A 57,671-nucleotide genomic window follows, 5' to 3' on the forward strand; every position below is an offset into this window, starting at 1 on the left:
GATCGATTAGGTGGGCTCGACGCATCAACGAATGTTTATTTTCGCTGACAGCGGGCCTTCTCGCAAGGGGGAACCGTGAATTCAGGCTCAATTCCGCAGTTGGAAACGGAATTTGATTCGCTCGACCAGACCTCAAAAGCGCATAAAAAGAAGGCGGCCCCGATGGTTTGATCCATCGAGGCCGCCCGTATCACAACTCTTCAGAACTTTAAGACAGACGTCTTTCGACTAGCGAATCAGACCGAACAAGTTGCTCAAACCGCGGTGCGATTTTTGCGTTTGTTGGTTGCGAATCCGCGAGGGGAAGTACGCTTCCGGTTCGGCCGGAGGAGCCGGAGCCGGAGCTGCTTCGTCGCCACCTTCGGCCGGAGCCGGGGCGGGGGCGGCACCAGCGGCACCACAGGCAGCCGGGGCACAGGTGTTGCAGCAAGTTTGGCCACAGCTGTTGCAGTTGCAGCAATCGTCAACTTCGTAGCCACATTCTTTCAAGGCTTTCTCCGCAGCACGGCGAACACCCCGATCGCAGTCGGCCAAGGCACAGGCCAAAGCACAAACCACGTTTTTGCAGCAGCAGCAAGGGAACTTCTTCACTTGGTGACGGATTCCATCGGCAGAAGCCTTCCGGACCCGCTCGTCGCAGTCATTCAATCCCACAACCAAGGCACACATGATTTCCGGGTTGCAGACGCACTTGAACTTCTTCAGCTTCTTGATCGCACGGGCACGATCTTTGGCGTAGCAAGCTGTTTGCGATTTGTAGATGTAGTGTGCGATTTCGCACGGATCATCGTCGCAGCAGATTTGCTCGCAGTCGCAGCATCCACCACCGCAACCAGTGTCGCAGCAGGAGGACGGAGCACAGCAGTTGTTGCCGGCCGGAGCACAGCAAGCATCACCAGCCGGGGCACAGCAGGCGTTGCCAGCGGGGGCACAGCAGGCGTTGCCAGCGGGGGCACATCCAGCGTTGTCACAGCATTTGTTGTCGCACAGTTGCTCGCAGCATTTGCAAGGATTCCAGCACGGCTTGGGGCAGCACTTGGGAACGCAAACAACGCGAGGTTGGCAACAAGGAGCCGGGGCACAGCAGGACGCCGGGCCACAGCAGCTGTTCGCAGCCGGAGCACAGCAGCTGTTGCCAGCCGGGGCACAGCAAGCGTCACCAGCGGGAGCGCAACATGCGTTTCCAGCGGGGGCACAGCTGTTTGCGGCGGGGGCACAGCACGGGTCGGCAGGAGCACAGCACGCCTTGGGGGCGCAACAATCAGTCGGAGCACAAGTGTCGCAGCAGGTCGGCTTGCAGCACGACCGTTGGTAGTTAAAGACCTTGTGACAGGTCGGACGACAGATGACTGGTTTACAACAGATGCGCGGACAGGCCAACGCACAATCACAGCTTTTCGCGGCTCCACAACAGTCACTACTTCCGTGGTGTCCGCCGAACAAACCGGCTTGAGCCGTGTTCGCCAAACCCATCAGTGCAACCATCGCGGTGCATACCTTGATCCATTTCATGGAACAACATCTCCTTCCCTTGGGATTGAAGTTCTTTATCACTCGTGTGGGGATTGCGCCGTCCAGAGTTTCGTATCAGCAGCTTGATTCCGGGTGGTCATTGGAATTTCGCGGCCTGCGACGCGCGTCGCACTCTTGTGGCTGATTAAAATCGCAATCTCGAACAGAGTGACAACATTTCGCACTCGGTTTTTCTCAATGAGATTTGTGACTTCCCCGGCCGGAGTTGGGTGATTCTGTAAATCGGAGCCAACAATCGGCCATCGGTTCTGACGTCCAAACCAATTGGCCGTCACAACAAGACTGGTCCAAAATATCGGTCCATCGCTCACACATGCTTGAGACTCTCGAAGTTATAAACTGGTAAAAACTTAGGGCAATTTCATGCGTGAGTTGCGCAACGGTGACGCTTAGTCAAACTGGACCGGACTTTGCGGGCAGGCCTTTCGGTACAATGCCTATATCTTGCCAAATCTGTGGCTGTCAGGAGAGATAGGTAAGCCATGGGCGACTTGTTCCCCTGCAACGGTTCTGCCTAGTAGCAGCCTGCTGCGCCTCCGCTGAGCCGGGCTGAAGGCCTGAGATTGCCGATTAGCGGAAGCGTAACACCGTTTCCCAATTCCCACTTTTCGACGATCGACGCGGTTTACCAGCGAGCGCCACCGGATTACCATGGGCTCAAGCAACCGAAAAATCGTTTTCAAGCCGATTCCATCGCAAACACTGCTAAGGCGACGGGGATCAGCCCCGATTATTGACCTCGACTCACCAGGAGCACTATCCGTGAAGCACTATCTTTTGATCGCCGCGTTGGCCTTGTTGCCGACTTATGCCTCTGCTGCCGAGGGCGTGGTGAAACTGGACAAAAAATCCGACACCGTTGATGTTTCGATCAATGGAGCCCCTTTCGCCGTCTACAATTTCGGACACGACCTGCCCAAACCGTTTTTCTCTCCGATCCGTGCCGCTGATGGCGCAATCATTACCCGCGGACTGAAAGATCCCGAAGATCATCCCCACCATAAAGGGGTCTGGGTCTCGGTCGATGAGGTGAACGGTCTGAGATTCTGGGCCGAACGCGCGAAAATCCAAAACGCTTCCGTGAAAATCCTCAAAGCGAAAGGCGCGCCTGCAGTCATGGAAGCTGTGAACCATTGGCTCAATGCGGATTCGCAGCCCTTGCTGGAAGAGAAGACCACAATTTCCATCTTTCCCAACGGGCTGATGGTCTATGACATCAATTTCACTGCCCTGTCAGAAAACGTGACGTTCGAAGACACCAAGGAAGGGCTGTTCGGTATCCGCCTGGCGAATACGATTCGTGAAAAAGAAGGGGGACACGTAGAAAATGCGGAAGGCCTTAAAGGAAGCGGCGAATGTTGGGGAAAGGTTTCCGATTGGGTCGACTACTACGGCCCGGTCAACGGCAAAACGTACGGCGCCGCCATCTTTGACCATCCCCTGAACTTTCGCCCCTCGCGATATCACGTCCGCAACTACGGCCTGTTTTCCATCAGTCCGTTCGGCCCCCACGCTTATACCAATAAGAAACGACCGGACGACCCGGTGACGATTCTCAAAGGCAAAACACTACGGCTGCGTTACGGACTGTACGTCCATCCGGGCACAACCGCATCGGCAAATGTCGCCGCGACCTACCAACAGTTCCTCAAAGCCGCCGGCGATTCGAAGTAATAAACGTCTGAGAGATGTCTGCTTATCGGTGGGGCTTCCCCCTTTGTGGGAGCCCCCAATGCAGCCGCAGTCTTTCAGATGATATCACGATAAAAACGGAATGACGCTCAATTTGAGCCACTTAACGACTAAAGGATGAAATGATGCCAAAGTTAACAGTAGAAGGTGTGGGAGAGTTTGAAGTTCCCGAAGGCAAGCGGCTCGTGTTGGCACTGACCGACGAGGCGGGTGTGGATCAACTGCATGCCTGCGGCGGAAATTCCCGCTGCACGACCTGCCGGGTCGAGTTTATTTCCGGCGAACCGGACCGCATGACGGCCGCTGAGAAACAAACGTTGCAAGCACGAGATTTGACCGACGCACGGCTCAGTTGCCAAATTTTGTGCGATCACGACATGAGCGTGCGGGCCATCAGCCGCCTGGAAGGCAGCGGCCGCGCCGATGCCGGGCATGTCCCAACCGAAGAAATGCAGCCACAACCAGTGGAGTGGGTCGAGAAATAGTCGTTCGGGTGCCACTGCAGGACCAGTCAGCAGCGGCACCCGGCATTCTATTAGCTTTTCGCCGTGAACAGAGTTGCGCATCTTCTTACCGGCGGACAATTATGACGATCGACACAACGAATTTGACGTGTCCGAGTTGGGTACGTCGAATTGTGGTGGGCATCTTGATCGCAAGCTGCGGTGGCTGTTTGCGACAAATGGGTGCAACCATTATTCCACCGAATGAAATGACCGCGACGACTCTCACAGGCCTAGAGCAGAGGATCCGAAGTTATCACAGTAGCCATGGAACTCTGCCGCCGGACCTCAACAGCTTGCCACTTCGACCCGAAAAATCGAACGACCTGAGCGATGGGTGGGGACATCCGATCGAATACATACGCGAGAGCGATTCGTTATACCACATCCGCTCTCTGGGGGCCGACGGTGAAATTGACGGAACTGGAGACAATTCCGACGTCGTAAGAACCGTCAACGTGGAACCTCCCCAGGAATAGTGCATCCTAGTCGCCCGTCTGCCGAGCAACTGCCACTCGAACCGGTGGAGTCGGGCAAAGCATCGTGGTGGTCACTGAACGCGCGGACTGGTGATGAACCATTTACGTATCTGCGAAAATTGGAGCGTCGAATGTCAATATCCAACGCATACGAGAAGTTTTGTACAACCCGGTTTCCAAACATCACAGAGAAAGACGTGACATATCTTGAGGACGAGATCGGTGTTGCATTGCCAAAAGATTATCGCAAATACTTGTTAGAGTTTAATGGTGGGTACTTCGATGAACCACTCATTACTCCCCCGGAAAAGACATGGCCAAATAGTTGGCTGGAATCTATGTACGGTATCCGTGCGCCCCACAATTTCGCAGAAATAGGATTGCTAGGAGACATCCTGACGTTTGACGACAATGTCCCAGGCTCTCCACCTGTTATTGTGCCAATTGGAAACACAACAAAGAACTATCTAATTTTGCTGGATACTAGTCCTGAGGACAATGGGTCGATCTATCTGCGCACCTTCACGGAGACCTTCCAGCTTTCTTTTGGCATTGAGGAGTTTTTTGACTTACTCGTTGCCGCTGACTCTTAGGTTTAGCGGGGCAGACAGCCGCTTGATGCCACCGGCGATCGCGTGCCCGATTCTCAGATAATCTCGGTGATGTGATAGTGACGGTCTTCTGAAATCTCAACTTCTGCCAGATTGCCTGCTTTTTCAATCATGCGTTTGCAATCAGCATTCAGATTCCGCAGCAGCAGACATTTGTTTTCCTGGCGATAGCGTTCAGCCAGCTTGTGGATGGCTTCCATCGCAGACTGATCGTAAACGCGTGAGAAGTAGAAATCGATGGCGACCACATCGGGGTCGCTCGCTGGATCGACGATTTCGCGGAGGCTGGTGACCGAGGCGAAGAAGAGCGGACCGTGCAGTTGGTAGACTTTTTTGTCATCTTCAAAGTGAATATCAGCCATCAAGTGCGTCGCATGATGCCAGGCAAAAATGAGTGCTTGCACGACAATCCCCAGTAACACGGCAATCGCCAAGTTGTGAAACAGGACCGTGTAGCCCGCCACGAGCACCATGACCAGCACATCGCTTTTGGGAATCCGATTCCAGGTGTGCAGCGTACTCCATTCAAACGTGCCAATCACGACCATAAACATCACGCCCACGAGGGCTGCCATGGGCACCAGGGAGATCACCGGTTTCAAAACCACGACCATCGTCATCAAGCCGATTGCAGCCACAACACCGGACAACCGACCGCGGCCCCCGGAATTGACGTTGATCAAAGATTGACCAATCATCGCACAGCCTCCCATGCCGCCAAACAGTCCACAGACGATATTAGCGGCGCCCTGCCCGATGCATTCGCGATTTCCATAGCCGCGCGTGTCAGTGATTTCATCGATCAAGGTGAGCGTCATCAACGATTCGATCAACCCCACCCCGGCCAGAATCAGCGAAAATGGCAGGATGATAATGAGTGTTTCCCATGTCATGGGAGCAAGCACATAGCGAGAATCGAGAAAAAACAACATCGGCAACGGCTCTGCTGTGGGCTTGACCGATGCAATCGTCGCCTCAACCTGCTCAGGGCTCAAAACCGACAGGGGAGCAACCGCGTGCGCGTCCACGTCAGCAACAGTCGCGTTTTGGCTGTGGACTTCCACCGCAGCCTCATGAACGGCTTTCGCCTTCAAATTGTTCATCATCAGGTCGTCAACCGTCTGAACCGCATGGGTCTGTCCGGTGGGCAACCAGTCTTGCGGCGCGTATTGATTGATGCCGACGGAAATCATAGAGACGACCACAATGGCAGCCAATGAACTGGGGACTGCCTTGGTCAATTTGGGGAGCAAGACGATCATTGCCATCGTCAAGACCACGAGCCCGATCATGATCATCAAGGGTGCGCCTTGCAGATACGTCATCGCCCCGTCGGTGCCCAGTGTCTTGAAACTACCGAGTTGAGCGAGACCAATCACAATCGCTAAACCATTGACGAAGCCCAACATGACTGAATGCGGGACGAGCCGAATCAGTTTTCCTAGGCGGAGCACTCCAACAGTAACCTGCAACAATCCGCAGAGAATGACAGCGGGAAACAGGTATTCGATGCCATGCAGGGCGACAAGCGAGACAACCACGACTGCCATCGCTCCCGTGGCTCCGGAAATCATTCCCGGCCGCCCGCCGGCCAATGAAGTAACCAAGCCGATGAAGAAAGCGGAATACAATCCCACGGTTGGGGGAATTCCAGCAACAAAGGCGAACGCGACAGCTTCGGGGACTAATGCCAACGCAACCGTCAAACCCGATAAAATATCATCCTTGACCGAAGCAGTGTGCTTCGAAAAAAACTGTAACATCAATACTCCAAAATTGTTCTCTAAATCATTCTGCCTGCAGCACGCGAGCGTTATTCAGACTTTCCTCGCCAATACTGCAAAATGGGCGCATTTGGAGCCATTTAGTCTGGCGCCAAAGCGGTTTGGTATTTCAGGTTCGCACTAGAGCAAACCTGCCCATACCGGGTCACACAACACTATGTTTTAGCCGTTCCATGCGAACGGAACCTTGCAACGTTAACGCTACATTGGATGCCGACAAACGTCGAAAGGAAGTGTTGTTGGGGGACTAAGCGGGAGCGTTGATGGTGCATTCGCACCCCAAATTTTGGACTCAACGACTCCACCGCCGCATCCTACAGCATCACGGAACTCTTCAGAAGAGAAACTGCGCAGGAACTTTGAAAATTGCTCCCTCTTCAAGTTCGCATCGCCCCTGATTATGCACGAATGCAGCGATAAGAACGCTTCTTCTTTTTTCTGGGAAAGTTCGCTCTTATTGCTGAAGTCCCGCTCAACGGGGTGCGGATGCGGCAAGTTGATCCTCATACAGCGGCGACAACCGGCATTCAGAGCGAGCGACCGATGATATATCCGTGCGGATCCACCTGTTTCCGCAAAGCGTCGAGTTGATCGCTCGTAGGCAGAGCAGTCGTTGCCAGTTGATCAGCAACATCGATATCAAACGACGTTCTGCTGCGGACCGCCTCTAAAGTCACCCCTGGGTGCAGCGATTCGACTTGCATCCGCTTTGTGTCCGGGTGAAAACCGAGGATGGCCAAGTCGGTGATGACTTTGTGCGGCCCGGTCCCCGGTGGCAGTCCGGCCGCTTCGCGGGCTCCCGGGCCGTCGAGGTAACCGGCAGTCGTCACATAATCGACTCGCTCCACGAATCGTCGAGGATCGTGCGGCGTAATCACCAACGTTTTGCGGCACAGCGAACCAAGATCATTGGCGCCGCCGCTGCCCGGCAACCGTACCGCCGGCGTATCGTAATCGCCGATGACGGTGGAATTGAGATTGCCGTAACGGTCGATCTGCGCGCCGCCCAAAAACGTATAGTCGACCATCCCCCGTTGGCAGGTCTCCATAATGTCCGCCATGCTGGTTGCCATCAGACCTTGATAAAACGTGCGAGAATCCCCCACGCTGATCGGCATCCGCGGCAATCGCGGCCCAACGCCCCCCGCTTCGAACATCAACGCCAATTTGGGAGCGGTCGTCAATTGCGCCAGCATCGCCGCCGCACACGGCGCTCCAGTCCCCACAACCACTAAGGCACCATCTTCGAGCAATCCAGCCGCTGTGCAGATCATTTGTTCGATGGGTGTGTAGGTTTTTGTGGTCATGGTTGGTGCTTTGGAAAAATATCTCGCGCAGAGACGCAAAGGCGCAGAGAGAAGTAAAAAGAGAAAATAGAAAAAAGGGAAATCACAAAATGTTTTGCACGCGTTTTGGGTTAATCCTTGAGATCGTTTGCGAGGCGGACAATGCCGTCTTTCATTAGTGGGGCACCGAAGTTTAAGAGGAGGCCAAGGCGTTTGTCCGTGAGTTTAAGGTAGGTCAGTAATTGTTTTTTGTGGACCGGACTGAGCGTTTCTATGGATTTCAATTCCACAATGACTTTGTCGTTGACAATGAGGTCGGCCACAAAGGCATTTTCCAGACGCATTGAATCATAAACAACGCTAATCGGCACCTGTCGCTGTACGGTTAACCCGCGTTTTTTCAGCTCATGCTCTAGACACGCTTCGTAAACGACCTCAAAAAGTCCCGGGCCCAGAGTCGAATGTACGCAAACCGCCGCATCAACAACCAACGCAGTAATCTTGTTCTCCATCATCTCAGGCATAATAAAACCCCAGAAATTGATCCACTACGTTTCGCTCGAAATTTTACTCGTTTGCTCTTTGCTTCTCTGCGCCTCCGCGTCTCTGCGTCTCTGCGTCTCTGCGCGCCATTCTTTTATTACGAAGGCACCAACGCCACGGCGCGGCACCAGCCGGCGCTGGCGGCTTTGATTTTTATGGGGAGGCAGGAGACGTAGAACCCGTGCGGCTGGGGGAGTTGATCGAGATTGGCCAGTTTTTCGATTTGGCAATATTCCGCGGTAATGCCGGCGAAATGCGCTGGCCAGATGTGTCGGCCGTCGCCCGTTTTTTTGTAGTCTGCGACCATGTCGGCAAAAGGACGGTCGAGTGTGTAGGCGTCGATACCGATCACCCGTACCCCCTGCTCCACCAACCAGAGCACTCCCTTGCGTCCCAAACCGGGTTGCTGGAAATAGGCAGCTGAGTCGATCCGTTTGTCCGCATCGGTGCGAAGCATCACGATATCCAGCGGCTTGATTGTGTAATCAATTCGCTCCAGCTCTGCTTTTAAATATTCGACGGTAATCTCTTCACCTGCGGGCACATTGCGCACGTCAAGAACGACTCCGGGGCCGAAACACCACTCAAGCGGGACATCGTCGATCGTCCGCGCCGGTTGGCCTGCCGATTTTGCGCCGTAGTGATAGGGGGCATCGACGTGCGTTCCGGTATGAGTGATGGCCTGCACCTGTTCCACGGCCCAGCCCTGCCCCTCGGAATAGACGAGGTCCTCTGGTTGGATGCCGAAGAACTGCTGCATCTGCGCCAAGCCCTCGCCCGCATGATCGACATAGTGAATCTGCGCCGGCAACGGTTCGCTCGAGGCGTTGTGTTCCAAAGGGACACTGAGGTCGATCATTTTGCAATTGTCAAACATAGTGATTCACATCGATTTCAGACTGGATACGGGAATGGTGACTCGTCGTGCTGTGATCCGAGTAGGATCGAAGCATAATGGCCATGCCTGTCCGCGAAAACAACAACGATCCGCGATTTCAGGCGTATCAACTCGAACCAAATCGCGAGTCGCCCAAACGGTACTGCCTACTGCCTACTGCCTACTGCCTACTGCCTACCGCCTACCGCCTACCGCCTCCCGCCTACCGCCTACCGCCTACCGCCTACCGCCCAAGTGAGGATCGGGGTTCCAGCGGTGGAATTCTCTGAGTTCGGTGATAAGAAAGGGTCTCTAAGTGGCTCGAAATCAACAAATTCCGGGCAAACGGCGAACTTGTTGACCGCTGTGCGTGTCTGACAAGTCGGCGTAAGTTACTTGGTTGGAAAACTTTGCGCATATTTCATCATTGGGTCGTATCGTGCCAATTGCTTGTATTCGGGGGCAGGACGTGGTTCCACACTTTCCCCCTGGGTATTCGCAAAGTAAAATGTTCATAGGTTCGCGCACCGTCGCGATGGATTAGAAAGCCTCTTGGTAGGGAAGCATGACCGAAACGACCATATCGTTTCTCGATCCGAGCCAAATACTGGTTTTGTTCGGAGCGCGCGATCAACACCTCCGCCGTGTGCGGGAATCGACCGGCGTCGAGGTGACCGTTCAAGGGGATGAAATCCATCTCAAGGGAACCGAAGAGCAGATCCGTCGAGGTCTCGCGACTTTTGGGGAACTGCGGGAAATCATCGCGACTAAGGGCCACTTGGACGCCTCGGATGTTTCCGAAGTTCTTGGCGAAACCAACGGGGACTCGGAAAAACACGAAGAGATCGACCTGCTTGAGCAGGCACGCAGCGTCGTCCCCCGAACCAAAGGGCAGGCGGACTACATCACTGCGATTCGTGACCACGACGTCGTGTTTTGTACCGGCCCGGCTGGTTGCGGCAAGACCTATCTTGCAGTGGCCATGGCTGTGAACGCGCTTCGCCAGGAGTTGGTGCGAAAAATCGTCTTGGTCCGGCCGGCTGTCGAAGCGGGTGAACGGCTCGGTTTTCTGCCGGGCGATATGTTGGCCAAGGTCAATCCTTATCTGCGTCCATTGCTGGATGCACTCAATGATATTTTGAGTTTTGATCAGGTCACGCGGTATTTGGAACGAGATGTGATTGAGATTGTGCCCTTAGCATTTATGCGAGGCCGGACGCTCAACGATACGTTTATTATCTTGGACGAAGGACAGAATACGACCGCGACGCAGATGAAAATGTTTTTGACGCGAATGGGAATGGAGTCAAAAATCGTGGTCACAGGGGACACGACCCAAACGGATCTCCCCGATCACGTGCAAAGTGGCATGGCGGATGCCACCAAACGGTTATCGACGATTGAGGGTGTTAAGACGGTGCGTCTGACAGGACGCGATATTGTCCGGCATCCATTGGTACGAGAGATAGTGAAGGCCTACGATGCGGAAGCAAAAAACAACCGATCTCGCCGCGGGCGATGAAACGGATGAACCTCCGAGTCCCGGGCGGCCGGAATTCTCACCCAAACGATCGCAAAGGCTGCGAGATTGACGATGTTTTTATTCGGCAATAAGCGCGCGCGGACGCAAAAGTCAGCGGAATTGCGATCGGTGTCTTGGCTGCATAGCTTTTCCAACCGCTATGTCGTGGCCAAACTCGTCGCCTGTTTCGTGGCGCTGCTGGTATTGATGGTTGCTGTCAAAGCTTGGGAGACGCCGTTTCCCTATCGCTTGGGCCAGCGGCCTGCTGTCGGTGTGATTGCGCAGACGGACTTTAGAAAGGTCAATCCCTCAGCAACGCGTCGCGCCAAAGAAGAGGCAGCCGACGCGGTTCCCTACGTGTTCGTCAGCGATTCCGCTCCCCTGCGCGAACTGCCTAGCCAACTGCGTGCCCAACTGCGGCAACTCGCCGAAGCCCCCTCGGTCGAGGCGACGACGCCGGAATTGCGTTCGGCATTTCAATTGGTCATCCCGGAAGGGACTGCCGAAGCCGATATTCCCGCACAGCAAGAGCTACTGGTCGAGCGTTTTGGGCGTTTGAAAAATGCAGTCGCCACGGCCGAAAGCCTCAACATTCTGATCAGTGAATTCGCGGAATTTCTGTTGCCGCTGGAAGACTCCGGCCTACTTGTCGGCAGCTTGCCCGACGATGTTCCCGCGCCTAGTGACCGGATTACGATTATCTTTCCCAACCACACCCGCCGCGACGTTGAAGTGGCGGCGATTGAGTTGCGCGCCGTATTGGCAACCGACGGTAGCCTGGGCAGTCGCTGGTCGCATTTTCCCGCGCTCGTTCCATTACGTGAAATGCTGTCCAATTGGATCCGCAGCCGTCCTCCTGCGGCCCTGCAATTCATCAGATACGACCCGGACTTGACGCGCGAAGCAAAAAGAAAACGACAAGAGGAAACGCTGGATGTTTTCGACCCCTATATCAAAGGTCGCGAATTGGTCTTGCCCGGTGACGTGATCGATGAAGAAAAACTAAGCCTATTGCAAACGGAAAACGCTGCACTAGAAGCACAGGCGACTGTGAGCGACCGTGGAATTCGTATTGCGACCGTGATTGCCTTGTTGTTGGTTGTGGGGGGGCTCAACGGCTACTACTTGGCCAAAAACGAACCGGTTTTGGTCGGGAGTCTGGGCCGGTTGAGCGTCTACTTGGCACTGATTGTCGGGACAATTGCCGCTTCGCGTTTGTTGTCGTTCGATCCGTGGCGCATGCAAGTCGTACCGTTGCTGGCTGCCGTGATGATCTTGGCAATCGCATATAACCAAGTGCTCGCGATTATTACAGCGTTTTCGCTGGGACTGATCCTCACACTGTCCACCGGAGCGGGTGTGGATCAATTTGTGATCTTCACCAGCGTCTGTGCGGTGTCGGTCATCTTGTTGCCGAGCGTTAACTCACGCTCCACGTTGATTATCGTTGGCTTGTGGGCCGGGATCACCTATCTGTTGGTATCGACCGGCATGGGGGTTTTGAGCAACCATCTCGCGACCAATCCGTGGATGGAATCGGAATTCTGGTGGGATGGCCTGCGTGGGTTCGCTTGGTGCTTGGTCGCCGGTTTTCTCGTCGCAGGAAGCCTGCCGTTTATTGAATCGATGTTTGGCATTGTCACCAACATTAGTTTGCTGGAATTAAGCGACGTATCGCACCCACTGTTGCAAGAATTAGTCCGCCGTGCCCCGGGGACCTACAACCATTCGATTTCCGTGGCGACGATCGGTGAAACGGCCGCTGAAAGTATTGGAGCCAACGGACGCTTGGTGCGGGTGGGTGCCTATTTCCACGATGTGGGGAAAATGCTCAAACCGCAATATTTCATCGAGAACATGATGCTGGGTGCGGAATCACGGCACGATCATCTGGCCCCGGCGATGAGCACGTTGATCATCATCGGCCATGTGAAGGACGGGGTTGATTTGGCTCGGCAACACAATTTGCCCAAATCGTTGATTGATTTCATCGAGCAACATCACGGCACGACGTTGGTGGAATATTTTTATCGCGCAGCGACCAAACAAGCGGGGGAACATCCCGAAAATAAAACAGAAGTGGAAGAGTCCTCGTTTCGTTATCCCGGCCCCAAACCTCAGTCGCGTGAATTGGGAGTGATGATGCTCTCCGATGCTGTGGAAAGCGCCAGCCGGACACTCAGCGAACCGACACCGGCCCGCATCGAAAGCTTGGTTCACGACATCACGATGAAGCGTCTCTTGGACGGGCAATTCGAGGAATGTGGGCTGACGTTGAGCGAAATCAATCGTATTGAAGAATCATTGGTAAAATCACTCACGGCCATCTATCATGGCCGCATCAAATACCCCGAACAGAAGACTGCATAATTGTCTGCTTACGAAAATCCCGCCTACGAAATTGATGTCGCCAACTCCCAAAGTTGTTGGACGGTCGACGAGGAGTTCCTTCGAGAAGCCGTGCAAAGAACGTTGGCATTGGAAGAAGTCCGCGCCGCCGAGATTAGCGTTGCTGTCATCGACAATGACAAAATCCAAGAACTGAACCGGCAATTCCTAGAACACGACTATGCCACCGACGTGTTGAGTTTTCTACTGGAGTGCGACGGTGAGTTGGCCGACGATGGCACGACTGCCCCTCCGCTGGGACGGGGTAAAACCCTCAGCGGCGAGGTGATCATTAGTGCCGAGATGGCCGCCGACCGCGCTGCGGAGTTTGGCTGGGAAGCGGACAAAGAGTTGTTGCTGTATCTCGTCCATGGATTGCTACACCTTTGTGGCTATGATGATCACACCGACGAGCAACGGACGCTCATGCGGTCACGGGAGCGTGCGGTGCTTAGCCAATGGAACATCGTACCCCGCGACGAGGTCGATTTATCGAGGAGCGATTCTTGATCCAGTTGTGTTTGCGAAATCACCTTCCGGAAACATGCGAGGCGCATAAAGTATGATTCCGCTGCTGTTCACGGGAATTTCGATCGCGCTCTTATTTTTCAGCGCATTGGCAGCTTATAGCTTTTCCGATTTTTCCCGCCGCCGGTTAGAAGAAATCTGCCGTCGCCGCGGTCTAAACGACCGGTTCGGCATGATCCTCCGCCATTACGAGCAAGCCGTATTGGGCTGGCAGTTGGTCTCGCTGCTCAGTTTTGTCGCTGCGCTGATCAGCGGCGCCCGAAGTTGCGGGTTTTCGCTTTCCGACACAGGTGACTGGACTCTCGCCGATGTCGGGAGTGCTGTACTGCTGGGCGGTACGTTGTTCTTCTCAGCCGTAATCTTCCCCTGGGCGATATCGCGCGTGGCGGGTGAGTCGTTCATCTGTTTCACGTGGTCTATGACGCGTGGACTGCTGTTGCTTTTCAAACCCGTTATTTGGCTGACCGGCTGGGTCGATACGATCGTGCACCGGTTGGCGGGGCGGCAGGAACCGGAAAACGGCGATGCGACGAACATCACCGAAGAGATTCTAACGGTCGTCGACGAAGGGCAGCGCGAAGGAGTCTTGGAGTTAGAAGCCGGGACGATGATCCATCGCGTGATGGAGTTGCAAGAAGCGGATGTCGCCGACATCATGGTTCCGCGCACCGACATGACCTGCATTCACGTGGAGTCTCCACTGCAAGCTGCGCGGGAAAAACTGCTCGAAGCGGGACATTCCCGCGTGCCGATTATCGGAGAAAGTCCCGACGATATTATTGGTGTGCTGTATGCCAAGGATCTACTCAACTTTCTGAATTCTGACGGCAACTCAACGGCCGAATTACGAGACATCGTGCGGCAGCCGTTTTATGTTCCCGAAAGCACCGGCATCGACACACTATTGCAAATGATGAAAACCCAACGGGTGCATTTGGCGATCGTGCTGGATGAATATGGCGGCGTCGCTGGTTTGGCCACCATGGAGGATATTCTGGAAGAGATCGTCGGCGAAATCGTCGATGAGTTCGACAGCGCGGAAACCGAGCCGTTTCGCCAGATTTCTGAGGCGGTCACCGAAGTCGACGCTCGCGTACATGTTGATGATGTCAATGAGCGGTTGAAGCTCGCCCTGCCCGATGATCGCGATTACGACACGATCGGCGGCTTCGCATTCTCCGTGCTGGGGCACATTCCCACCGCCGGCGAATCATTCGCGTGGGAACAGGCGCAGTTCACGATTCTGGAAGCGGACAAACGCAAAATTGTCCGACTACAGATTGAAATCGAACCATCCGTCGCCGCTGAGGCAGACGCCGGCTGATCGCTCCATCCCCTGCCCTTGCTGCCGTCCCGCTACCAATTCGCAATGGGCCCGCTAGGGACGGGAATGTGGTACGCGGGAAGTTCGCCGGTTTTTGTCCCAACCGCCGGCCCCGCTTCAGAAATACGATCCAAAGCCGCCTGCAGTGCTTCCCCGGTACGGGCTTGTTGGAAATCGTTGCGCAGCACCGCTCGTACGTTCATTGATTTTAAATACCAATGCCCCATTTTCCGAAACGATGAAATCGCTCGTTCCAAACCACGCTGCTCGACAAGATAACCGAACTGCCGTTTGAGCAATTGCATACGGTCTTCGAAGTTGCCGGCAGGCGCGTATTGCCCGGTCTGTTCCCATTGGACCAATTGTCGAAAGATCCAAGGATTGGCCAACGCGCCGCGCCCGACCGAAATGGCATCGCAGCCGGTCTCGTCGAACATTGTCGCCGCATCGGCCACATTTCGAATGTCTCCGTTCCCAACCACCGGAATCGATTGCACGGCTTCGACTACCTGCCGAATCCCCTCGCGGCTGACTTGGCCGCTGAAACCTTGTTCCCGCGTGCGTCCATGGATTGCAATGGCGACCACGCCCACCTGTTCGAAAGCGCGGGCAAACTCCGGAGCGGTGATGCTTTGGTCATCCCAGCCCAGCCGCATCTTGACCGATACGGGAATCGCGACCGATTTGACGACGGCTTCGACCAGTTGCACGGTTTCATCGGCCTGTCGCATCATGGCCGAACCGGCGCCCCCTTTGGTGATCCGATGCACCGGGCAGCCCATGTTGATGTCAATCGAATCGACACCGCGGGCTTCGAGAAACTGCGCTGCTTCTGTCATGGCAGGAATCTCGCTGCCGAAGATTTGCACGGCAAACGGCGAATCCTCTTCGCAGGTCGCGATCAGGTCGCGCGTTTTGGCATTCCCGGCCAACAAGCCCCGCGCATTGACCAAATCGGTCGTCCCCAAACCAAGGCCGCCGATTTCTCGCACAATGCGACGAAACGGCAGATTGGTATAACCGGCCAAGGGAGACAGCAAAAACCGCGACGGCAATTCCAAATCACCGTACTTCAGCGGGGGACGCGTCGGTGGCTGGGGATGAGTGAATGTCTGTGGCATGATCCAGGAAAACACCTCGAAACCGAGCAGTCCGACACGAACGCCCGCAAGGCAATCGACATCCTGAACGGATGCCGACCGCACTACGACAACAGCATTGTCAGATCTTCGACTGTCAATGTCTTGATGATGTTATTATCCGCTTGCAAAATGGCGTCGGCCAAATCTCGTTTCTTGCTCTGCAGTTCGGCAATCTTTTCTTCGACCGTATCACGGCAAATCAACCGGTAAGCAAACACCTGTTTGGTTTGGCCGATTCGATGCGTCCGGTCAATGGCCTGTGACTCCACGGCGGGATTCCACCAGGGGTCCAACAGAAAGACATAGTCAGCCGCTGTGAGGTTCAAACCAAAACCACCCGCTTTGAGGCTGATTAAAAACAGCGGGCAATCGGGGTCGTTCTGGAATCGATCGACGCATTTCTGCCGATTGCGTGTTTGCCCATCCAGATATTCGTAGACGACACCACGGCGATCGAGATGGTCGCGCACAATCGAGAGCATGCTCGTGAATTGCGAAAACACCAGTGCCTTGTGCCCTTCATCCAGCAATTCGTCCAAGTGCAGGAACAACGCATCCAACTTGGCACTGGAATCCTCAACGCGGCCGCGATCAAGCAGCGCCGGATGGCAGGCGGCCTGCCGCAGTCGCAGCAATGCTTCCAACACGTGCATTTTCGATTTGCCCAGCCCATCCCGCGAGATTGCGCCGAGCAACGAGGCACGATAATGCTCACGCAATTCGTCGTACAGTTTGCGTTGCTCGGTGCCCATGTCGCAGTGAATGGTCTGCTCGAATTTGTCCGGCAGTTCCTTGGCAACTTCTTTCTTCGTGCGCCGCAGGATAAACGGTTTGAGCGCCTGTGACAGTGTTTTGCGTGAGTGGGCGTCTTGGGAATCCGCAGCGTGTAATTTGAACACAGAGGCCCGGCCTAACATGCCGGGATTGAGGAATTCAAAAATCGACCACAAATCACCAACATGGTTTTCAATCGGAGTACCACTCAGAGCCAACCGTTGATGTGCCCGCAACAGTCGCGATGCTTTGGCAATTTGCGACCCGGCATTCTTAATGGCTTGGGCTTCATCCAGGACAACATAGTCGAACTGAACGTCTTTCAATTCCAAAATATCGCGACGGAGCGTGCCATAAGTCGTCAGGATCAAATCAGTTTCCGCGAATTTTTCTCGCTGTTCGGCCCGTTCCAGTCCAACATATTCGATGATGGACAAATCGGGAGTAAACCGCTTGGCCTCTTCTTTCCAGTTGAAAATCAGCGATTTGGGGACGACCACCAACGAAGGCAGCGGCCCGTGTGGACTCAGCCGCTTGCGGTCCTGCAGTAGCGCGAGAAACTGAATCGTTTTTCCCAAACCCATGTCGTCCGCAAGACAGCCGCCGAATGAAAACTCTTGCAGAAAGCGGAGCCAACCCAATCCTTCGCGTTGATAGGACCGCAATTCGCCTTTAAAGCCATCCGGTTCATTGATGTCATCAATGCCGGAAAAATCTCGCAACTGCGTGCGCATGTCGTCGAATTTTTGGTCGAATTTGAAATCGTCCTGAGCTGACAACAACGCATCGAGCAAGCCGACTTGGTTTTGCGAAAAGCGAACGTGATCCTCTTCCGCTGTTCCCAAACCGGCCAGCAAACCGTATTGAGCGATCCATTCCTCCGGCAAGATCCCTAGCGAACCGTCATCTAAACGCACGGTGCTGTCGCCGCGGGATAAGGCCGATAAGAGATCCGGAAAATCGATGCTGCGTCCATCAAAGTCGACATCCGCGTGCAATTCAAACCAGTCGATGCCCGACTTGATCTGAAAGCCCATATGCAGTGGTTGGTGAATGCGACTGCCGTCCGCTTCGACAATCCAACCTTCACCGACCAACGAACGGACGCCAGGGCCAAGGTTGCGGGCGTTGATTTCCACATCGGCGTTGCGCCGCCGATGGTCCAGTAGCCGCTGAAAACCGTTTTCGCTCAGCAACTTCCAGTCGCGTTCCTCAACCGCTCGATCGCGGGGAATACACCGCCGCTCGCTGCGTTGCACAACCGCCCCTTGCGGACTGGTCGCGCGGATATTTGTTCCGTCGTAATTGAAAAACACTTCCCCTTGCAACTTACGCGATTGCCACTTCAAGCCCCGCGGGGAGCGGAGAATTAATCGCGGTTTGGGGGTACAGCGGACCTCTTCCAACTGCAATGCCTCGGGAAGAATCATCTTGGGTAGCAGCGGCATATCGAACAGTCGATCGACCAGTTCGTTCTCTTCACCGTTGGGAACTGAAATGGGATCGCCACCCCGCAGCTGTCGAGCCCATTCAAAAACGCCGTAGTCCCGGAATTGACTGATGTGCGTCTCCGTGAAGATATATCCCCCCGGCACGATCAATTGCGGTTCACGGACTTGCATTTCGTCCCCTTCCCGCTGAAACGACCCGTCGACCCGCCATTGGTCGAACTCGTCGTAAAACTTTACGTTGAGGCACAGTTCCCAAGCCGGTTCCTCATCCCACGCCAACGGTACAGGATGTTTTTCTGAACCGTGCAAATAGCGCCCATGCCCCGATGCGCAGATCATCGGCAGCACCAACCCGCACAATTCATAAGGGACCAAATAGCGAAATGATGTCGATTGTGTTTCCGCTTGCCGCGCATGCCAATTTCCGCGGTCCGCCGTGCTGCCTGCCAGATAGGCCAGAATCTTGCGATCCTCCTCATCCTCGACGTCGTCGAGTTGGCCGGGACGCAACTTTAAGGGTTTTAGTTTGCCCCATTGGCCGTTGGCACGCCGCTCGCGCTGGGATGTTTGGATGACCAATTGGTTGGCTTCATCGCTCGCAGCGATGTCGATTTCGAAAAAGATTTCCCGGTCCTTGGCGGAAGTCCCCTGCACCGAGCCGCCCACCTGCATGGCGTCACTGACGGCTTGCAGTTTCTGCGCCCAGGCCGGCAATTCCTTTTCGACTTTGACCACCGTCTTGGTGCTACGACTCGAACCGGTCCCGTAGACTTCACTATCGTCCCAGTCCTCGTCCCAATCCGCATCGAAACTCAACGAGGGAGAAGGATCGGCAGCAAACGGAGGAATGTGCCCCGGCTTGACCGTTCCGCCAATTAGCCCCTCGGACTCGACCGCTAGAATGGTCGCCCACAAATGCTTGCAGTGCATCAACGGTTTTTCACCGCTGAAACAAGTGCAATACATCTGCAGTTCTTCGCCGTTACTGCGATCGATATGCGTTTCAAATCCGACCCCGTCACTCACAACCGCCGAGATGCGGTCCACGGTGACGTGCGTAATTGTGACTCGTTCCGCCTTGATATAAGCAGCGCCGCGATAACGAATATCGCCACGAAACTTCGGTTCCATCAACGTCGTAATACCCATTCCGGCGTGTCAGCCTCCCTGATAAAGCGCAGACAAATTCGCGAGATTACGGAAAAATCGCGCATCGAGCAATTTTAGGGAACTTGACGCGTTCTGTGAACCGCAGTGCGTGAAGTTTGTAAAAAGATGCGCGAACTTCCGTGGTTTCACGTCGCCGATTCGTCCACTATTTTTTGCGGTTTCCCTGCTTAGAAAGGGGATTGGCGATGCTCTGGCTTCACTCCGCCCCCCCCTTGTCGCCCCCCAGGACAATGCTGAAAAGCGTGTTGCGATGCCCCGAGAGCGGTTGGATCACCGTTACTGCTAATGCACCCGTTGCCCTGGCTTCGCACCTTCGTCGGGGCTGAGGACGAAGATGTCCTTGCCTCCGGGGCCGGCGGCGAGGACCATGCCTTCGCTGACGCCGAATCGCATTTTGCGGGGGGCCAGATTCGCGCAACAGATCACCAGTCGCCCGACCAGTTTCTCCGGCTCGTAGACTCCTTTGATCCCCGCGAACACATTCCGGGTCACGTCGCCGCCCAAACTAAGTGTGAGTTGCAGCAACTTATCCGCCTTTTCGACCTCTTGAGCGGCAATCACGCGGGCGACGCGCATGTCGACTTTGACAAACTCGTCGTAGGTGCATTCTTCGGCCAGCGGCTCATTGGCCAGAGCTTCGGGACCGTCGTTGTATTGGTTCTCTGCTTCTTCGGGAGCGGCTTCTTCTTGACTTTCTTCGATCATCGCGTGTACCTGACTTTCTTCGACTCGGGTTAGCATATGCTGAAATTTATTGACCGACGTGCCGACGAGCGGCCGTTGTGATTCATTCCACTGTTGGATCGGCGTGCTTAATAGTTCGCCGGTTTGTTCTGCCAAGCGCGGCAGCACCGGTGCCAAATAGATGGCCAATTGCCGAAACAGGTTCAAGGCGATTGTACAGACGTCCTGCAATTGCTGCTGCTTGTCCGGTTCTTTGCGGAGTTTCCACGGCTCGGCATCTTCGACAAACTTGTTCGCCTTGTCGGCCAGCGCCATGATGTGCCGCATGGCGGCGTTGTAGTCGCAGTTCTCGTAATTCGCCGCGATCTGTTCTCCAGCTTCGGCAGCGGCAGCAAAGAGTCCACCATCTTCGGGGTATTCAGCCGAGAGGCCTAGTTCCTTGACGAACTTAGCAGACCGGCTGGCCAGATTGACGACTTTGCCGACTAAATCGGAGTTCACCTTGGCGACGAATTCTTCGAGGTTCAAATCCAAATCATCCAACCGCGGCCCCAACTTTGTCGCGAAATAATACCGCAGGTAAGCCGGGTCGAGGTGATTCAGATAGGTCGATGCTCGTATGAATGTCCCTTTGCTCTTGGACATTTTCTCCCCACCCACGGTCAAAAAACCGTGGATGTGCACTTTGGAGGGGAGGTTATAGCCGGCCGTTTTGAGCATTGCCGGCCAAAACAGCGTATGGAAATAGGTAATGTCCTTGCCGATGAAATGGTGAATTTCGGTCTTTTCGTTCCGCCACCAATCGTTGAAATCCTCGCCGTTCCGGTCGCACCATTGCTGCGTCGAGGCCATGTAGCCGATCGGCGCATCGAACCAGACGTACCAATAATTGCCGGGGCTGTCCGGGATTTCGAAACCAAAATAGGGAGCGGGGCGGGAGATGTCCCAATCGCGGAGCGGCTCGTGCAGGAAATGCCCCTTGAGGTAATTGGCCACTTCATCCTGCAGATGCTCACCCGACTGCGTCCACTCTTCCAGAAACTCGTGCAGTTCCTCGATATTCACAAATAGATGTAGCGAACTGCGAACTTCCGGCGTCGCTCCGCTCACGGTACTAATCGGATCGATCAAATCCGCAGGGCTGTAGGTCACGCCACAACTATCGCAGTTGTCGCCGTATTGCCCATCGGATTTGCAGCGGGGACAGGTGCCGCGGACGAATCGGTCGGCCAGAAACGTGCCCGCCTCCGGATCGTACAATTGCGTCACATCCCGCTCGGAAACGAGACCGGCCTTGCGAAATGCCGCCCAGAACTCATTGCAAAACTTTTGGTTTTCAGGACTGTTGGTGCTGCCGTAGTTATCAAACTCGATGCCGAAGCCCGCAAAATCGTCTTCGTGGGCCTGTTTCATTTCAGCGATCAACGCTTCTTCGCTCCGCCCTTCTTGCCGCGCACGCAGCATGATTGCCGTGCCGTGCGTGTCGTCGGAGCACATATACAAGCAGCGATTTCCGTACAGTTTTTGAAACCGCACCCAAATATCGGTCTGCAGATATTCCACCAAATGCCCAATGTGAATGTGCCCATTGGCATACGGCAGAGCAGCGGTGACAAGAATTTGTCGTGTGGTCATCGAGGGAGTTCGTTCGTTGTTTTGCGGTTTATGGGGCCACGGATTGAACACGAATCAATAAGGTCCTGGTTCCCAAGCTCTGCTTGGGAACCCACCTTCCCGAAGCTCTGCTTCGGTCGGAAATCAATGGCGGGCACTTAATTTATCATAACGTCTGCGAAGCGGAGCTTCGCTGGAACGCGTCCCCAGGCAGAGCTTGGGAACCAGAAAATAAACACTGCTGGACAAGCCAGCAGTGGCACCCGTCGGTCATTTTTTGATCTGTGTTTTATCCGTGTTTCATCTGTGGCTAATTGGTTAAGTCACGCCTGTGGTTCGGTCATGCTCATCGGGTCGAGCGCTTTGTTCAATTCCTCTTCGGGAAGGACATTTTGTTCCGTGCAAAGTTCGCGGATTGTTTTACCGGTTTTGAAAGCTTCTTTGGCCAGCGCGGATGCTTTTTCGTAGCCGATATAGGGATTCAAGCTGGTGACCATCGAAAGGCTCTTCTCCACGGCGGCTTCGCAATGATCCGGATGCGCCTGCATGTCATCGGAACAAAACTCGACAAATGCATCGGTCACATTGGCCAACAGTGTGATGCTTTCCAGCGTCGTTTGCCCCATCATGGGCATCATAATGTTTAATTGGAATTGCCCCCCTGTCGCTCCGCTGATAGCGATGGCTTGGTCGTTCCCCATCACGCGGGCAGCGACTTGCATCATGCTTTCGCACATCACAGGATTGACTTTGCCCGGCATAATCGAGCTGCCCGGTTGTCGGTCAGGCAGTACGACTTCGCCGAAACCGCATCGCGGCCCGGAACTGAGCCAGCGAAGATTATTAGAGACATTGAACAATGTCGAGGCAATTGCCCGCAGCTGCCCGTGGCACTCCACCAGACCGTCGCGTTGGGCGTTGGCTTCGAAGTGATTGACCGCTTCGATAAAGCCGATGCCCGTTTCATCGGCCAAGACCTTAGCGACGCGGCTGCCGAATTCGGGATGCGTGTTGATCCCCGAACCGACGGCCGTCCCACCGACTGGCAATTCCAACACGGCATCCCGTGCCCGTTCGGCCCGGCCAATCGACAATTCAATCTGCCGCGCCAGTCCGCCGATTTCCTGTCCCAATCGTAACGGTGTCGCATCGGCAAGGTGTGTGCGGCCGATTTTGATGATCTTGTCCCACTCGGCCGCCTTTTTGGCGAGCGAACCGGCGAATTTTTCCAGTGCGGGGAATAGGTTTTCCTGAATACTGACCGCGACGGCGACGTGAATCGATGTCGGAAATGTGTCGTTGGTGCTTTGCCCCATATTCACATGGTCGTTGGGATGCACCGATTTTTCTGGGCTGAAGCGATCATCGCCCAGGATCTCGACTGCGCGGTTGCTGATCACCTCGTTGACGTTCATGTTGCTAGAGGTACCCGAACCGGTTTGGAAGACGTCGACTGGGAATTCGCTATCGAATTTTCCCTCAGACACTTCACGGCACGCAGCGAGTAGTGCCTCGACTTGTTTGTCATTCAGCGGCTTTTTGCCGGTCCCGGTCAGCTTGCCCACATCGCGATTGGCAATGGCAGCCGCGTATTTGACCAGCCCCATCGCATGAATCAGATCCGTAGGTAAGGCCCATCCGGAAATAGGAAAATTATCAACGGCCCGTTGGGTTTGTGCCCCGTAATATGCTTTTGCAGGGACCTGGACATCGCCCATGGAATCGTGTTCGGTACGAAATTCGCTCATCGCTCGTATTTCCTGCCTCGTGGGTGCCTAATTTAAAGACCGACAGCCAAAAACAGTGTGCTGCTGCGAACATCGTAGCGAGTTGCCCGGCGGATCAAAAGTGAGACCTTATTCCCCCGGAAATCCACCGGAATCGGACAATCATGGCTCGATTGGTGGGCCACATGAAATCGAGGTGTTATGATAAGCCCACCGCCGCAGGCCAAGACGCAGCCGACGGCCTCATGAGAATCATTCCCTAGAAACGGCATAGGATTCGAGACGAGATATGAGCGAAGAATGGATTGCCGACCGCATGCATCGCATCGACGCTTCGGGCATTCGTAAGGTCTTTGATCTGGCGGCCAAACTGGCCGATCCGGTGAACCTGAGCATCGGGCAACCCCATTTCGATACCCCGCAGCCGATCAAGGACGCATTAGCGCAAGCAACGGCCGACGGGCACAACGGCTATAGTCAGACACAGGGCATCGCCCCCTTGCTGAAAACCATTCAGGACCATGTTGACAAGACATTGGGGCAGACCGATCGTCAGGTGTTCATCACCAGTGGAACGAGCGGTGGGTTGATGTTGGCACTGTGCGGACTGGTCAATCCGGGCGACGAAGTCATCGTCTTCGCCCCTTGGTTTGTGATGTACAAACACCTGGTCACCTTGGCCGGGGGCACAGTGGTGGAGATCGATACGTATCCCGATTTCCAAATCGACGTCAACAAGGTCCGCGATGCGATCACCGACCGAACCAAGGTGATCCTCTGCAACAGCCCGGCCAATCCAACTGGTTGTGTCGCCAGCAGCGAGCAACTCAAAGATTTGGCCGAATTGGCGGCGGAAAAAGACATCGCCTTTTTGAGCGACGAAATCTACAAGTCGTATTGCTACGATCAGGAATTTCAATCGCCGGCGCAATGGAATGACCAAACGATCGTCATCGATGGTTTCAGCAAATCGCACTCGATGACCGGTTGGCGGTTGGGTTATATGCACGGACCGTCGGCATTGATGCAGCAAATGTTGAAGCTGCAACAATTCACCTTCGTCTGCGCTCCGCACCCGGTGCAATGGGCCGGTTTAGCCGCCTGGGACTACGATGTTTCCGAGTACGTCGAACAATACCGCCGCAAACGGGATTTCATGATTTCGGAATTGCGGAACGACTTTGAAATCCACGGCGCCGACGGAGCCTTCTACTTATTTCCCCAAGCCCCCTGGGGCACGGGAACGGAATTCGTGACCGAAGCGATCAAGAACAACTTGTTGATCATCCCCGGCAACGTCTTTAGCCCCTCCGACACACACTTTCGGATATCCTACGCGGCCGAAGATGCCGTTTTAGAGCGCGGTGTTGAGTTACTCAAAAAACTGGCCCGACAAGGCAAACCCAGCGTTTGAGTGGTGGAAAAGGCCGTAACCTGATGCCCAGTTGGTCGCATGCACTCAAACTGAACAACAACCGCGAGGTGGTTGCCGGCAGCGCCGACGCGTTGTGCGACGCTATTCGTCGCGGCGCGGATCTACGCATCGGGACTGCTTTTCGTCACAACGAACACATCGACGTCACGTCGGCCAACAACGAATTGATCCGTGAAGTCATGGACTTTCGCGTGACCTATTTGCTTGAGGATCGTTGGGCGGCGGGGATCCAAAACTTGCGGATGCCGATTGAATTGCCTGACGGATTTGGTCCGCGAGCCTCGATGTCGTTCTTTCTCTACAACCAAGACGGGCATCAAGGGATTGGCCGCCCGTTTCTCGATGGCAAACCCACGAACGGCACCCTCGGCCCCGCTCCGCTCAACGACCACGCGGACATGCCCAAGTATCACGAGCTGGCGAATTGGGACGCAGAGACGAATGCTCCCAGCAGCAATTTCATCTACGATTTTGAATACTTCGAATACCACGTCCGCGATTGTTGGCGCGAGGTCTTCGCCCACGATGCCGACGGGCGGGTGATCTCCGGCGATTTGGATAGTCTCACCGAAGCGGTTCGCCAAGGCAGCGAGGTCAAAATCGCTGTGCGTGGATTGTGCGACGACCTAACGCCTGCCGGCGACACAGCGATGGAGCACGAAGTCTTCCTGCACTTGGGAGCCTGTTACTATTACACCGAAACGCGGCAAATGATGGCCTCCGCCAACCCGGTCGTCCGGACCCGCGCCGCTATTCCACTCGGCTATGCCAGTGGCGCATGGGACTTCGGTTGGCTGATGCCCCGCACAGACGGTCACGTGGCACGTTGGTTGTGCGACCCGCAAACGCTCCAATTCCAAAAATCAACCACCCACCACGCCATCCGCTGGTTCATCAACAGCTGATCACAATGTAGGGTGCGTCACGACGCACCTTTCGCGCGTAGGATAGCGGATTCTCCCGACGAACCAATGAGCTGCGTACGCTTGGGCGTAAAGAATTTAGCCACAGAGTTCACCGAGGTCACAGAGAAAAGGAGGCGGTGTTTTCACCGTGCGTGGATTTTGTCCAGAAACTTCCATGGTCTTTGCGGATTCACTGGCGCGGGTAAATCGCCCTCCAGCTCAAACTTTAAATGTTGCTTAAATCACAAATTGCGCCGGCGCGTCTCGGTCACTGTTCGCACAATGCGACCGCAAGCGGTCGGTTTGGGATTTTGAGAGTCACGCTCGGGACATCCGTGTTCATCTGTGTTCAATCTGTGGCTAAGAAAGTAGCGGTCATAAATGTTTTCGGATCCGCCGCGCTCAGGTTATTTCTTGCGTCGCAGTTTTTGAATTGTCTGGTCCAAGGTCTGCAAGAATTGCGAGCGGTCTTGTTTGCTAAATGGGGGTGGGCCGCCGGTGATAGTGCCGAGGTCGCGGAGTTGCGTCATCAACTCTCGGCTGGCGAGTGCGCTGCCGATCGACTCGGCGGAAAATTTGCCGCCACGGGAATCGAGCACGTGGGCCTGTTTTTCTAAACAGCGCGAGGCGAGCGGAATGTCAGCGGTGATGACGATATCGTCGCCGGCGACCTGCTCGGCAATCCAATCATCGGCCGCTTCGTAGTGTCCTTTGACAACAACCAACGTCAACCAGTCCGCCGTCGGCACCCGCATTGGCGCATTGGCAACCAAGGTCACCGACAGTTTGTACCGCTTCGCGACGCGATAGACCTCCTCTTTGACCGGACAGGCATCGCCGTCAACAAAAATCTTCGTCACGCCGGGACCTTTCGGCTTTGGAGCAGTTTATAGTTAGATCTCCAAACATGGTAACCAGGACACGAAATTTGACAACCACTTGCAGCTTGAGACAATGTCGCATGTTGGACAACATCGCCAAGCCCAAGTTTTGGAGGGAAATCTCATAGCGAATCGCTTAGAGCACGCAAATCTCACAGTGCGAGACATCGACGCAACGGTCCGGTTTCTGAGAACCGCATTTCCGGAATTCATCGTACGGGGCGAGGGAATCCAAAACGGGGATCGTTGGTTGCATGTCGGCAGCGACGACTCTTACATTGCGCTCAATGAATCGTCCGACGGGTTTTCGGAAACTGGACCGCTGAATCATCTCGGTTTTGCGGTCGACGACGTGAATGCCGTTGTCAGCCGCTTGCTGGAAGCGGGTTATCGTGAAGGATTTATTGCACCTGAGCATCCGCATCGTCGCCGGAAATACTTTTTCGATGCTGACGGAATCGAGTGGGAGTTCGTTGAGTATGCCTCAGGCGATCCGGCTCAGCGAAACGACTATTCGCTGTGATAACTTGTGGGTGACGGTCGCAAGTAGCGCATGGAAACGGCCCCGCGATTCATTGGAATCGGGGGCCGTTCGTAAGCGCGATGGCCAAGGTGCCCGTCTGAACGGACAACGCAGCTCTTAAAATTGATTCTGCTCAGTCACAACACCGGCGGCTTGATACAGTTTTTGGATGCGGGTGACCGGATACATCTGGATCAGCCGTTTTTTGTAGGTCAACCGCCCTTCAGCATCACGGCCGAGTTGTTCGGCCACTTCGTCGATGGCTAAACCGGCGTATAACGCGGCGAATGTGCCGGGATCGACACCGACACCCGCTTCCAAATCGGCTTGGGCGTTCACGCCACCGGCTAAAATATCAATGGGATTCAACCCCTTGGTCGCCGGTTTATAAAGTCCCTCTGAGACCAACGCATCGTGCGCGTCCTGCAATGCATTTCGCGCCGCGGCGATTTTGTCTAATGTGTCTTGCGAAACGGCGTTGGTTGCATTGCCATCATCTTGAGCCCACAGCGATGCCGGGGAGAGTGAATTTGTCGAACCGAGAAGATACCCCACCGCAAGCAGCGAGAATGCAAACAATAGAGAGGCACTTTTCCGCATTTTGAACTCCTGAATTTCCGGTTGCACGTATTTCGCATTACGCCGGTAAGCCATCATCCGGCAGGGAGACATCACAATCAGCTAGTGGGCAATATGGTAACGGTGTGCGATGAGAATTCGCAAGGGGAGCGTTACCGGCTAAAAACAAAGCTGACCGACACGGCGAGCCCCACATCCATCCTGAACGGAATTGCAGGAGGTTTCAAGGCTAAAACCAGGGAATTGAAAGCAATCTGTGGGCGTTGGACGCGCGCAGTCGCGCCAATGCGACATTCCGCAGCGACCAAGCCTGCTGCTGGGCCTCCCCCGGCGATCCATCGGCGTTCGCCGACGATTATGCCTGAATCCGCCCCATATATTCCAGCACCGTATCGAGAGACTGGCCGACACGATCGATGTCGTTCTCCTTGCAGGCCTGTTCTAATTCGGCAGCTACGGAACTGAGCCCATCAAAACCGTACCCGCCGCCTGCCCCTTTCAGTTGGTGGGCAGTGACGCGCATATCATCGACATTGCCTGCGCGAAACTGTTGTTGCAACAGCACGCGCCGTTCGCCAACAGTCTCGGCAAACATCTCCAACAGATCCTCAAAATCGGGATCGTCGGCAAAATCGGAAAAGATCGGTCCGCTGGTTTGTGTGCTGTTCATGAGAGTCCTCTTCTACCCCAGTCAATCATCACAGGAATATCAGGTTGTTCTCATCTATAGCATGTGAACGGGGCCGAAATCGCCCACACGCCCTGAACAGGAAGTTTTCCCGAAGCGTCGAGGCCCGCGCACCGCAGGGTTTTCCGTTCGCGCGGATTTTAGCAATGAATCCTGCTACGACGAATGCCCTGTCTCGCGCAGCCACGACACGGGGAGGTTCATGCGGCCTTCTCACGAATGGGGGCTTCGTTCTCAGAAATCGTTTGCAGCTTCAAGCGTTGCGTCCGCTCGTCGCTACCGAGCCGTTTTCCACGCGTCATGTTTCCGACGTGCGCGCTGAGGTGCATCATCGAACCGGTTACCACCACGGCGGCAAAGCAAATTGAAAGCACGATCTGATCATAAGTTGCGTTCTGCAGCAAATCAGTCACGGTCAGCATCTCCATATAGCCAAGCAAAAACTGAATCGTCCGAGAAAACAGGGGGGGAAGCCACGAACCTTGCCGCGTCTCAAAACCATCCTGTTCGCTCCAATGAAACCAAACCTAAGAACGGTTTCTAGGCCGGTTACATCTTAATTTCGGAACAATCAGCAGCCCGGCTTCAGCGGGACGCACCGGATGCCAGATACGAGATAGTCACCGGCGTTACAATCGGCGCGGTCGGTATAACGACACTCGGCAACCCCGTCCGCCGAGTGAAGAGTACCGGCTAAGCTAAAGTTTTCACTGACTTCAAACGTTTAGTGCTCGTCGTTTCCCATCCAGGCATCGGCAACCTTCGTATAGGCCGCGTCGTCATTGTCGTTAATGGCGGCGAGACGTGCTTGGTTGCGGCGGTCGGCAATTTTCAGATACAGCAACCCGGTCTGCAGATCGCGTTCGGTCGTCGGATCGTTCTGCGAAACCAATTGCACCAACCGCGAATAGACACAGCTCGCCATAAACAACTCCGTGCCGATATCGCCAATCCGACCGTGATGGTACTGTCGATCGAGAATCGCTTCACGATGCGTCATCAATAAGCCTTGGCAGGCGCGACCGAATTGTACGATCTGGCGTCCGAGTGCCTTAGCCGCCGGTTGCAAACGGGCATGTGGAACCGGTAGTTGCGCCGTGGACCAGACGCGGCTGGTCGTCGATGCAGCGAAGCCCCACAATTTTCCCGCTCCGGTGAACGGGTTCTTGGCGGCTTGTTGCACTTCTTGCAGATTCATCCCCACGCCGCGCAGACCGACCATGGCGATGAACGACCGCAACACATCGTTGGCCCCTTCGCCAATTTGATTGATCCGTGCGTCACGCATCATTCGCTCCAACGGCTCGGTGGTGAAATATCCCGCCCCACCGTAAAGCTGCAGCGTGTCGTTGACGATCGTCCATAGTCGCTCACTGGCAAAAACCTTGAGCATGGCCGTTTCCAACATGTAATCTTCAGCATCGCTATCGATCAGCGCAGCGGTGTGATAAACAGCGCTCTCCATAGCAAACGTATCTGCGGCAGCGATGGCGATTTTTTCCTTCACCAACTCAAATTGCCCGATGTTCTTTCCAAACTGTCGCCGCCGGTTGGCATAGTCGGTCGCCTTTTCCAAACAGACCTTGGCTCCACCCGTGCAACAGGCACCGAACGTCACGCGGCCGAAATCCAAAACGGTCAGCGCCAACCGCAAGCCCTTGCCTTCTTTGCCGAGCATGTTTTCGGCCGGGACAAACATATCCTTAAAGGCCAGCCGCGCCGTCGCCGTGCCGCGAATCCCGCACTTATCCATCCGCGCTTCGACCACTTCAAATCCCGGCATGTCGGGCGTGACGAGAAAAGCGGTGACCTTGCCGTCCGGTTCGTCGGGATCGGGGGTACGAGCCATGACCGTTAAAACACCGGCGATCGCGCCGTTGGTGATATAGCGTTTCTCGCCGTTGATGACATATCCGCCACGATCCGGATCGGGCGTCGCCCGTGTTTGCACGTTCGAAGCATCCGACCCAGCTTCGGGTTCAGTAAGCGCAAAGGCGGCTAAGACCTCCCCACTGGCCATCGGTTTCATCCACCGCGCCTTTTGTTCTTCGGTGCCAAACAAATCCAAACCGCGTACACCGATCGAGTGGTGCGCATTGACGAACACCCCCGTCGCAGCGCAATGCCCGCCGATGACTTCCATCACACGACAATAGTTCTGCTGTGACAACCCGCGACCACCCAACTCCGGTGCGATGGTCATTCCCAAAACACCGACATCGGCCAGTCCGCGAATCACCTCCGGCGGGATGTCAGAATTGCGATCGACTTCGGCCGCGTCGAGATGCTCTTCGAGATACTCCCGCACTTCGATGACAGCCTTGTCTCCGATGGCTTTTTGTTCGGCGGAGAGTTGGGGATAAGGCATGATGGCGTCGGTGAAGAAACGCCCGAAAAACAACTCTTTGCAAAAGCCGACCTTCTGCGGTCCGGAGAACAACAATTCCTCCGCTTGCCGAATTTGCTTTTGCTGCAGTTCATCCATTGCCTGTGCCATCGCGTCATCCTTACATTTTCTTTAAAAGTCAATGCTAGTGATTCGATCCCGTGGAGTGCCCTGGGAATTTTACGCCGCACGTTGTGCGTCCTGCTAGTGAACTTTAGGATAACCAATCAGGTTTTTAATGGTCCGCGAGCGTCGAATTGTGAAAAGGAGCGTAGGAATGCGGCTTCCGCTTGCCGTCAGTTGCGTGTTGATGATCGCAGTCTCCCTCATCGCCGCACGTCGAGCTGAACAAACATGCGCACTCGACATTTCGCTGATCGACGCGCAAACCGGTGCTCCGCTTGCGGGACAAATCAAGGTCACGACCGCGACCGGAGAGGTGGTCAACGTCCACGAGTTGCTCTCCCGAGGACTCGGATTAAAGGCAGGGGAACCGATCCAACATTGGGCTGTGCTCACCAAATCGACAACGCTCACACTTCCCGCACAACTCTTGACGATCGAAGCGTTTTCCGGACTCGAAACCGAAACCACACGGATCGAGGTCGATCTGCGCGACAAGACCAAGCACACACTTTCTATTCCGTTGCATCGGTTTTACAACGCCGCTGACCGCGGGTTTCGCTCGGCCAATACGCATCTGCATCTCATGAAACTCAGCCGCGCCGAGGTGGACCGCTACCTCACTGAGATCCCCCGCGCGGACGGATTGGACATCGTGTTCCTCTCCTATCTGGAACGCGCAGGCGCCGACCACGAGTACACCTCGAACAGCTATACTGCCGACGATTTGGCGAGTTTATCAAAAGCGTCGGGAACGGGATTTGGCAACGGCGAAGAGCATCGTCACAATTACGGCGGCGGGGGCGAGGGATACGGCCATGTGATGTTCTTGAACATCAAAGAGTTGATCCAACCGGTCAGCATCGGTCCGGGAATCATGAAACTCGGCACCGATGGACTGCCCATTCAGCGCGGCATCGACACCGCACGCGGCGATGGGGCAACGGTCGTTTGGTGCCACAACGATTGGGGGCTGGAGGACCTTGCGAATTGGGCCACCGACCGCATCGATGCGCAAAACATCTTCGATGGCGGCATCCATTCCAGTTACAAACAGAGTTTCTACCGCTACTTGAATGCCGGTATCGACGTGCCATTTTCAACCGGCACCGATTGGTTTATTTACGACTTCTCCCGCGTCTACGTGGCTGCAGGAAAATATGTGACCCCCGCCGGGTGGCTGGCAGCACTCTCTTCGGGAAAGACGTATATCACCAACGGTCCGCTGTTGGAATTTACCGTCAACGGCCACGGCCCAGGAAGTACGATCGACATCGACAACGGAAAGCCACTCAAGATCGAAGCCCGTGGTTGGGGCCGACATGACTTCAAACGGCTGGAATTGATCAAAAACGGCAACGTGGTTGATTCCGCACCCGCCGAGCGGCAGAATAACCATTTCGTCGCCCGACTCAACGTAACTCTCGAAACGGATCAACCCTGCTGGTTGGCCCTCAGAACACCGGCTCCACCTTTGGCAGGGGATACCGAATTAACAGAACCGGTGAACACAAATGAGTTTGGCAAAGACCTCTTCGCCCATACCAGCGCAATCCACATTGTTCGCAACGGTCGGCGGTATGTGGATCGGAAAGTCGCTGAAGGGATGATCCAGGAGATGACCGAAATCCGCGCACAAATCGACAAGCAATCCAACTTTGCCGACCCCCAAGAACGGTCGCGCGTATTGGACGTCTATAGTGACGGCATCGATGCCATGCGTAAGCGACTGCAGGATTGAGGGACCGCGTTCGACAAAGGATCAGGCCCCCGCTGGTTAAGAAACAACTTTCACTTTTTCCACTTCAATGAGGACGACAGCTATGAAACGATTCCCGCGACTGTTTTTGATGATGCTGATGGCAGCACTGTTTGCGCCCTGCCTTCCGGCAATGGCCGATGAGTTACCGGCTCCGGTGACTAAGCTCGATCTACAGGATGGGGACACGCTGGTGTTTCTGGGTGACAGCATCACGCACCAATGTTTGTACACGCAGTACGTCGAAGATTATTTCTACACCCGTTACCCCAAGCTGCGAATCAAATTCCACAATGCCGGCGTCGGGGGAGCCAAAGCCCTCGATGCATTGGCCCGTTTTGACCGGGACGTTGCCGCTTACAAACCCAAATATGTCACCGTATTGCTCGGTATGAACGATGGCAGATACGTCCCCTACAACGAAGAAATTTTTCAGACCTATCGCAAAGACATGCAGGAGGTCGTCCAGCAGATTCGCGATACGGGTGCGACGCCGATCCTCATGACCCCCACCATGTTTGATTCCCGCGCCGTCCGACTCAATCCCAAACGGCTCGAAGCCACCCCGGCGGAACGATTGGAATTGTACAACTCAGTGCTCGCCTATTACGGCACATGGTTGCGCGAAATCGCCGTGAAAAATGGCGACGGATTTGTGGATATGTGGAGCCCGCTGAATAACCTCACGCTGCAGCAGCGCGACACGGATCCCAACTTCACAATGATCCCCGACGCCGTTCATCCCGGCCCAGCGGGACAGTTGGTGATGGCCTACGCGATTCTGAGTGACATGAACGCGAAGAAGGGTGTCTCCAATATCAACATCAACATCAATCCCAAAGGCAAAGCCAAGGCCAGAGCGGTCGGCGGGGAAGTCGCCAACCTCGAGTTCGCCGATGACACGCTCTCCTTCGAGTGGACCGCCAATAGTCTACCCTGGGTCCTGCCCTCCGACGCAGAAGTTGCCGTCAAGCTGCTCAAATTGGGTCACCGTATGAGCCGCGAAGCCTTGGCCGTGCACGGTCTGCCGTCGGGAAAATATGAATTGTCGATCGATGGAGAAGTCGTCGGCAGCTATCGCAGCCAAGGGCTAGCGCGGCACATTGAACTGCAAGCCAATGACAAAACGCCGCAGTATCAACAGGCACTGGAAGTCGCCATGTTGAACAAAAAGCGCAACGAAGGTCCCGTCCGCTCATTGCGCGGAGAATGGAGCAAGTTTCAACAACTCGATCGCCAGCAACGCGCGTTGAAGGCTGATCCGGACAATGAAAAACTGGCCAAACTGGTCGCCGGGATCGAAGCCAAGGTCGCCGGAATGGAAGAACGCGTCGTGGCTCACGAGAAGGCTGCACAGGAGATTGAGGAGCAAATCTTTGCTGCCAATGTTCCGCCGACTCGCAAGTACGTGTTGAAACGGGTCAAATAGCGATGCACCCCGTGTTTGATTCAAGGCAACACGGGAGGCGCGGATATCGCGGGCGATTCTTCCGGCACCTCGAAATTGGTGGCCGGAAGGATTTCCCCGCGATTCGCTTCGGTATAGTTCAAATCGGCCAGCAGCGATGCAAATCCGTTGTGACCGGGATGTAATGCCAATTGCCTTTCAATGTCTCGGCGGGCTCCGTTGAAATCTCCCGCGCGAAACCGCGCCATCGCGACGAGATACCAATCATCGGAAGACATGTCCCGCGTCCGCGCTCCAGCATCCAGCGCGGGGATCGCCTGCTTCCAGCGGGCCGTCCGTACATAGGCCACACCCAACAGCCATTGTGCGCGCGACTTTTGTTCCTCAGTCGACAAGGGGCAAAGGATAACCTCTCGCAGGACCGGCGCCGAACGGGCTGCGCGGCCATGGTCGATCTGAATCGCGGCCAATCGCAACGCGGCCTCTGAATTCTGCACGTCGCACGACACCGCACGATGATACGCGCTGATGGCTTCCGCATCCTGCCCCGAGTGTTCTTCGAGTTGCCCTTTGAGCGCCCAGGCCGCGCTGCTGTTCGGATTTAACTCCAAAGCCCGGGCGACGTGCTGCGCAGCCTCGTCAAATTGCTGCCGCTGCATCGCCTGTTCTGCCGAACGCACATAGGTGTCAGGATTGTCCGAATGCATTGACGCGAAATTTGCCGTTCCGTCGCCACGTTTCGAACGCGACAAATCATCCGCAGCGATTTGTGATTCGCGCGCTCTGTTGCCCGGCACGAGATTGCGCATCCAACGACAACCGCCCAGCCCAATGATCATCAACGCTATCAGCGCGCAATTCCACCAATCGGACTGTCGTGCGAACAGCCTGGGAGACATTCCGTCAGTCTGGAATCGAACCGCCACGGGAGAGGCAATTCCTGTGGAAAGGGATAGGGACTAAGACGAATTTCAAAACCCAGTTGCGGTGATTTCAGAAACTTGCAGATCTGTTTCAGCGGAACGCATCAGAGGGTTTTGAAACGTCGTGTCAGAAAAATTCTGGAAAGAGAACGGATGTTAACAAACAACGTAAAAACCGAATAGACGAAGCCACTCGCCGCCACATCTCAAAACGGAGGCATAAAAAGCAATACGCCTGATTGAAAATGCAAAACAAGGTTGCCGGCTCACGTGTATTGAGGTGCCTAAAAAAGCCGATTCTTGCTAAAGAGTGCTTTCACCAATCTCCCCCGACGTTCGACACGGGTGAAACCGGGCCTATTTGTACTTTTGGGATGGATCATGGAAAGCCAAACCCCAGCATTTTCGCAGGCAACGCAGCTGAATCGCGACGAACAACACGCGGTCGCCGAAAATACTCATCTTGATACATCGGCCCTTATTCAACGCAATGCCGATGCGAGATTTCAGTTGGCACAAACCTGTGAAACTCAAGGCCGGACTGTCGAAGCCTTGGCGCATTACGGCGAAGTGATTCGCATCGATGCTCAACATCTCAATGGACATTTGGGGCGAGCTAAGCTGTTGCATATCAACGGCCGCGTGCATGATGCCGCCGCCGATTACCGCCGCATCCTAAAATTCGCGCCGGTCCATCCAACCGCCCTGGTCGGTTTGGCGCACATTGCCATTCAGGACGGGCGACTCGACGACGCGGCACAGTTACTGCAGACCGCCTTAGAGCATCATCCCGGTTTCGCCTTCGCACACCACAGCTTGGGACGCGTCCGCAAAGCGCTGGGAGATTTTTCAAATGCCGCCATATCGTTCCAACGGGCCACTGAATTAGCGCCTCAGAGCGTCGAGAGTTATACCGAATTGGCGGCCGTTCATGAAAAACTGGGGCAAACCGCGGACGCCGAAGCGACCTACCGGGCAGCACTCGCCCATGCGGCTCCGAATACCACAATCTGGAACGGTTTGGGATTACTGTTACTGGCCGATGAACGAAACAGCGAAGCAGCGGAATGTTTTCGCGCGGCCTTGAAAGTCAATCCCGAATTTCCGCAAGCGGCTAACAATCTCGGCTTGGCGCTCAATAAACTGAGCGAACCCGAAGCGGCCATTGAAGCATTCCGCATCGCGCGACGCGGACTTCCCAGATCGGCGGATGTGCTGAGCAATTTGGCGCACGCCTATCTGGCCGCGGAAAAACTTGAGGAAGCCGAACAATCCTGCCGCGCTGCGCTGATCATCGATCCGTGCCATGTCCCCACTCTCTCCAACGGAGGGCAGATCGCGCTGCGCCGTGGCGCGGCCGAACGAGCCCGTGCGTTTTTCCAACAAGCCGTCAATCTGTCGCCCAATTTTGCTGAGGGACACAATAATCTGGGCACCGCCCTGTACGCACTGAATCGCGACGATGAAGCAGCCGCGCGTTTTGGCCAATGCATCGCACTGAACCCGCAACATGTCGAGACACATTACAACCGCGCACTGGCGAATTTTCGCCGCGGACAATTCGAGGCCGCCTGGCCTGACTACCAATGGCGCTGGCAGCGCAGCGGCGCGAGAAAACCCCAATTATCCATCCCCGAATGGCAAGGTGAAGCGTTAGGCGGTAAGACATTGCTGGTCTATGGCGAACAAGGTGTCGGTGACGAATTGATGTTGGCCTCGCGCTTCGCAGAGGTCATTGGGCAAGCGAAGGCCTGCGTGCTGGTTTGTGAAACTCGGTTAGTAGAATTGTTCGCGCGTTCGTTCCCCGGCACCACGGTCATTGCCACACGCGATGCAGAGTCGTTTCTCGCCAGCGGCCGTATCGGCCCGGTTGATTTCCAAACGGCCGCCGGTGAATTGCCTCGGTATTCAGCCACGAGCCTGGGAGACGGCCTTGCATCGACCGCCTATCTGCGGCCCGACGCTGCTCAGGTCCGCAACTGGAGTGATCGGTTTGAGCAATTGAATGCCCAACTCCGTGTGGGCATCTCCTGGCGAGGCGGGGCTGCGGCCAATGATCGTCAGCGGCGCTCCACGACGTTGGCGCTCTGGCAACCGTTATTGGTGCAACGCGACATTGCCTTCATCAATCTGCAATACGGCGATTGCCGTGACGAACTAGAAACATTACGGCAACAATACGGCTTCGTGGTGCACGACTGGGACGACGCGAATCCGCTTGTGGATCTCGATCATTTCGCCGCCCAGATCGCCGCACTCGATCTGGTGATTTCCGTCGACAATTCGACCGTGCACATGGCGGGTGGATTGGGAGTCCCCACTTGGGTGGCACTTCCCGACTCCGCCGATTGGCGTTGGGGGACATCCGGCACGAACAGTTATTGGTATGAGTCTTTGCGACTGTTTCGACGCGAAACCGATGCTCCCTGGAGCGAGACCTTCCGGAACATGGCCCAGGAGTTGGTCAAACTCGACAAGCGGGCTTGTCGCCAAGCGGGGAACAAAGTTTAATCTCAACCTGATGCTTCTCAACGAATCGCTCCACTCATTCCCGAAAGTTTAGTTGTGCCCGCCCCCACGTCTTCGGATCCTCCGACGATTCCGCAGTCTACCAGCATGGCCGTCGACACGGTCCATTTTCGACAGCTCTGCCCTTGGCTGCGGATGTTTGAAATCTTTCGGATTGCCGTGGATTTGCAAAAGCTACTGCTGGCCGTCGCTGCCCTGCTACTGCTATGGGGCGGAAATTGGTGCATCCTCAAATTGCCCTTCGCCACCCCCGAAGCCATTCATCCCCAGTCGAAAATTTTCACGTTCGGATCAGCCGATCCCACCGAGCTGCCCCCAGCGCAACAAGCTGCTGCATTCGGTAAGCCGTTCGGCGCGGATTGGAAATCTTGGACCCGCGTATTGAGTCCGCTGGATACTGTCGTGCGCCCAGTGCAAATTCTCTTTCGCTCCGATGCGTCATGGTCGCAACTGGCATTGTCGTGGACTCAATTGTTATGGACGTTAGCTGTCTGGGCCGTCTTTGCCGGTGCGATCACTCGCATTGCTGCAGTGCAAATCGGCACGGATCGCAATACGGGGCTCATGGACGCACTCAAGTTTTCAGTCCGCCGGTTTTTATCGTATTTCTCGACTCCCTTAATTCCCTTGAGCGGCATCGGCCTGTTGTGGGGACTCTGCCTGCTCGCCGGACTTGTGGGGCGAATTCCCACCGCCGGTCCGTGGATTGTGGGCGCCTGTTGGGGCATCGTATTGCTACTGGGGTTTTTGATGGCGTTGACGTTGGTCGGGCTGGCTGTCGGTTGGCCGTTGATGTTTGCCACCATTAGCGTCGAGGGGAGTGATGCTCCTGATGGATTGACGCGTGCTTACGGTTATGTGTTCGCCAAGCCGGTCTATTACGTTCTGCTGGTGGCGATCGCGGTCCTGAGCGGGGTTGTGGCAACATTTCTTGTCTTCCATCTCGCCGGTTTCGCTGCGTATATGGCCGACTGGGGAGTTACCTGGGGCATGGGGTCTAACAAAATCCTGCAAAACAAACTCGCGGCGGGTTGGATGAGCGTGTTGGAAACCTTTGTCGTCGCATTTGCGCACAGTTATTTCTGGAGCGCTGCAACCATGATTTATTTCCTACTTCGCCGCAGCGTCGACGCCAACCCGTTCCATGAAGTCTATCTTGAAGAAGATCCCAGTGACGAATTGTTGCCCTGGGTGGACGAGGATCAACAGTCCTCGACCGAAAACTCAACGTTGACGTCGTTAACACTTCCCGACAAAGACGCCACTGGTGACGCAAATCCCCCCTCTTAAACCACGCATCACGCGCGTTGACCGACCGTCCCATCTCACAACCCCGACAACTCCTCAAGTCGGCATCCAAGAGACGACGATGACTTCCATACCGGAATGATTGACAACCGGTTTTGGGATAACGGTGCGTCCCGGCAGCAGTTGGCAAAGTGACGGAGCTGCAGACCAAGAATTTCTGACACTGCATGACAACCAAGGATAACCATTCATGACGGCAGCCGATCGGCAGGACAAACTGCGGCTGGGTTTTTTGACAGCCATCCAAGTGCCGCAACAAGGCTTCATGGGAGGCCTACTGGTGACGAACCATCTGGGACGACCGCTGGAATTCCAATGCACCAACCCCGTTAAACCCAATCGCACACAGGAAGTACTCTACGGGCCGACATTGCAGCCGTTTGTTTTGGCGGAGCTCATCGGGAAAACGTTGCTGGAAAAAGCAGGCGTGAAACCGCATATCGTGTTCATCACCGAAGCAGCACTACTTGAACTTCGCGAACACATCACCGCGAGTTTGGCCATGGTTGTAGTCCACGACCACGAGTCCGCTAAAAACGGTTTTGCCTTCGGGCGACAAACCTTAATCACGCATGCAGATTATGGCAGCGACCGCAGTCAACTCGAAAACAAACTGACCGCATTGCCTGATGATGTCGATCTGTTGGAACCATTTGAGCGCGTCGAAGAAGCGCTCCGTCAAGCGACCGGAGGCACAGCCGCAGCGTGAATCCTTCAACGCCCAATCGCCCAATGCCTGAAACGGATGTCAAGACATGGGAAGCGTTGCCGAATACATCGCCGCCCTCTGAATCGTCCACTCCATCCACTTCGATCATTCGTCCTGCGTCTGCAGGCACAAACGGGATCGTGCGCATCGACGGAAAACACGATGCGCAATCGGCCATTGCTGCGCCGCAGATCACCACCATGCCGCTGGACATCGCGGCCAATGTCTTCGCCTCCGGACTCAACGGCGCGCTGCGGCGGACGCCAAAGTTGGAATGTGAAAATGTTCCGCTCTTAGGGCGTGTCACCTTCAGCCCCCGATGGCGACCCACTTCAAGCGGCGTGCGAACGACCAAGTTGACGTTCCCCGACGGTATGGAGTTTCTCCCTCCGCCGAAATCCCCCGAGGAATCCGAGAACCTCAAACGTATTAAACCCCCGAAGGCGCGGGGCGGTTCGGAACGCGAAAAACCAAAACCGACACGCATCAAACCTCCCAGCGACGCACTCTCGCTCGAAGACCGATTGTTCTACGTCCTGCAACCGCCACTGGAAACCTGGTTGGCCGGGCAGGAATTGATCATGCCGTTTGAGCCGTTCCCCTACCAATACGAGGGAATCGGCTGGATGTTCTCGCAGAAGGCGGCCCTGTTGGCCGACGAGATGGGGCTGGGTAAAACCATGCAAACCATCACTGCGATTCGGCTGTTGCTCCGCAGCGGACAAGTCCGCCGCGTGCTGTTGGTCTGCCCCAAGCCGCTGATTCCCAACTGGCAGCGTGAATTCAAATTGTGGGCCGAGGAACTGCCGATCACCACGTTGGAAGGGGACTCCGCCCGCCGCAACATGCTCTGGAATATGCCCGGCGTTCCGATTCTGTTGGCCAACTACGAAGTCGTCGTCCGCGACTTCGAAGCGTTTGGCGACGATCCTCCCAAGTATGATCTCGTTATTTTGGATGAAGCGCAGCGGATCAAAAACCGTGACTCACGCACAGCAGCGATGATTCGCAGCATTCCCCGCCGCCGCAGTTGGACGCTGACTGGTACGCCGATTGAAAACCGGCCTGAGGAATTGGCATCGCTGTTTGAATTCATGGAGGTCATCCCGCCCCGCAGCAACCCTGACATGAAGGGGCTCACGCAACTGGCGGATCACTACATCCTGCGGCGGACCAAAGACCTCGTCATGTCCGATCTGCCTCCCCGCCTGGATCGTGATGCCCACCTGGATCTCAACCCCGCACAACAACACGCCTACGACACGGCCGAACGTGACGGTGTGATCCAACTCAACGAAATGGGCGAATCAATTTCCGTCCAACACGTCTTCGAGTTGGTGCTGCGGCTAAAACAAATCACCAATTTCGATCCACTCACCGGCGATAGCGCGAAACTGGATCGCTTGGAAGCCGACATGGAAGAAATTTCCAACTCCGGCGGCAAAGCCATTTTGTTCAGCCAATGGACCAAGTGCATTGACTGGCTCGATGAAAAGCTAAAACGCTTCAATCCGCTGGTCTATCACGGCAAAGTCCCCACTAAAAAACGGGAACCGATCCTCAGCCAATTCAAAGAGGATCCCAATTGCCCGTTGTTGCTCATGAGCTACGGGACCGGCGCCGTCGGCCTGAATCTACAATTCGCAGGCTACGTGTTTCTCTACGATCGCTGGTGGAATCCTGCGGTGGAGGACCAGGCGATCAACCGGGCGCACCGCGTTGGTCAAAAAAGCCAGGTGATCGTCACTAAATTCATCTGCAACAACACGATCGAAGAGCGAATCGACCGCGTGCTCAACGAAAAACGCCAAATTTTCGCCCGTGTCCTGGGCGACGGGGATAGCACGATTGCCTCGCTGAGTCTGAATGCGTCCGAAATTTTTGGACTTTTCGACCTCAAAGCCCGCCAAGGTGAGGGGACCCGCAAGATTGCTCCCAAAGCGGAAGTCGAAAGTAAGTAACTGCCCCGAAAGAATGTGTGCTCCTCGCTGTGGCTTCACTGGAATTTGTGGCGGGGACTATTTATCATCGGGGAGCACGAAGCTGTGGAGAATGGTTTCGGCACCATTTCGACACGTAAGTTCCAACCGACACCGCCGTCAGCGGAAGAAATCTCCCGATGCCCACGATCAAATTCATCAAAGAAAAACGGACTCTCGAAGTCCCCGCTGGTTCTAACTTACGCAAAGAAGCCTTGAAGGCTGGCGTTGAACTCTATCCTGGAGTTCATAAACACGCGCTGCTCAATTGCCACGGATTCTCCTTCTGTGGTTCCTGCCGCGTGTTGATCAAAAAGGGGATGGAGAACACAAGCAAAGAGGGCATCCTGGAGCGGATGACGCCGCTGCACAACCCGTTGATGGCCATGGCCAAAATCGGCCACGAAGACGAAATGCGACTCGCCTGCCAAACCACCGTTAACGGCGACATCGAAGTCGAAACCTGCCCCCCCATGAACTGGCACGGCGACAAATTCTGGGCCTAAGCATGCGGCACAGCCGCTGGGTGCGAGCTTCCGCTCGAAATGGCATAGGCCGCTCCCGTTGGTCGCTGGGCGTGATGCAACGTGTAGCGTGCGTCGTGACGCACCTTTCGCTGGCGTCTAAACAACCTCCCTCTCCCTCTGGGAGAGGGCCGGGGTGAGGGTTTTCGCTCGACATTGGTGACAGCACCCTACTCACCGGATGCGAATGAACGGGAGAGTTTCACTCAACTTGGCGCTGATCGCTTTAACGGCGTTTGCTGTCGCCAGTTGGCACCATCGCAACGGGCGGCGTCGCGCGAACTTTGCCAACTAGACGCTCTAGATTCCACAACCGAATCGCGCATTCTCGTTCGCGGCCGGCGGTTGCTAGAAGTTTTGCGTCGTTTGATATCGCGATCGATTCGATCGGCCCGGCATGTGGAATCGTTTTTAACTCGGTTCCCGCACGATAATCCCACAGTCGGACAACACCGTCGCGACTGCCCGAGATCAATGTGCGTCGATCGGGTGAAAAGACCAGCGATGTGATGTATTCGTTGTGCGGCAGCGTGACGGTTTGGGTGCCGGAGGCGATTTCCCAACAGGTCACTGCTCCGCACTGCTGGGCATTGCGTTGATTGATGGTCCCACAGCCAGCAGCAATGGTTTCGCCATCGGGCGAAAACGCGACCGTGGAGACCGAACGCGCAGTCCCATCCATTTGGAGCGTGGAGGTGCAACGCGCTGTTTCGACGTCCCACAGTTTCACCGTGCCATCCCAACTCCCCGTCGCCACTGACCAACCGTCGGGAGAAAACGCGACCGATTTGACGTCGTCTGTATGCCCTTCAAGCACCACCGGATTTTCCAGGCCGGGTAAATCCCACAGTATCGCTTGCGAGCCGTAACTGACCGTTACCAGTCGCTTGCCGTCCGGCGAGATCGCCAGTGACTGCACCAACCAATCTTGTGTGACGGCGGCCAGTTGTTTTTTGTTTTGCCAATCCCACACCTGAATCACCCCCGCCCGTTGGCCTTGCACCCCGCCGCCGGTGACGGCCCATTGGCCATCGGGAGAAAACGCGACCGCCCAAAACCGAGCCGTGGACTCGATGGCTGCCATTTCGGTCCGTAAGTCCATGTTCCAGAACTTCAACTCGCCATATTCGAGCAACTGTTCGGTTTCAGGATCTAGATGAAAATCGCCGCTGCCCGAGGCGAGGGTTTTGCCGTCGGGAGCGAATGCCAAGGTGAACACCTCGTGCGTATGCCCGCGCAGCACTCCGCAGCCTGTGTCACTCGATTTCACGAACAACGCCGCCGCGATGGCTGCCGTCACGCCACAGATTGTCAGTTGTTTCCACATGGCGGGGATCTTATCCCGAATCGGATTTTTTCGCGAGATGTCTTGATATTGGTCTTGCAAACTACGACAGCCCGGTTAAGCTTAGCCGAATAAGCTTAATGAGACTACTGTCCAGGAGAGGACCATCGGCATGGTCGACCATCGAACACCTACGGAGCGGGAACTGGAAATCCTCAAAATCCTATGGGCTCGCGGCGAAGCAACCGTCCGCGAGGTTTACGAGGAGATGAGTCGCTCGGCTCCGATCGTGCAAAACACCGTCCAGGCGTTTTTGCGAACGATGGAAGAGAAACAGCTCGTCACCCATCGCGTCGCTGGCCGCTCGTTCATCTATCGCCCGCTGGTCAAACGGGACCAGACGAATCGCAACTTGGCCACGAATCTGCTGGACCGTGTCTTCGACGGCGCCATCGACCAGATGGTGCAGTCGGTCATTTCCGCCCAACAGCCGACCACAGCGGAAATCGCTCGCTTGGAAGAGTTGCTGCAGACGGCCAAACAAAACGCCAACCAGAATTCGCAGAAAGGGGAACGATCGTGAACGAGACCTTGCATTTTCTGGAGATCCACGGCGGCATGTTGATCACTGGTGCATCGGCGTTATTGGCCGTCGGCGGCGTAGCCCTCTTGCTGCATCGCGCACCGATCAATCGGCAACGCGCCGGCGAGTTGACAATTGTGGCGGTCATGGCCTGGATGATCATCGCCTGCATCCCCTTGCCACGCTTCTCGACGAGCGAATTGCTCCCGCAAACACCGCTCCCAACAATTGCGACACAAATTCCAGAGGAAGCGACGATTGCCGATCCCCCGATCCCAGCAGCCATCGCGCAAGAACGATTGGCCGACGAGGCCGCGCGGATTCATGAAACAGCGGAGATTCTTGAGCAGTTGGCGCAGCTCGATGCCGAACATCCGGTGCTTCCCTTGGTCGACAGCGATCTCCCGCTGAAAGATTCACCACCAACATTCGAGGCAAACGTTGCCGTCGTGGCGGCACCGATGATTGCACCATCATCCCCCGGCGCGGCGCTCGCTGTCGAAGGGTTTTCGTGGCGGCAAATCGTAGCAGCTCTCTATCTGGGCGGCGCGGCACTTTGTGTGGCGTGGGTCGTGCTGGGATGGTTGTTGTTGTTTCGTCTGACCCGGCTGGCGATTTCGCCGCACGGCTGGTTGCAGGATCTGTATACCTCGCTATCGAGCGACCCGCTGCCGCGTTTGTTGGTCTCCTCAAAATGCCGCCGCGCTTTTTCGTGTGGATGGTGGCGGCCGACGATAGTGTTGCCGTTGGAATGTTGTGAAGAAAGCCGCGCGGACCAGTTGCGGCAGATTCTGCTACACGAATTGGCCCACCTCCAGCAGGGAGACCAACGGGGCCGCGTGCTGTTTAACCTCGCCCTGCCCTTGCTGTACGTCCATCCGCTGTACTGGTGGATCCGCAGCCGCACGTATCTGGCAGCCGAACTGGTCGCCGACGACTGGGCGGCAGGGCATTCGTCGACAACCGCCTATGCGGGAGAACTGATCGCCTTAGTCAAAGAACAAGGCCGCCGTGGCATGGCCCACGTCGGCACGGTTGGAATATTTAGCTCGCCCACCCAATTTTACAGGAGAATGGAAATGCTCGTCCGTCGCCAAACCCCGTTGATGACAACTTGCACCCGCCGCTGGCGATTGCTCACCACGCTGACAGCCGCCGTCGCGGTGCTCCTACTCAGCAGCACGCTGGGGGTGCGTCTGGTTCAAGCGGAACCGGATGATGGTGATAAGCCAGTCGAGACGGTCGAAGCGGCCCCGGATGCCCAAGCCAATCCACCAAACACCGAAACACCGGTCTCTGTGGATGTCCCGGACGTCGGCGAGAAGCAATCCGACACCATCGAAGAGACTCCGGATGCCAGAGCCACACCAGCCAAACCCGTAGACGACCGCGTACGTGAAATTTTCGGTTTAGGTGGACGCAGGGCGGACGATGACGGTGAATTCGGTGGCGAGGGGAATGGTTTACTGCGTATTGGAGACGGAAAAGTCGCTAAGCCGGGAACAGCGCTGCCGAAGAAAAGGTCGCATAACCCCTTCCGAAATGGGCGACGTTGGGGTGAAGATGTGGTTAAGCCCGATGAGATGCTTGCAGTGCTCAAATCGATGCACCGTGACATCCTGATCATGCGGCTGCAATTGATCAACCGGCAAGTGACCGACAAGGAACGAGAAATTAGCAAGTTGTTAACGGATGTAGACTCATCAGATCGGGAAATAATCGAGCGTCTTTATAAAAACATACTTCGGCGCCCCATCAATGAAGCCGAATTGCCGCTCGTTCAGGAAATCATGAAGCTCTCCGACAATCGTAAGGATTCGATTCTCAGGGTGATGGAATCAATGGGTATGCTCGACAACGCAGCGTCCGCCGCGTTGTTGACATTGAATCTGGAGTCACTTCTGCCAGACTTCGAGGGCCAGGTTCAAAAACTGACCCAAGCAATCACAAACCTACCTGCCAATATAAATCCAGACGACAAAGCGTCTGAAACAGTGCGAAAAGCATTGGACTTTCCCGGCGCAGCAACTTGGAATCAAGTCATAGAGGTATTGCTTAATAACTATAAAACGGCAACCATCAATACCGAAGGGTTAAAAATAACCATGGCCGAGCTTGCCAAGAACGACAAGGAACTCCAAAAGCAACAAGGCGGCTCTGACGTATCAAGATATTGGGACGGGACACCCAAAACCCCATCCACAACAGCAAAACCGACCGCAGATCATAGTTGGCACGACCAAACGCCGAAGCCAGGCCCCGTCGCTACGCCGCCCAAACGTGGGACCCGCACCGTGATCAAACGCGTCCCGGTCAAAGTCGCACGCGAAACACCGGACGGAGAGACGGTCTACGAGACCGGCTTTGTGGCAGAGACGGTCATCGTGCCGGCAAACAACACATACCCACAAGGCACGCCGGTCCCCGGTGAAATATCAGAATCCGCCGAAGCGTATAAACCGCCGCAGCCAGATACACCGACAGACAACGCCTCGCGCCCGTCAGCGAAGCAGACACTGATACCGATTCCTCGCCGCAAACCCTCAGTCCCTACAAAGCCAGGTCAAATCGAACCTGTCCCCGACAGCCCCCCTTTGCCCTCCACGCATCACGACGTGATCAAATTGGCGACCGATTATTCCCAAACGCACAGCGAACTTGACTCGGCGAAACGCGCCTATGAACGCGTTCAAAAGCTCAATGAAAGGGGAGTCGTCCCACAAGCGGAGTATGAGAAGGCCGCCGAAAAACTGGCCTCGATGCGGGAACGCTTAAAAACAATGCAAACCATCGCCGAAATCCTCCAGGAGTCGCTGGAGGCGGAGTTGAACGCTTTGAAACTTGAAATGAATCAGGCAGACAAGACCAAGGATGAAGTCCGCAAGGCTCAACTCCACACGCGTTACACGCGCGTCGCCGGTGATCTCAGGATTCTGAAAACCATGAAGTAACGCTTGCGTGCGGGGTCAGGAGACCCGCGCTTAACAGAGGCGGGGAGTGACCGGTGGCGAGTGGCCGGTGGCCTGAAAATAGGGGGGGGGGAGCCTAGGCTTGGGGGCTCGTTTGATTTTGTCTGCGAGCCTCACGCCTGTTCCCTCAAGCCTCATGCCTACGTTGGGAGACCTACGGTCGGCTGGGTGCGGGGTCAGGAGACCCGCGCACAACATTGGGTTGGTTCATAGGGTAGCACGGATTGCCAGCGGCAATCCGTGTGCCGTTAGGCACAAGAAGCCGCAATTTGAACGTGCCATACCGGGGAATTTTGGCGGGACAAGGACCGCACACATTGCGGCTTCTCGCGGGATTTGCTCGCTGCGCACACCAAAGTTTGATTCTCCTTGCCAACCTCACGCCTGTTCCCTCAAGCCTCATGCCTCCGTTGGGAGACCTACGGTCGGTTGGGTGCGGGGTCAGGAGACCCGCGCACAACAGAGGTGGGGGAGTGCGGGGTCGGGAGACCCGCGCACAGCGTTGGAGAGCGGCGCACAACTTTTCGGTGGTTTAGCTCAACAGCGGCTTGACGACTCGGCCGGCGACGTCGGTTAAACGATAGCGGCGGCCTTGGAATTTGAACGTTAGTCGCTCGTGGTCGACGCCCATCAAATGCAAAATCGTGGCGTGCAGGTCGTGGATGTCGCGGGGGTCTTCGACGGCGTGGTAACCCAAATCGTCGGTCTTGCCGACCGTTACGCCCCCTTTCACGCCGCCGCCGGCCAGCCACATGGTGAAGGCGTCCTTGTGGTGGTCGCGGCCCGGTTTTTTGTTCACGTCTCCTTGCAACATCGGCGTACGGCCGAATTCGCCGCCCCACACGATTAACGTTTCATCCAACAAGCCCCGCTGTCGCAAATCGCGAATCATGGCGGCGATGGGTTGGTCGACCTGTTTGCATTTGTTCCGCAGAGCTGCGGCGACGTTGCCGTGGTGGTCCCAGCCTTGATCGTACAATTCCACCACCCGCACGCCTCGCTCGACCAATCGCCGCGCCAATAAACAGTTGTTCGCAAAACTCGGCGCGCCCGGTTTGATGCCGTAACTTTCCTGGATGTGTTTGGGCTCGCCCGTGATATCCATCAGTTCTGGAACGCTGGCCTGCATGCGAAATGCCATTTCGTAGGACGCGATCCGGGTGGCAATTTCGGGATCGCCCGTTTCGGCCAATTGCAATTCGTTGAGGCGACGAATGTCGTCCACAATCCGCCGCCGCGCCGCTGTGTCAATTCCCTCCGGATTGGAAACAAACAGCACCGGGTCGCCCTTGGTGCGAAACTGCACGCCTTGATGCACCGACGGCAAAAACCCGCTCCCCCACAGCGACGTCCCTCCGCCGGGCGTCAGCCCTGTAACCAACACCACAAACGCCGGCAATTCGCTGCTCTCACTCCCCAACCCGTACGTCAACCACGACCCCAGACTCGGCCGCCCCTGTTGGCCAAATCCGGTGTGCAAATAAACCTGCGCCGGCCCGTGATTGAATTCTTCCGTCTTCAAGGTTTTGATCACCGAGACTTCATCGGCCACACTTCCCAAGTGCGGCAAGAGTTCGGAAATCTCCAATCCCGACTCTCCCCATTTTTTGAATTTGAAATTACTGCCGAGCAGTTTGGGGTCCTTTTGCAAAAATGCGAACCGTTGCCCCTCCAGCAATTCCGGCGGACATTGTTGGCCGTGATGTTTGCGCAACACCGGTTTGTCGTCGAACAACTCAAGCTGCGACGGCGCGCCGACCATGTGCAGATAGATCAGGCTTTTGGCGGTTGCCGGAAAATGCGGTTGCGGAATGGCCGGCGCTTTTGCCTGCGCCTGTTCTTGTTCGAGCAAGCCGGAAAGCGCGATCGATCCAATCCCGATCCCCGACCGCCGTAGAAACTCACGGCGACGCAGGGCGGTGGCGTATTGTTGGAACAGATCGTGCATAATAAAAATGTTTCGCCGTTAACCCTTGGTGATGACTTCGTCCAGATTCAACAGAATGTTGGCAACATGCAACCACGCAGCGAATTCGGCGGGGTCGATGTTTTCGTCGGCGTTCCAGGTGTCCGCTATTTTTTCCGCTGCGGCTGTGTCCTGTTGATAGCGTGCCAATTCCCGTTCATACCGCTCCGTGAGGATTGCCGTTTCCGCAGCATGGGGACGGCGACCGGTCGCGAGGCGAAACGCGTAATTGACACGTTGGGTGGGTGAGGCCTCCGGATGTTCGGTCAGCAACCGTCGCGACAGCGCCGCTGCCGCTTCGACAAATACCGGATCATTCATCAGCGTCAGCGCTTGTAGCGGCGTGTTGGAACGACTCCGCTGGACCACGCACGCTTCACGACTGGGAGCGTCGAAATTAACGAAACTGGGATAGGGGACGGTGCGCCGCCAATAGACATACACGCCGCGGCGATACAGATCTTCGCCCGTGCTGGTTTTCCACAAGTTGCTTGTGCGGCCGATGTGATTCCAAATCCCCTCTGGTTGTTGCGGAAACACCGGCGGACCGTGCATTTTGTCGCTAAGCAATCCGGAGACCGCCAGCGCGTTGTCACGAATCAATTCCGCCCGCATGCGAAAACGCGGCCCCCGCGCATACAGTCGATTGTACGGATCTTGCTCTAACAGTGAAGGAGTGATTTTTGAGGCTTGACGGTACGTAGCGGACGTGGCGATGAGCCGGTGCATCGCCTTCACGTTCCAGCCACTGTCCATGAATTCCGTGGCCAGCCAGTCGAGCAGTTGCGGATGCGTGGGGCGGCTGCCCTGCGTACCGAAATCCTCGGGCGTATTGACCAGCCCCTGCCCAAAAAACTCCGCCCAAAACCGATTCACCGTCACGCGGGCGACAAGCGGATTGTCTTGATCGACCAGCCAGCGGGCCAAGTCCAAACGGTTTGGTTCGGCGGAGGCCGTGAAGGGATGCAGCACCGACGGCGTGCCTGGCTGGACCGCTTCACCGGGATTGAGAAAATTCCCACGATTGAACACGTGTGTCATCCGCGGTTGATCCTGCTCGGACATTACCAAGGTCGTCTCCACCGCCAGTTCTTCGGATCGTGATTTCAGTTCCTGCTGACGATCCGCCAGTTTTTGATAAGAGGCGAATTGCCGCAGGTAAAACTCAGTCAGTTGCTTTTGCTGTTTAGAATCTCGTTTCTCCGCAGCTAGGTTCAAAATCGCGCGAATGTTCTGTGGAATTTTATCGCCGCCCTCCTCCAGGTACGGCAGGTCGGTTTCCCAAGCCGCAAGGTTCTTGACGAGTTGCGATTTGAGGACCTTGAGCGATTCGTTGGCCGCTTTCCATTCGGCATCGACCAAACGTCGCTGCGCCGTTTTCTGTTGCGGTTCGGGCAGTTCCATTTTCGGGCCCACGAAATCGCGATTGCGGTTATCGACTTCGATCTCTGGTTCGGTATTGTTGAAAAACGCGAACAGCCGGTAATAGTCCGCTTGCGAGATCGGGTCATATTTATGGTCGTGGCATTGAGCACATTGGACCGTGAGCCCCAACCAGACCGTGCCGGTGGTGTTCACGCGATCAAAGACCGATAACACACGTTGTTCCTCGACATCGGTGCCCGCCTCGACGTTGGCCATCGTGTTGCGATGAAATCCGCTGGCGATCCGTTGCGGCAGCGTCGCCTCCGGGAGTAAGTCGCCGGCGATTTGTTCGATCGTGAATTGATCAAACGGCATATTGTCGTTCAGCGCGCGAATCACCCAATCGCGATACGACCAAGCCTCGCGCCGCCCGTCGCGCTGATACCCATTGCTATCGGCGAACCTTGCCGCATCTAACCAAGGCAGCGCCCAACGCTCGCCGTATTGTGGCGACGCCAATAACCGGTCGACGACCTTCTCATAGGCATCGGGACTGTCGTCGGCCAAAAACGCATCGATCTCGGCAATCGTCGGCGGCAGCCCAATCAGATCCAGCGAAACGCGTCGCAGCAATTGCTCCTTGCTCGCCTCTGGCGAGGGCTGCAGATTGTCCGCTTCTAATTTCGCCAATATAAAAGCATCAATCGGATTGAGCGGCCAATCTTGATGATGCACTGATGGAAGTTCCGGACGAATCGGTTTTTCAAATGCCCAATGCCGGATCGTGCCGGCTTCTGCATCGTCGGGCCAATCGGCGCCCTGGTCGATCCAGGCACGAATCGTCGCGATCTGCGCTGCGGTCAGTGGATCGGCGTCCAGCGGCATGCGATCCCCTTGGTCGTCACTGAGGATCCGTGCCAGCAGTAAACTTTCACCGCTCTGGCCGGGAACGACCACATTGCCAGAATCGCCGCCGCGCAGGAAAAGCTGTTTGTCGTCGACGCGAAATTCCGCCTCCTGCACCTTCTCACCGTGACAGGCCAGGCAATGCTCGGCGAAGATCGGTTGAACGTCGCGCGCAAAGTCGATGCGTGGCGGTTGCGCTGTTGCCGCATCGTCCCCCCAAGCCTGCCCCCCGATCGAGAGAGCGACCGTCAACAGCACGGCGAAACGTCGAAGACCGTTTGACGTAAACATGCGGTTTTCCTGCAGCGAGAAGAACGTAGCATTCTCTTCCATTGGACCAGATTAGACGACGACTTTCCAGGGCGGATGGGTGTCGGCGTTGAGACGCCCTCAGCCTTCAACTCGCTCCATCACCGCCTGCCAAGCCGTCAAGCAATCCCCCACGGCCGCCACGTCGTGGACGCGAATGATATCGACCCCTTGTTGGGCCAAGGCAATCGCAACGCCGGCGGTGCCATGCACTCGTTCGTCGAGTGGTTTTCCCAGGACCTTGCCTAAAAACCGTTTGCGGGAATGACCAATCAAGACCGGGCAACCCAATTCTCGAAACCGGCCGATGTGTGACAGGATCTGCAGGTTGTGCTCCGCCGTTTTGCCAAATCCGATTCCCGGATCCAACACGATTCGCTCGTTAGCAATCCCCGCTGCGGCCAATTCCTCAAGCCGAGCGGTGAAGTGGTCGCAGATTTCAGTGATCACATTTTCATAATGCGGATCGTTCTGCATGGTCTGGGGTGTTCCCTGAATGTGCATCACGATCACGCCACAGTTTGACGCAGCACAGACCGCCGGCATTTGCGGGTCGAAAGTTAGTCCCGAGATGTCGTTGACGATTGTTGCGCCGGCGGCGAGTGCTTGCCGAGCGACTTCGGCTTTGGTGGTATCGATTGAAATCGGGACCGACACTTCGCCGGCCAGACGTGAGACAACGGGAATCACGCGTCGCAATTCGTCAGTTGCGGAAACCGGTTCCGCACCGGGTCGTGTCGATTCGCCGCCAATATCCAAAAAGTCCGCGCCCGCCGCTTCGAGTTCCAAGGCATGCGCGACCGCCGCATCGACTTCGCAAAACTGCCCGCCATCGGAAAAGCTATCGGGGGTGGTGTTCACAATCCCCATCAGCTTGGGGAAGCGCCCCAACGGGATCGGTATCTCCCCCACTTGCCAAGCGATCTGTGACTGAGATGGGGTACGGGAATTAGACATCACGTTTCGGGCGGCCTTTGAGAATCAACAGCATGTCGGGAACACAGTTGTGGACAACGGGAATCAATTCCCAAAGCCCATCATAGGCCTGCCTTTGGGCTGACGCGACTCTCCAGGTTCAAAGTGGGTGGAGTTGTAACGACTGTGCTGTGACGCCTTTTTGAATCATCCCGCGCTTTCCGGCACAATTAGTGCACGTGCGACCACCAGCACCGGTTGGGTGCCCAACAAGTAAATTTGCTATATTTTTCCCAAAATGGCTGTTTGTCTTTGACATCCTAAGCCTTCTTCCCTATCTATATACGTAACACGAATCAACACATTGGAGCCTTCAGATGGTCTGGGGGTTTTCAAGAGATATGGCGAGGCAGCCATATCCTATATGTACATCCTGGTTGCCCGGAACCTTGCATCCCAGGCAACCTACGCAAACATCCCTGTCTGTCCTGTTGGCGGGCTGGTGCGAACCCGAGTTGGGTTGGATTTTCGTTTGAGTGGTTTAGCAACTTTCCAATTTGAGTGAACTGCAGGAGGACTACGATGAGTCGCAAAGTTTTGGGATTGTCGGCCGTTTTCGCCATGCTGGCGGGACTGGCTCTGACGGGTGGAAATCAAGTCGAAGCCGGTCTGTTCGGTGGCCACAAAAAGAGCTGTGGATGCTACCAAGAGCAAGGCTGCTTCAAGAAAGTCAAGCACAGCTGGTTCAAGAAGAAGCACCGTAAGAACCGCTGCTGTGGTCCAGTAGACACCTGCTGTGCTCCGGTTGACACCTGCTGCGCCCCGGCCAGCTGCTGTGCTCCGGCTCAATGTGCCCCGGCCCCGACTTGCTGTGCTCCGGCACCGACCTGCGAGCCCGCCTGTGCTCCGGCCACTTGCTGTGCCCCGGCTGCCACTTGCTGTGCCCCAGCGCCCAGCTGTGCAGGATCCTCGGCTGCTCCGCACGTCGAAGATGCTCCTCCGGCCCCGGCTCCGCCGGCCGAAGAAGCCCCGGCCCCGGCTCCCGCTCCGAAACCGGAAGCCTAATCGATTGATCAGAATTGCCGTTCTCTAACGAGCGGCGAAACTGCGACATGGAACCGGACTCAGATCTTTCCGCCTCACCGCGGATGATCGAGTCCGGTTTTTTTGCGCGCTGTAATCACTGTCTCCCATTCCCGCGACAACACCAAACGGCCCCTAGTAGCGGTTGAGGACAGCCTGTTGTATCTTGAAGGTCGATCCAGAAAGTCCAATCCTATGATCTTCTATGGGAATCAAAATCGACATGACCATTCGACACATGATCCTGACCTTGTCTCTGCTGGGTGCTGTTTGGCTGGGGGCCGATCGTATCCAAGCCGCCGAGCCGCCGCGGCCTAACTTTGTCATTTTTATGACTGACGACCAACGCTTTGACGCGCTGAGTTGCGCCGGCAATACGATTCTGCAAACCCCTAACATCGACCGCTTGGCCGCCGAAGGTTTGCGATTCACGAATATGTTCGTCACCAATTCACTCTGCGCTCCAAGCCGCGCGACATTGTTGACCGGACAATACTCTCACACACACGGCGTGCGCGACAACAAGAAAAAACGGATCCCCGCCACGACGCCGATCCTGCCGGAGATCCTCCGCGAGCAGGGTTACGAGGTCGCATTCTGCGGAAAATCCCACGTACGCGGCGCACTGCGTGATCGCAAATGGGATTACTACTTCGGCTTCCAAGGACAGGGAAATTACCTCAAACCGGTGATCGCCGAGGGGGTCGACGGCGAGGATTTGCCCCGCGAAGGGTACATGGACGATGTGGTCACCGGCAAAGCGGTGCAGTGGCTGAAGCGGCGCGATTCGGACAAGCCGTTTTGCCTGTTTGTGTGGTTCAAAGCCCCGCATCGCAGTTGGTTGCGGGCGCGGCGGCATCACGATTTATTCAAAGATGTCGCCATCCCCAAACCAAGCACCTATGACGCCGACCTCAAAGGCATGCCGGGAAAACCGGACGCGTTTCGCAATGCCGATAACCGTATCGGGGATTTTAACGACGTTCGTTCATTAGACGGCTTCGTTAAGGACTACTACGCAACGTTGGTCGCCGTCGATGAGAACGTCGGCCGCGTCTATGACGCGCTCAAAGAGCTCAAAGAACTCGATGACACGGCCATTCTCTATACCTCGGACAATGGGTTTTTCCACGGAGAATGGCGGGCGTTTGACAAACGGTTGATGCACGAACCGTCCATCCGCGTGCCGCTATTGATCCGTTATCCCAAGCAGATAGCAGCGGGCCGCGTCGATGACCGTATGGTGACCAACGTCGACATTGCCCCCACAGTGCTCGATTTGGCCAGCGTGAAAACTCCTGAATCGATGCACGGCCGCAGCACAGTGCCATTGTTCGCCGGAGACAAGGAGACCCCCTGGCGTGATGCTTGGCTGTACGAATACTACGAATTCCCCGGCGCGCACAGTGTCCGCAAACATCGCGGGGTCCGGACCGATCGTTGGAAGTACATTCACTATTTCGCGGAACCGCAGGAATACGAGTTGTATGACCTGCAAGCCGATCCGGATGAAGTGCACAATCTCTACGGGCAACCAGAGCACGAACAAACGGTGCAAATGCTGCGAAAGCGGTTGCTGGAATTACGCCGTGAAACGGGCGATCCCGATTTGCAGTGAATAAAAAAACGGCGGTCGCGATTTCCGAGAATCGCGACCGCCGTGGTCGTTTCGTGGTTGATGCCACAGCTTTGATTTAGGCTTCTTCTTCCTCTTCGCCATCCGCCGGGGCCTCATCGGCGGGATCCGGTAAAATGATGTCGTCTGCCGGAGGTTCAAAGTCGCCAGGTCCGGGTCCCGGGCCACCGGGTCCGCCCATTCCTTGCATCATGGCGATCATCATGGCGGCTTGCATCAACGTTTGATAGTTGATGTCGTTCAAGCCTGCCATGTCGATCACGACGTCAGCACCGGCTTGTTCGGTGCTGATACCGGCCAACATCTTTTGCACTTCTTTCAGAACCGGCAACATCATTGAGGCGGGTCCCCCGGGAGGTGCAGCTTCCATTTGTTTCAACTGAGCATCCAACCCGGTGCTCGCCTCCTGTACGGATTGCGTGATCGCTTTCGCAAACTCACCAGCCGCCTGTTCGTCGACCAACGAAATGGTGGATTGCACGCGGATGTCCGGCGAGATTGTCGCCCGAACGACAGCCATATCCAATTGCTCGGGAAGTTTCTCATAGGGTGTCCCGGCAGCACGATCCGTCTGGGAGGCTGCCATTTCGCGCAATTGGTCATTCACTTTCACCAACAACACAAGATCAGACGAAGCGTCGACTTTGGCTAAGGCTTCGGTCAACGGTGTTTTCACAGAACCTTTGCCATCAATCAACTTTTTGATGACCGCTTCATCCTGCGCCACGATGGCGGTCGTCTCATCGGCTAACAGCACGTACGAGTCGGTAGCCTGCGGTTTCGGCGGCTCGAACGGAGAGGGTTCGGCTGCGTCATCCCCTTCAGCCGGCTTCGCTGGGACCGCATGATAAAAGGTGGTCCCGGCATACTCGACATCGACCAATTCAGCGATCTCATCGTTGTCGGCCGCCATTTTATCGAGCATCGCCTTGCCACCGTGTGGCTTGGAGAATGTGGCGACAATGGAAACGGGTTCCTGGATTCCTTCAGGCCCTGTGGGGGGGCCACCGCTGATGACGATTTCGTCGATGTCAGACGGGTCGACACCAAACTTTTGGGACGTTGCGGCCAATTGTCCGGCCACAGTGGGGTTTTCCGACAACAACGGCGATTTGAGCAATTGCTGCGGATGAACCACCAAGACGGCAACCGCTTCGGGGAGCACGTAGGTGGTATCCACGCCAACTCTGTCGCCCGTGGCCATCGAAGTCGGTTTGCCAGTCGCCGCGGTTTTGGGCTGCTTCTCGGACTTCGGTTCGGTCTTTGCAGGTGTATCGGTTTTGGTTTCAGGGGTGGCGGCCACCTCAGGTTCACCCACTTTGGTGGTTCCTGCCGCAGCATCAGTCTCGGCCGGTTTTTCGGGCGTTTGGGCATCCTCGCCGCCGCCGCATCCTATAAAAGCGACCGACAATGCCAGCACGCCCGGCAACAGCAATAATCTACGCATCACAGCTCTCCTCAATCGGATGGAAAAAACAGCGCTGATGCCTGGACGCCAGTGACTGACGCCATTCAGCGCTTTTGACGATTTCAACCAGAATCACAACTGCACTTAGCAGTGCAACGTACGGAAACCCGCCCCGGATCAAAATCGCCCGTACTGATTTACAAACAATGCCCGTTTACAAAAAATGCCCGCTCGCAATAAACCACGGCACGAATTCCAGTGAGACGCACGCTGAGATTGGGCCGATGAATGCTTCGTTGAAGTTTGCATTCATCATCCAACGACGACGGTTTACTAGCGCTGCACCGGTGACAATATGCGATCACTGATTGAAATACAAGATTTTCGACCGTCCGTTTCGCAATTTCGATTGATTGTCATCCCACCGGGCATCGAGTAACGTGGCGGTAGAGTTCAGCTGATGCTGGCCTTTGCCAGCCGCCGTATCGCAATTGCGCAGGACGGCCCGATCCCTCTTCCCGATAAGAATAACCAACCGCGATTTGATTCATCGCTTCGCATGGAATTGAGCAACATGAGTATCTTAGACCGTTTTTCGCTGGCCGGAAAAGTTGCCCTCGTGACCGCCGGAGCGGGACCGCAATTCGGCAGCAGCCTCTCCGAAGGACTCGCCGAAGCCGGCGCCACGGTGATTACGGCTTCGCGATCACTGGAGCGGAATCAGGAGTTCGCGGCAAAGCTGCGAGAAAAAGGGTATGACGCACACGGAATGGAATTCGAATTGGGGGATCCCGAATCGACGCAGCAACTTCACGATCAAATCATTAGCCAATTCGGAAAACTCGACGTGTTGGTGAATAGCGCACTGCAACGCGCCGGGCACGTCGGTGACTTAAAGGCGCAGAACATGGACGTGTGGCGCAAGGCGGGCGAAGGGGATTTGGGCGGGTTGTTT

The 57,671-nt window shown here is 55.8% G+C and carries 45 protein-coding genes (1 of these 45 running past the window's edge); 25 read left to right on the top strand and 20 right to left on the bottom strand.

The features are described from left to right. Window positions 1-228 precede the first annotated feature (228 nt). Window positions 229-591, bottom strand: coding sequence for a HEAT repeat domain-containing protein (locus Mal52_RS16100; RefSeq protein WP_231962371.1), 363 nt, complete (start codon window positions 589-591; stop codon window positions 229-231). A 244-nt stretch (window positions 592-835) separates the two neighbouring features. On the opposite strand from Mal52_RS16100, the gene Mal52_RS16105 reads away from it, so the two are divergent. The 5 genes from Mal52_RS16105 (at window position 836) to Mal52_RS16125 (ending at window position 4,800) form a co-directional block, all read left to right on the top strand. Next, a complete protein-coding gene (locus tag Mal52_RS16105; protein WP_145377211.1) occupies window positions 836-1,315 on the top strand; it encodes a hypothetical protein in 480 nt (159 codons plus the stop codon). Between the two features lie 980 nt (window positions 1,316-2,295). Beyond that, window positions 2,296-3,207, top strand: coding sequence for a DUF6807 domain-containing protein (locus Mal52_RS16110; protein WP_197534242.1), 912 nt, complete (start codon window positions 2,296-2,298; stop codon window positions 3,205-3,207). A 143-nt stretch (window positions 3,208-3,350) separates the two neighbouring features. Next, window positions 3,351-3,710 carry a 2Fe-2S iron-sulfur cluster-binding protein gene (locus tag Mal52_RS16115; protein ID WP_145380676.1) on the top strand — a complete coding sequence of 120 codons (360 nt, stop codon included), beginning with the start codon at window positions 3,351-3,353 and terminating at the stop codon, window positions 3,708-3,710. A gap of 227 nt (window positions 3,711-3,937) precedes the next feature. After that, on the top strand, window positions 3,938-4,207 hold the full coding sequence (locus tag Mal52_RS30560; RefSeq protein ID WP_420824936.1) for a type II secretion system protein GspG: 270 nt from the start codon (window positions 3,938-3,940) through the stop codon (window positions 4,205-4,207). Between the two features lie 131 nt (window positions 4,208-4,338). Beyond that, complete coding sequence (locus Mal52_RS16125; RefSeq protein WP_145377214.1) at window positions 4,339-4,800, top strand: SMI1/KNR4 family protein; 462 nt, start codon at window positions 4,339-4,341, stop codon at window positions 4,798-4,800. A gap of 53 nt (window positions 4,801-4,853) precedes the next feature. Here the strand turns inward: Mal52_RS16125 and Mal52_RS16130 are convergent, their stop codons facing one another. The 4 genes from Mal52_RS16130 to Mal52_RS16145 all read right to left on the bottom strand — a co-directional run bounded on the left by Mal52_RS16130 (window position 4,854) and on the right by Mal52_RS16145 (window position 9,290). Continuing rightward, window positions 4,854-6,581: a SulP family inorganic anion transporter gene (locus Mal52_RS16130; RefSeq protein ID WP_145377215.1), complete on the bottom strand. Its 1,728-nt coding sequence runs from the start codon at window positions 6,579-6,581 to the stop codon at window positions 4,854-4,856. A 548-nt stretch (window positions 6,582-7,129) separates the two neighbouring features. Then, window positions 7,130-7,909, bottom strand: coding sequence for a CoA-transferase subunit beta (locus tag Mal52_RS16135; RefSeq protein ID WP_145377216.1), 780 nt, complete (start codon window positions 7,907-7,909; stop codon window positions 7,130-7,132). 110 nt (window positions 7,910-8,019) lie between these two features. Next, window positions 8,020-8,403, bottom strand: coding sequence for a GxxExxY protein (locus Mal52_RS16140; RefSeq protein ID WP_145380677.1), 384 nt, complete (start codon window positions 8,401-8,403; stop codon window positions 8,020-8,022). A gap of 125 nt (window positions 8,404-8,528) precedes the next feature. After that, entirely contained in the window at window positions 8,529-9,290 is a 762-nt protein-coding gene (locus Mal52_RS16145) for a cyclase family protein (protein ID WP_197534245.1), read from the bottom strand. Window positions 9,291-9,385: 95 nt separating this feature from the next. Between Mal52_RS16145 and Mal52_RS16150 the strand changes: the two genes are divergently transcribed. The 5 genes from Mal52_RS16150 (at window position 9,386) to Mal52_RS16170 (ending at window position 15,070) form a co-directional block, all read left to right on the top strand. After that, a complete protein-coding gene (locus Mal52_RS16150; protein WP_145377218.1) occupies window positions 9,386-9,598 on the top strand; it encodes a hypothetical protein in 213 nt (70 codons plus the stop codon). A gap of 275 nt (window positions 9,599-9,873) precedes the next feature. Beyond that, on the top strand, window positions 9,874-10,830 hold the full coding sequence (locus Mal52_RS16155; RefSeq protein WP_145377219.1) for a PhoH family protein: 957 nt from the start codon (window positions 9,874-9,876) through the stop codon (window positions 10,828-10,830). 72 nt (window positions 10,831-10,902) lie between these two features. Further along, window positions 10,903-13,200: an HD family phosphohydrolase gene (locus Mal52_RS16160; protein WP_145377220.1), complete on the top strand. Its 2,298-nt coding sequence runs from the start codon at window positions 10,903-10,905 to the stop codon at window positions 13,198-13,200. Then, the gene (gene ybeY, locus Mal52_RS16165) at window positions 13,201-13,728 is read left to right on the top strand and encodes an rRNA maturation RNase YbeY (protein WP_145377221.1); all 528 of its coding nucleotides are present in this window, start codon (window positions 13,201-13,203) and stop codon (window positions 13,726-13,728) included. Window positions 13,729-13,780: 52 nt separating this feature from the next. Continuing rightward, the gene (locus Mal52_RS16170; RefSeq protein ID WP_145377222.1) at window positions 13,781-15,070 is read left to right on the top strand and encodes a hemolysin family protein; all 1,290 of its coding nucleotides are present in this window, start codon (window positions 13,781-13,783) and stop codon (window positions 15,068-15,070) included. Between the two features lie 32 nt (window positions 15,071-15,102). Here Mal52_RS16170 and dusB read toward each other — a convergent pair whose 3' ends face one another. The 4 genes from dusB to Mal52_RS16190 form a co-directional block, all read right to left on the bottom strand. Then, window positions 15,103-16,191, bottom strand: a complete 1,089-nt coding sequence (gene dusB, locus Mal52_RS16175) for a tRNA dihydrouridine synthase DusB (protein WP_145377223.1) — start codon at window positions 16,189-16,191, stop codon at window positions 15,103-15,105. A gap of 83 nt (window positions 16,192-16,274) precedes the next feature. Beyond that, a complete protein-coding gene (locus tag Mal52_RS16180; protein WP_145377224.1) occupies window positions 16,275-19,586 on the bottom strand; it encodes a DEAD/DEAH box helicase in 3,312 nt (1,103 codons plus the stop codon). A gap of 303 nt (window positions 19,587-19,889) precedes the next feature. Then, window positions 19,890-21,926 (bottom strand): methionine--tRNA ligase, encoded by a 2,037-nt coding sequence (gene metG / locus Mal52_RS16185; protein ID WP_145377225.1) that lies wholly within the window; start codon window positions 21,924-21,926, stop codon window positions 19,890-19,892. A 302-nt stretch (window positions 21,927-22,228) separates the two neighbouring features. Next, complete coding sequence (locus tag Mal52_RS16190; RefSeq protein WP_145377226.1) at window positions 22,229-23,653, bottom strand: class II fumarate hydratase; 1,425 nt, start codon at window positions 23,651-23,653, stop codon at window positions 22,229-22,231. Between the two features lie 268 nt (window positions 23,654-23,921). Here Mal52_RS16190 and Mal52_RS16195 point away from each other — a divergent pair, with 268 nt between their 5' ends. Together Mal52_RS16195 and Mal52_RS16200 are read left to right on the top strand one after the other, a co-directional pair. Then, on the top strand, window positions 23,922-25,046 hold the full coding sequence (locus Mal52_RS16195; protein WP_145377227.1) for a pyridoxal phosphate-dependent aminotransferase: 1,125 nt from the start codon (window positions 23,922-23,924) through the stop codon (window positions 25,044-25,046). A gap of 23 nt (window positions 25,047-25,069) precedes the next feature. Further along, on the top strand, window positions 25,070-25,972 hold the full coding sequence (locus Mal52_RS16200) for a hypothetical protein (protein WP_197534246.1): 903 nt from the start codon (window positions 25,070-25,072) through the stop codon (window positions 25,970-25,972). 407 nt (window positions 25,973-26,379) lie between these two features. On the opposite strand, the gene Mal52_RS16205 is transcribed toward Mal52_RS16200, so the two are convergent. After that, on the bottom strand, window positions 26,380-26,832 hold the full coding sequence (locus Mal52_RS16205; protein ID WP_145377228.1) for a YaiI/YqxD family protein: 453 nt from the start codon (window positions 26,830-26,832) through the stop codon (window positions 26,380-26,382). A gap of 94 nt (window positions 26,833-26,926) precedes the next feature. On the opposite strand from Mal52_RS16205, the gene Mal52_RS16210 reads away from it, so the two are divergent. Next, the gene (locus Mal52_RS16210; RefSeq protein WP_197534247.1) at window positions 26,927-27,376 is read left to right on the top strand and encodes a VOC family protein; all 450 of its coding nucleotides are present in this window, start codon (window positions 26,927-26,929) and stop codon (window positions 27,374-27,376) included. A 117-nt stretch (window positions 27,377-27,493) separates the two neighbouring features. On the opposite strand, the gene Mal52_RS16215 is transcribed toward Mal52_RS16210, so the two are convergent. From Mal52_RS16215 to Mal52_RS16230, 4 genes are all read right to left on the bottom strand, one after another. Then, entirely contained in the window at window positions 27,494-27,976 is a 483-nt protein-coding gene (locus Mal52_RS16215) for a hypothetical protein (protein ID WP_145377229.1), read from the bottom strand. A gap of 334 nt (window positions 27,977-28,310) precedes the next feature. Then, a complete protein-coding gene (locus tag Mal52_RS16220) occupies window positions 28,311-28,625 on the bottom strand; it encodes an Hpt domain-containing protein (protein ID WP_145377230.1) in 315 nt (104 codons plus the stop codon). 218 nt (window positions 28,626-28,843) lie between these two features. Continuing rightward, complete coding sequence (locus Mal52_RS16225; RefSeq protein ID WP_145377231.1) at window positions 28,844-29,056, bottom strand: hypothetical protein; 213 nt, start codon at window positions 29,054-29,056, stop codon at window positions 28,844-28,846. A 311-nt stretch (window positions 29,057-29,367) separates the two neighbouring features. Then, complete coding sequence (locus Mal52_RS16230) at window positions 29,368-31,140, bottom strand: acyl-CoA dehydrogenase family protein (RefSeq protein WP_145377232.1); 1,773 nt, start codon at window positions 31,138-31,140, stop codon at window positions 29,368-29,370. A 166-nt stretch (window positions 31,141-31,306) separates the two neighbouring features. Between Mal52_RS16230 and Mal52_RS16235 the strand changes: the two genes are divergently transcribed. Together Mal52_RS16235 and Mal52_RS16240 are read left to right on the top strand one after the other, a co-directional pair. Next, a complete protein-coding gene (locus tag Mal52_RS16235) occupies window positions 31,307-32,893 on the top strand; it encodes a CehA/McbA family metallohydrolase (RefSeq protein WP_145377233.1) in 1,587 nt (528 codons plus the stop codon). Between the two features lie 82 nt (window positions 32,894-32,975). Next, window positions 32,976-34,340, top strand: a complete 1,365-nt coding sequence (locus tag Mal52_RS16240) for an SGNH/GDSL hydrolase family protein (protein ID WP_197534248.1) — start codon at window positions 32,976-32,978, stop codon at window positions 34,338-34,340. Window positions 34,341-34,360: 20 nt separating this feature from the next. Here the strand turns inward: Mal52_RS16240 and Mal52_RS16245 are convergent, their stop codons facing one another. Then, window positions 34,361-35,245 carry a tetratricopeptide repeat protein gene (locus Mal52_RS16245; RefSeq protein ID WP_145377235.1) on the bottom strand — a complete coding sequence of 295 codons (885 nt, stop codon included), beginning with the start codon at window positions 35,243-35,245 and terminating at the stop codon, window positions 34,361-34,363. A 378-nt stretch (window positions 35,246-35,623) separates the two neighbouring features. On the opposite strand from Mal52_RS16245, the gene Mal52_RS16250 reads away from it, so the two are divergent. From Mal52_RS16250 to Mal52_RS16270, 5 genes are all read left to right on the top strand, one after another. Next, window positions 35,624-37,753: a tetratricopeptide repeat protein gene (locus Mal52_RS16250; RefSeq protein ID WP_145377236.1), complete on the top strand. Its 2,130-nt coding sequence runs from the start codon at window positions 35,624-35,626 to the stop codon at window positions 37,751-37,753. Between the two features lie 54 nt (window positions 37,754-37,807). Then, window positions 37,808-39,061 (top strand): hypothetical protein, encoded by a 1,254-nt coding sequence (locus Mal52_RS16255; RefSeq protein ID WP_145377237.1) that lies wholly within the window; start codon window positions 37,808-37,810, stop codon window positions 39,059-39,061. A gap of 208 nt (window positions 39,062-39,269) precedes the next feature. Next, the gene (locus Mal52_RS16260; protein WP_145377238.1) at window positions 39,270-39,788 is read left to right on the top strand and encodes a hypothetical protein; all 519 of its coding nucleotides are present in this window, start codon (window positions 39,270-39,272) and stop codon (window positions 39,786-39,788) included. 23 nt (window positions 39,789-39,811) lie between these two features. After that, entirely contained in the window at window positions 39,812-41,749 is a 1,938-nt protein-coding gene (locus tag Mal52_RS16265) for a DEAD/DEAH box helicase (protein ID WP_145377239.1), read from the top strand. 158 nt (window positions 41,750-41,907) lie between these two features. Next, the gene (locus Mal52_RS16270) at window positions 41,908-42,273 is read left to right on the top strand and encodes a 2Fe-2S iron-sulfur cluster-binding protein (RefSeq protein ID WP_145377240.1); all 366 of its coding nucleotides are present in this window, start codon (window positions 41,908-41,910) and stop codon (window positions 42,271-42,273) included. 244 nt (window positions 42,274-42,517) lie between these two features. On the opposite strand, the gene Mal52_RS16275 is transcribed toward Mal52_RS16270, so the two are convergent. Then, window positions 42,518-43,618, bottom strand: a complete 1,101-nt coding sequence (locus tag Mal52_RS16275) for a WD40 repeat domain-containing protein (protein ID WP_145377241.1) — start codon at window positions 43,616-43,618, stop codon at window positions 42,518-42,520. Window positions 43,619-43,748: 130 nt separating this feature from the next. Between Mal52_RS16275 and Mal52_RS16280 the strand changes: the two genes are divergently transcribed. Further along, window positions 43,749-44,159, top strand: coding sequence for a BlaI/MecI/CopY family transcriptional regulator (locus Mal52_RS16280; protein ID WP_145377242.1), 411 nt, complete (start codon window positions 43,749-43,751; stop codon window positions 44,157-44,159). Continuing rightward, window positions 44,156-47,110 (top strand): M56 family metallopeptidase, encoded by a 2,955-nt coding sequence (locus Mal52_RS16285; protein WP_145377243.1) that lies wholly within the window; start codon window positions 44,156-44,158, stop codon window positions 47,108-47,110. The genes Mal52_RS16280 and Mal52_RS16285 overlap by 4 nt, the downstream gene beginning before the upstream one ends. A 550-nt stretch (window positions 47,111-47,660) precedes the next feature. On the opposite strand, the gene Mal52_RS16290 is transcribed toward Mal52_RS16285, so the two are convergent. From Mal52_RS16290 to folP, 3 genes are all read right to left on the bottom strand, one after another. After that, on the bottom strand, window positions 47,661-49,076 hold the full coding sequence (locus tag Mal52_RS16290; protein ID WP_145377244.1) for a DUF1501 domain-containing protein: 1,416 nt from the start codon (window positions 49,074-49,076) through the stop codon (window positions 47,661-47,663). An 18-nt stretch (window positions 49,077-49,094) separates the two neighbouring features. After that, window positions 49,095-51,656: a DUF1553 domain-containing protein gene (locus Mal52_RS16295; RefSeq protein ID WP_145377245.1), complete on the bottom strand. Its 2,562-nt coding sequence runs from the start codon at window positions 51,654-51,656 to the stop codon at window positions 49,095-49,097. A gap of 99 nt (window positions 51,657-51,755) precedes the next feature. Further along, window positions 51,756-52,631 (bottom strand): dihydropteroate synthase, encoded by an 876-nt coding sequence (gene folP / locus Mal52_RS16300; protein WP_231962373.1) that lies wholly within the window; start codon window positions 52,629-52,631, stop codon window positions 51,756-51,758. A gap of 540 nt (window positions 52,632-53,171) precedes the next feature. On the opposite strand from folP, the gene Mal52_RS16305 reads away from it, so the two are divergent. Both Mal52_RS16305 and Mal52_RS16310 read left to right on the top strand, forming a co-directional pair. Further along, complete coding sequence (locus Mal52_RS16305) at window positions 53,172-53,654, top strand: hypothetical protein (protein WP_145377246.1); 483 nt, start codon at window positions 53,172-53,174, stop codon at window positions 53,652-53,654. Between the two features lie 241 nt (window positions 53,655-53,895). After that, entirely contained in the window at window positions 53,896-55,290 is a 1,395-nt protein-coding gene (locus tag Mal52_RS16310; protein ID WP_197534249.1) for a sulfatase family protein, read from the top strand. Window positions 55,291-55,366: 76 nt separating this feature from the next. On the opposite strand, the gene Mal52_RS16315 is transcribed toward Mal52_RS16310, so the two are convergent. Then, complete coding sequence (locus Mal52_RS16315) at window positions 55,367-56,755, bottom strand: hypothetical protein (RefSeq protein WP_145377248.1); 1,389 nt, start codon at window positions 56,753-56,755, stop codon at window positions 55,367-55,369. Window positions 56,756-57,290: 535 nt separating this feature from the next. Here Mal52_RS16315 and Mal52_RS16320 point away from each other — a divergent pair. Next, on the top strand, window positions 57,291-57,671 hold the 5' end (the start) of the coding sequence (locus Mal52_RS16320; RefSeq protein ID WP_197534250.1) for an SDR family oxidoreductase. The gene runs 408 nt beyond the window's last position; the window shows 381 of its 789 coding nt (coding positions 1-381); its start codon is at window positions 57,291-57,293; the stop codon falls past the right edge of the window.

This window comes from Symmachiella dynata (genome assembly GCF_007747995.1).
GTDB classification, from domain to species: domain Bacteria; phylum Planctomycetota; class Planctomycetia; order Planctomycetales; family Planctomycetaceae; genus Symmachiella; species Symmachiella dynata.

Excerpts from the sequence above, each read along its gene's own strand:
- Mal52_RS16295 (WP_145377245.1), bottom strand. The coding sequence starts at position 51,656 with ATGTTTACGTCAAACGGTCTTCGACGTTTCGCCGTGCTGTTGACGGTC.
- Mal52_RS16310 (WP_197534249.1), top strand. The coding sequence starts at position 53,896 with ATGACCATTCGACACATGATCCTGACCTTGTCTCTGCTGGGTGCTGTT.
- Mal52_RS16125 (WP_145377214.1), top strand. The coding sequence starts at position 4,339 with ATGTCAATATCCAACGCATACGAGAAGTTTTGTACAACCCGGTTTCCA.
- Mal52_RS16160 (WP_145377220.1), top strand. The coding sequence starts at position 10,903 with ATGTTTTTATTCGGCAATAAGCGCGCGCGGACGCAAAAGTCAGCGGAA.
- Mal52_RS16230 (WP_145377232.1), bottom strand. The coding sequence starts at position 31,140 with ATGGCACAGGCAATGGATGAACTGCAGCAAAAGCAAATTCGGCAAGCG.
- Mal52_RS16170 (WP_145377222.1), top strand. The coding sequence starts at position 13,781 with ATGATTCCGCTGCTGTTCACGGGAATTTCGATCGCGCTCTTATTTTTC.
- Mal52_RS16215 (WP_145377229.1), bottom strand. The coding sequence starts at position 27,976 with ATGCGGAAAAGTGCCTCTCTATTGTTTGCATTCTCGCTGCTTGCGGTG.
- Mal52_RS16115 (WP_145380676.1), top strand. The coding sequence starts at position 3,351 with ATGCCAAAGTTAACAGTAGAAGGTGTGGGAGAGTTTGAAGTTCCCGAA.
- Mal52_RS16290 (WP_145377244.1), bottom strand. The coding sequence starts at position 49,076 with ATGCACGATCTGTTCCAACAATACGCCACCGCCCTGCGTCGCCGTGAG.
- dusB (WP_145377223.1), bottom strand. The coding sequence starts at position 16,191 with ATGCCACAGACATTCACTCATCCCCAGCCACCGACGCGTCCCCCGCTG.
- Mal52_RS16315 (WP_145377248.1), bottom strand. The coding sequence starts at position 56,755 with ATGCGTAGATTATTGCTGTTGCCGGGCGTGCTGGCATTGTCGGTCGCT.
- Mal52_RS16150 (WP_145377218.1), top strand. The coding sequence starts at position 9,386 with ATGGCCATGCCTGTCCGCGAAAACAACAACGATCCGCGATTTCAGGCG.
- Mal52_RS16130 (WP_145377215.1), bottom strand. The coding sequence starts at position 6,581 with ATGTTACAGTTTTTTTCGAAGCACACTGCTTCGGTCAAGGATGATATT.
- Mal52_RS16280 (WP_145377242.1), top strand. The coding sequence starts at position 43,749 with ATGGTCGACCATCGAACACCTACGGAGCGGGAACTGGAAATCCTCAAA.
- Mal52_RS16145 (WP_197534245.1), bottom strand. The coding sequence starts at position 9,290 with ATGATCGACCTCAGTGTCCCTTTGGAACACAACGCCTCGAGCGAACCG.
- Mal52_RS16180 (WP_145377224.1), bottom strand. The coding sequence starts at position 19,586 with ATGGGTATTACGACGTTGATGGAACCGAAGTTTCGTGGCGATATTCGT.
- Mal52_RS16220 (WP_145377230.1), bottom strand. The coding sequence starts at position 28,625 with ATGAACAGCACACAAACCAGCGGACCGATCTTTTCCGATTTTGCCGAC.
- Mal52_RS16210 (WP_197534247.1), top strand. The coding sequence starts at position 26,927 with ATGTCGCATGTTGGACAACATCGCCAAGCCCAAGTTTTGGAGGGAAAT.
- metG (WP_145377225.1), bottom strand. The coding sequence starts at position 21,926 with ATGACCACACGACAAATTCTTGTCACCGCTGCTCTGCCGTATGCCAAT.
- Mal52_RS16195 (WP_145377227.1), top strand. The coding sequence starts at position 23,922 with ATGAGCGAAGAATGGATTGCCGACCGCATGCATCGCATCGACGCTTCG.
- Mal52_RS30560 (WP_420824936.1), top strand. The coding sequence starts at position 3,938 with ATGACCGCGACGACTCTCACAGGCCTAGAGCAGAGGATCCGAAGTTAT.
- Mal52_RS16140 (WP_145380677.1), bottom strand. The coding sequence starts at position 8,403 with ATGATGGAGAACAAGATTACTGCGTTGGTTGTTGATGCGGCGGTTTGC.
- Mal52_RS16190 (WP_145377226.1), bottom strand. The coding sequence starts at position 23,653 with ATGAGCGAATTTCGTACCGAACACGATTCCATGGGCGATGTCCAGGTC.
- Mal52_RS16265 (WP_145377239.1), top strand. The coding sequence starts at position 39,812 with ATGCCTGAAACGGATGTCAAGACATGGGAAGCGTTGCCGAATACATCG.
- Mal52_RS16135 (WP_145377216.1), bottom strand. The coding sequence starts at position 7,909 with ATGACCACAAAAACCTACACACCCATCGAACAAATGATCTGCACAGCG.
- Mal52_RS16235 (WP_145377233.1), top strand. The coding sequence starts at position 31,307 with ATGCGGCTTCCGCTTGCCGTCAGTTGCGTGTTGATGATCGCAGTCTCC.
- Mal52_RS16155 (WP_145377219.1), top strand. The coding sequence starts at position 9,874 with ATGACCGAAACGACCATATCGTTTCTCGATCCGAGCCAAATACTGGTT.
- Mal52_RS16260 (WP_145377238.1), top strand. The coding sequence starts at position 39,270 with ATGACGGCAGCCGATCGGCAGGACAAACTGCGGCTGGGTTTTTTGACA.
- Mal52_RS16200 (WP_197534246.1), top strand. The coding sequence starts at position 25,070 with ATGCCCAGTTGGTCGCATGCACTCAAACTGAACAACAACCGCGAGGTG.
- folP (WP_231962373.1), bottom strand. The coding sequence starts at position 52,631 with ATGTCTAATTCCCGTACCCCATCTCAGTCACAGATCGCTTGGCAAGTG.
- Mal52_RS16305 (WP_145377246.1), top strand. The coding sequence starts at position 53,172 with ATGAGTCGCAAAGTTTTGGGATTGTCGGCCGTTTTCGCCATGCTGGCG.
- Mal52_RS16270 (WP_145377240.1), top strand. The coding sequence starts at position 41,908 with ATGCCCACGATCAAATTCATCAAAGAAAAACGGACTCTCGAAGTCCCC.
- Mal52_RS16275 (WP_145377241.1), bottom strand. The coding sequence starts at position 43,618 with ATGTGGAAACAACTGACAATCTGTGGCGTGACGGCAGCCATCGCGGCG.
- Mal52_RS16250 (WP_145377236.1), top strand. The coding sequence starts at position 35,624 with ATGGAAAGCCAAACCCCAGCATTTTCGCAGGCAACGCAGCTGAATCGC.
- Mal52_RS16240 (WP_197534248.1), top strand. The coding sequence starts at position 32,976 with ATGAAACGATTCCCGCGACTGTTTTTGATGATGCTGATGGCAGCACTG.